At 74.6% G+C, this 56,669-nt stretch carries 50 protein-coding genes and 1 pseudogene (2 of these 51 cut by a window edge); 33 read left to right on the top strand and 18 right to left on the bottom strand.

The genetic code is table 11. The features are described from left to right. Positions 1 to 93 carry the 5' portion of a dihydrofolate reductase family protein gene (locus EDJALFJO_RS22460; protein WP_088288540.1) on the bottom strand. The gene continues 471 nt to the left of window position 1, outside the view, so 93 of the gene's 564 nt are visible here — the first part of the coding sequence; it begins with the start codon at positions 91 to 93; its stop codon lies off the left edge, out of view. A gap of 93 nt (positions 94 to 186) precedes the next feature. Next, positions 187 to 666 carry a nitroreductase/quinone reductase family protein gene (locus EDJALFJO_RS22455; protein ID WP_088288539.1) on the bottom strand — a complete coding sequence of 160 codons (480 nt, stop codon included), beginning with the start codon at positions 664 to 666 and terminating at the stop codon, positions 187 to 189. Between the two features lie 81 nt (positions 667 to 747). Here EDJALFJO_RS22455 and EDJALFJO_RS22450 point away from each other — a divergent pair, with 81 nt between their 5' ends. After that, entirely contained in the window at positions 748 to 2,988 is a 2,241-nt protein-coding gene (locus EDJALFJO_RS22450) for a helix-turn-helix domain-containing protein (RefSeq protein ID WP_088288538.1), read from the top strand. A 12-nt stretch (positions 2,989 to 3,000) separates the two neighbouring features. Here EDJALFJO_RS22450 and EDJALFJO_RS36540 read toward each other — a convergent pair. Further along, positions 3,001 to 3,471, bottom strand: a pseudogene (locus tag EDJALFJO_RS36540) (MMPL family transporter); the annotation flags it as partial. Positions 3,472 to 3,779: 308 nt separating this feature from the next. Here EDJALFJO_RS36540 and EDJALFJO_RS22440 point away from each other — a divergent pair. Continuing rightward, positions 3,780 to 4,433: a hypothetical protein gene (locus EDJALFJO_RS22440; RefSeq protein ID WP_088288536.1), complete on the top strand. Its 654-nt coding sequence runs from the start codon at positions 3,780 to 3,782 to the stop codon at positions 4,431 to 4,433. A gap of 75 nt (positions 4,434 to 4,508) precedes the next feature. Beyond that, positions 4,509 to 5,090, top strand: a complete 582-nt coding sequence (locus EDJALFJO_RS22435) for a dihydrofolate reductase family protein (protein WP_088288535.1) — start codon at positions 4,509 to 4,511, stop codon at positions 5,088 to 5,090. A 55-nt stretch (positions 5,091 to 5,145) separates the two neighbouring features. Here EDJALFJO_RS22435 and EDJALFJO_RS22430 read toward each other — a convergent pair whose 3' ends face one another. Further along, positions 5,146 to 6,504 (bottom strand): cytochrome P450, encoded by a 1,359-nt coding sequence (locus tag EDJALFJO_RS22430; protein ID WP_088288534.1) that lies wholly within the window; start codon positions 6,502 to 6,504, stop codon positions 5,146 to 5,148. Positions 6,505 to 7,048: 544 nt separating this feature from the next. Here EDJALFJO_RS22430 and EDJALFJO_RS22425 point away from each other — a divergent pair. From EDJALFJO_RS22425 to EDJALFJO_RS22410, 4 genes are all read left to right on the top strand, one after another. Continuing rightward, positions 7,049 to 9,382, top strand: a complete 2,334-nt coding sequence (locus EDJALFJO_RS22425; RefSeq protein WP_143448707.1) for a nitrate- and nitrite sensing domain-containing protein — start codon at positions 7,049 to 7,051, stop codon at positions 9,380 to 9,382. 85 nt (positions 9,383 to 9,467) lie between these two features. After that, the gene (locus tag EDJALFJO_RS22420; protein WP_233149980.1) at positions 9,468 to 9,875 is read left to right on the top strand and encodes a roadblock/LC7 domain-containing protein; all 408 of its coding nucleotides are present in this window, start codon (positions 9,468 to 9,470) and stop codon (positions 9,873 to 9,875) included. Between the two features lie 9 nt (positions 9,876 to 9,884). Beyond that, positions 9,885 to 10,256, top strand: a complete 372-nt coding sequence (locus EDJALFJO_RS22415) for a DUF742 domain-containing protein (protein ID WP_088288531.1) — start codon at positions 9,885 to 9,887, stop codon at positions 10,254 to 10,256. Then, a complete protein-coding gene (locus EDJALFJO_RS22410; protein ID WP_088288530.1) occupies positions 10,237 to 10,839 on the top strand; it encodes an ATP/GTP-binding protein in 603 nt (200 codons plus the stop codon). Before EDJALFJO_RS22415 ends, EDJALFJO_RS22410 begins: the two co-directional genes overlap by 20 nt. Before the next feature lie 42 nt (positions 10,840 to 10,881). Here EDJALFJO_RS22410 and adhE read toward each other — a convergent pair whose 3' ends face one another. Beyond that, a complete protein-coding gene (adhE, locus tag EDJALFJO_RS22405; protein ID WP_088288529.1) occupies positions 10,882 to 13,515 on the bottom strand; it encodes a bifunctional acetaldehyde-CoA/alcohol dehydrogenase in 2,634 nt (877 codons plus the stop codon). Positions 13,516 to 13,630: 115 nt separating this feature from the next. Between adhE and EDJALFJO_RS22400 the strand changes: the two genes are divergently transcribed. The 8 genes from EDJALFJO_RS22400 (at position 13,631) to EDJALFJO_RS22365 (ending at position 22,296) form a co-directional block, all read left to right on the top strand. After that, positions 13,631 to 14,071, top strand: coding sequence for an SRPBCC family protein (locus tag EDJALFJO_RS22400; RefSeq protein WP_088288528.1), 441 nt, complete (start codon positions 13,631 to 13,633; stop codon positions 14,069 to 14,071). Positions 14,072 to 14,387: 316 nt separating this feature from the next. Then, positions 14,388 to 14,744 carry a hypothetical protein gene (locus EDJALFJO_RS22395; protein WP_143448706.1) on the top strand — a complete coding sequence of 119 codons (357 nt, stop codon included), beginning with the start codon at positions 14,388 to 14,390 and terminating at the stop codon, positions 14,742 to 14,744. Next, positions 14,744 to 15,547, top strand: coding sequence for a response regulator transcription factor (locus EDJALFJO_RS22390; protein WP_198950547.1), 804 nt, complete (start codon positions 14,744 to 14,746; stop codon positions 15,545 to 15,547). The genes EDJALFJO_RS22395 and EDJALFJO_RS22390 overlap by 1 nt, the downstream gene beginning before the upstream one ends. Before the next feature lie 22 nt (positions 15,548 to 15,569). Then, positions 15,570 to 17,882 (top strand): PAS domain S-box protein, encoded by a 2,313-nt coding sequence (locus EDJALFJO_RS22385; RefSeq protein WP_143448705.1) that lies wholly within the window; start codon positions 15,570 to 15,572, stop codon positions 17,880 to 17,882. Positions 17,883 to 18,023: 141 nt separating this feature from the next. Continuing rightward, the gene (locus EDJALFJO_RS22380) at positions 18,024 to 19,292 is read left to right on the top strand and encodes a GGDEF domain-containing protein (RefSeq protein WP_088288525.1); all 1,269 of its coding nucleotides are present in this window, start codon (positions 18,024 to 18,026) and stop codon (positions 19,290 to 19,292) included. A gap of 36 nt (positions 19,293 to 19,328) precedes the next feature. Next, positions 19,329 to 19,709, top strand: coding sequence for a cupin domain-containing protein (locus EDJALFJO_RS22375; RefSeq protein WP_198950546.1), 381 nt, complete (start codon positions 19,329 to 19,331; stop codon positions 19,707 to 19,709). 2 nt (positions 19,710 to 19,711) lie between these two features. Then, positions 19,712 to 20,212 carry a hypothetical protein gene (locus EDJALFJO_RS22370; RefSeq protein ID WP_088288524.1) on the top strand — a complete coding sequence of 167 codons (501 nt, stop codon included), beginning with the start codon at positions 19,712 to 19,714 and terminating at the stop codon, positions 20,210 to 20,212. A gap of 119 nt (positions 20,213 to 20,331) precedes the next feature. After that, the gene (locus tag EDJALFJO_RS22365; RefSeq protein WP_088288523.1) at positions 20,332 to 22,296 is read left to right on the top strand and encodes a primary-amine oxidase; all 1,965 of its coding nucleotides are present in this window, start codon (positions 20,332 to 20,334) and stop codon (positions 22,294 to 22,296) included. Between the two features lie 60 nt (positions 22,297 to 22,356). Here the strand turns inward: EDJALFJO_RS22365 and EDJALFJO_RS22360 are convergent, their stop codons facing one another. Next, on the bottom strand, positions 22,357 to 24,057 hold the full coding sequence (locus EDJALFJO_RS22360) for a phospholipase D-like domain-containing protein (protein ID WP_088288522.1): 1,701 nt from the start codon (positions 24,055 to 24,057) through the stop codon (positions 22,357 to 22,359). A 129-nt stretch (positions 24,058 to 24,186) separates the two neighbouring features. On the opposite strand from EDJALFJO_RS22360, the gene EDJALFJO_RS22355 reads away from it, so the two are divergent. Beyond that, positions 24,187 to 25,368: a PLP-dependent aspartate aminotransferase family protein gene (locus tag EDJALFJO_RS22355; protein ID WP_233149979.1), complete on the top strand. Its 1,182-nt coding sequence runs from the start codon at positions 24,187 to 24,189 to the stop codon at positions 25,366 to 25,368. Positions 25,369 to 25,392: 24 nt separating this feature from the next. On the opposite strand, the gene EDJALFJO_RS22350 is transcribed toward EDJALFJO_RS22355, so the two are convergent. Next, positions 25,393 to 26,316 carry an alpha/beta hydrolase gene (locus EDJALFJO_RS22350; RefSeq protein WP_088288567.1) on the bottom strand — a complete coding sequence of 308 codons (924 nt, stop codon included), beginning with the start codon at positions 26,314 to 26,316 and terminating at the stop codon, positions 25,393 to 25,395. 62 nt (positions 26,317 to 26,378) lie between these two features. After that, the gene (locus tag EDJALFJO_RS22345; RefSeq protein ID WP_088288521.1) at positions 26,379 to 28,364 is read right to left on the bottom strand and encodes an FAD-dependent oxidoreductase; all 1,986 of its coding nucleotides are present in this window, start codon (positions 28,362 to 28,364) and stop codon (positions 26,379 to 26,381) included. A gap of 177 nt (positions 28,365 to 28,541) precedes the next feature. Here EDJALFJO_RS22345 and EDJALFJO_RS22340 point away from each other — a divergent pair, with 177 nt between their 5' ends. The 4 genes from EDJALFJO_RS22340 to EDJALFJO_RS22325 are packed head-to-tail and all read left to right on the top strand — an operon-like array spanning position 28,542 to position 31,803. Further along, on the top strand, positions 28,542 to 28,931 hold the full coding sequence (locus EDJALFJO_RS22340; protein WP_088288566.1) for a TOBE domain-containing protein: 390 nt from the start codon (positions 28,542 to 28,544) through the stop codon (positions 28,929 to 28,931). Between the two features lie 40 nt (positions 28,932 to 28,971). Beyond that, the gene (modA, locus tag EDJALFJO_RS22335; RefSeq protein ID WP_088288520.1) at positions 28,972 to 29,766 is read left to right on the top strand and encodes a molybdate ABC transporter substrate-binding protein; all 795 of its coding nucleotides are present in this window, start codon (positions 28,972 to 28,974) and stop codon (positions 29,764 to 29,766) included. Positions 29,767 to 29,818: 52 nt separating this feature from the next. After that, positions 29,819 to 30,652, top strand: a complete 834-nt coding sequence (locus EDJALFJO_RS22330) for an ABC transporter permease (RefSeq protein WP_369812570.1) — start codon at positions 29,819 to 29,821, stop codon at positions 30,650 to 30,652. Then, positions 30,649 to 31,803 (top strand): ABC transporter ATP-binding protein, encoded by a 1,155-nt coding sequence (locus EDJALFJO_RS22325; protein ID WP_088288565.1) that lies wholly within the window; start codon positions 30,649 to 30,651, stop codon positions 31,801 to 31,803. The genes EDJALFJO_RS22330 and EDJALFJO_RS22325 overlap by 4 nt, the downstream gene beginning before the upstream one ends. Before the next feature lie 31 nt (positions 31,804 to 31,834). On the opposite strand, the gene EDJALFJO_RS22320 is transcribed toward EDJALFJO_RS22325, so the two are convergent. Next, entirely contained in the window at positions 31,835 to 32,716 is an 882-nt protein-coding gene (locus tag EDJALFJO_RS22320) for a transglutaminase domain-containing protein (RefSeq protein WP_088288519.1), read from the bottom strand. Between the two features lie 201 nt (positions 32,717 to 32,917). Next, positions 32,918 to 33,802: an NAD(P)-dependent oxidoreductase gene (locus EDJALFJO_RS22315; RefSeq protein ID WP_088288518.1), complete on the bottom strand. Its 885-nt coding sequence runs from the start codon at positions 33,800 to 33,802 to the stop codon at positions 32,918 to 32,920. Positions 33,803 to 33,983: 181 nt separating this feature from the next. Between EDJALFJO_RS22315 and EDJALFJO_RS22310 the strand changes: the two genes are divergently transcribed. The 6 genes from EDJALFJO_RS22310 to EDJALFJO_RS22285 all read left to right on the top strand — a co-directional run bounded on the left by EDJALFJO_RS22310 (position 33,984) and on the right by EDJALFJO_RS22285 (position 39,910). Further along, positions 33,984 to 34,820, top strand: a complete 837-nt coding sequence (locus EDJALFJO_RS22310) for an alpha/beta fold hydrolase (protein WP_088288517.1) — start codon at positions 33,984 to 33,986, stop codon at positions 34,818 to 34,820. Positions 34,821 to 34,972: 152 nt separating this feature from the next. Further along, entirely contained in the window at positions 34,973 to 35,857 is an 885-nt protein-coding gene (locus tag EDJALFJO_RS22305; RefSeq protein WP_088288516.1) for a S1C family serine protease, read from the top strand. A 33-nt stretch (positions 35,858 to 35,890) separates the two neighbouring features. Continuing rightward, the gene (locus EDJALFJO_RS22300) at positions 35,891 to 36,940 is read left to right on the top strand and encodes a MoxR family ATPase (RefSeq protein ID WP_088288515.1); all 1,050 of its coding nucleotides are present in this window, start codon (positions 35,891 to 35,893) and stop codon (positions 36,938 to 36,940) included. After that, complete coding sequence (locus EDJALFJO_RS22295) at positions 36,919 to 37,839, top strand: DUF58 domain-containing protein (RefSeq protein WP_198950545.1); 921 nt, start codon at positions 36,919 to 36,921, stop codon at positions 37,837 to 37,839. Before EDJALFJO_RS22300 ends, EDJALFJO_RS22295 begins: the two co-directional genes overlap by 22 nt. After that, a complete protein-coding gene (locus EDJALFJO_RS22290; protein ID WP_088288514.1) occupies positions 37,836 to 38,825 on the top strand; it encodes a VWA domain-containing protein in 990 nt (329 codons plus the stop codon). The genes EDJALFJO_RS22295 and EDJALFJO_RS22290 overlap by 4 nt, the downstream gene beginning before the upstream one ends. A 2-nt stretch (positions 38,826 to 38,827) precedes the next feature. After that, positions 38,828 to 39,910 carry a VWA domain-containing protein gene (locus EDJALFJO_RS22285; protein WP_088288513.1) on the top strand — a complete coding sequence of 361 codons (1,083 nt, stop codon included), beginning with the start codon at positions 38,828 to 38,830 and terminating at the stop codon, positions 39,908 to 39,910. A gap of 14 nt (positions 39,911 to 39,924) precedes the next feature. On the opposite strand, the gene EDJALFJO_RS22280 is transcribed toward EDJALFJO_RS22285, so the two are convergent. From EDJALFJO_RS22280 to EDJALFJO_RS22255, 6 genes are all read right to left on the bottom strand, one after another. Continuing rightward, positions 39,925 to 40,293: an iron chaperone gene (locus EDJALFJO_RS22280; RefSeq protein ID WP_088288512.1), complete on the bottom strand. Its 369-nt coding sequence runs from the start codon at positions 40,291 to 40,293 to the stop codon at positions 39,925 to 39,927. A gap of 30 nt (positions 40,294 to 40,323) precedes the next feature. Next, the gene (locus EDJALFJO_RS22275) at positions 40,324 to 40,809 is read right to left on the bottom strand and encodes a VOC family protein (RefSeq protein ID WP_088288511.1); all 486 of its coding nucleotides are present in this window, start codon (positions 40,807 to 40,809) and stop codon (positions 40,324 to 40,326) included. 96 nt (positions 40,810 to 40,905) lie between these two features. Further along, positions 40,906 to 41,913, bottom strand: a complete 1,008-nt coding sequence (locus tag EDJALFJO_RS22270; RefSeq protein WP_088288510.1) for a DNA polymerase domain-containing protein — start codon at positions 41,911 to 41,913, stop codon at positions 40,906 to 40,908. Between the two features lie 111 nt (positions 41,914 to 42,024). Next, the gene (locus tag EDJALFJO_RS22265) at positions 42,025 to 42,960 is read right to left on the bottom strand and encodes a hypothetical protein (RefSeq protein WP_088288509.1); all 936 of its coding nucleotides are present in this window, start codon (positions 42,958 to 42,960) and stop codon (positions 42,025 to 42,027) included. A 75-nt stretch (positions 42,961 to 43,035) separates the two neighbouring features. Continuing rightward, the gene (locus EDJALFJO_RS22260) at positions 43,036 to 46,023 is read right to left on the bottom strand and encodes a hypothetical protein (RefSeq protein WP_088288508.1); all 2,988 of its coding nucleotides are present in this window, start codon (positions 46,021 to 46,023) and stop codon (positions 43,036 to 43,038) included. Beyond that, a complete protein-coding gene (locus tag EDJALFJO_RS22255) occupies positions 46,020 to 47,927 on the bottom strand; it encodes an HSP90 family protein (protein WP_088288507.1) in 1,908 nt (635 codons plus the stop codon). The genes EDJALFJO_RS22260 and EDJALFJO_RS22255 overlap by 4 nt, the downstream gene beginning before the upstream one ends. 300 nt (positions 47,928 to 48,227) lie before the next feature. On the opposite strand from EDJALFJO_RS22255, the gene EDJALFJO_RS22250 reads away from it, so the two are divergent. The 4 genes from EDJALFJO_RS22250 to EDJALFJO_RS22235 are packed head-to-tail and all read left to right on the top strand — an operon-like array spanning position 48,228 to position 51,666. After that, a complete protein-coding gene (locus EDJALFJO_RS22250) occupies positions 48,228 to 49,238 on the top strand; it encodes an ABC transporter substrate-binding protein (protein WP_158220528.1) in 1,011 nt (336 codons plus the stop codon). Between the two features lie 51 nt (positions 49,239 to 49,289). After that, a complete protein-coding gene (locus EDJALFJO_RS22245) occupies positions 49,290 to 50,078 on the top strand; it encodes an ABC transporter ATP-binding protein (protein ID WP_088288505.1) in 789 nt (262 codons plus the stop codon). Next, positions 50,075 to 50,872 (top strand): ABC transporter permease, encoded by a 798-nt coding sequence (locus EDJALFJO_RS22240; RefSeq protein WP_198950543.1) that lies wholly within the window; start codon positions 50,075 to 50,077, stop codon positions 50,870 to 50,872. The genes EDJALFJO_RS22245 and EDJALFJO_RS22240 overlap by 4 nt, the downstream gene beginning before the upstream one ends. Further along, positions 50,869 to 51,666, top strand: coding sequence for an ABC transporter permease (locus EDJALFJO_RS22235; RefSeq protein WP_088288504.1), 798 nt, complete (start codon positions 50,869 to 50,871; stop codon positions 51,664 to 51,666). Before EDJALFJO_RS22240 ends, EDJALFJO_RS22235 begins: the two co-directional genes overlap by 4 nt. A gap of 19 nt (positions 51,667 to 51,685) precedes the next feature. On the opposite strand, the gene EDJALFJO_RS22230 is transcribed toward EDJALFJO_RS22235, so the two are convergent. Then, a complete protein-coding gene (locus EDJALFJO_RS22230) occupies positions 51,686 to 52,564 on the bottom strand; it encodes a PaaX family transcriptional regulator C-terminal domain-containing protein (protein WP_158220527.1) in 879 nt (292 codons plus the stop codon). Between the two features lie 146 nt (positions 52,565 to 52,710). On the opposite strand from EDJALFJO_RS22230, the gene EDJALFJO_RS22225 reads away from it, so the two are divergent. Genes EDJALFJO_RS22225 through EDJALFJO_RS22215 form a run of 3 tightly spaced genes read left to right on the top strand, consistent with a single transcriptional unit; the run spans position 52,711 to position 56,177 of the window. Further along, positions 52,711 to 53,709 carry an ABC transporter substrate-binding protein gene (locus EDJALFJO_RS22225; protein ID WP_088288502.1) on the top strand — a complete coding sequence of 333 codons (999 nt, stop codon included), beginning with the start codon at positions 52,711 to 52,713 and terminating at the stop codon, positions 53,707 to 53,709. Between the two features lie 36 nt (positions 53,710 to 53,745). Then, on the top strand, positions 53,746 to 55,245 hold the full coding sequence (locus EDJALFJO_RS22220) for an NAD(P)/FAD-dependent oxidoreductase (protein WP_088288501.1): 1,500 nt from the start codon (positions 53,746 to 53,748) through the stop codon (positions 55,243 to 55,245). Positions 55,246 to 55,256: 11 nt separating this feature from the next. Further along, complete coding sequence (locus tag EDJALFJO_RS22215; RefSeq protein WP_088288500.1) at positions 55,257 to 56,177, top strand: 3-hydroxybutyryl-CoA dehydrogenase; 921 nt, start codon at positions 55,257 to 55,259, stop codon at positions 56,175 to 56,177. A 23-nt stretch (positions 56,178 to 56,200) separates the two neighbouring features. On the opposite strand, the gene EDJALFJO_RS22210 is transcribed toward EDJALFJO_RS22215, so the two are convergent. Beyond that, positions 56,201 to 56,669, bottom strand: partial view of a hypothetical protein gene (locus EDJALFJO_RS22210; protein ID WP_088288499.1) — the 3' portion only. Its footprint extends 47 nt past the window's final position; 469 of the gene's 516 nt are visible here — the last part of the coding sequence; its start codon lies off the right edge, out of view; it ends in the stop codon at positions 56,201 to 56,203.

Here is a 56,669-nt window from a genome sequence, read left to right as displayed (position 1 = left end):
CTCGTCGCTCTGCACGCCCCAGCCGAGGTCGTCGCCGGGCGCGGCGACGTAGCCGTCCAGGCTCACGTTCATGCCGTAGGTCAGTCTCCGCACGTCGTCAACCTCCTGCGATTCGGTCGTCGGCGTACAGACCATCACGGGGCGCAGACTCATCGGCCGGGCCACGCCGACGGCCCGGCTCGGCCGTCACGCCGGCGGCGCCGCGCCGTCCGTCGGCGTCAGCCGCAGCACCGGGATGAGCCGGTCCGTCTTGGCCTCGTAGCCCGCGAAACCCTTGGCGCGAGAGACGATCGTGCCCCACATGGCTGCCCGCTCGTCCCCTTCGAGCTGCTCGACCCGCACGTGGTGCGTGCGACCGCCCAGCTCCACGGACACCTGATCCGGGTGGGCGACGACGTTGTGGTACCAGGCCGGATGCGTCGCGGCACCGCCCGCCGAGGCGACGACGACCCAGCCGCCCGCGCCGTCGTCGAACCGGGCGAGCGGGTTCGTCCGCGGCTGCCCGGAGTTCGCCCCGACGGTGTGCAGGTACAGCAGGTCCATCCCGGCGAAGCGGTCCCTGCTGAGCCGGTGGATCCTCGTCATGAGCGGCATGACGATCCTGCCGATCAGGCGCGGGGGCGTACGGCTGCCGCGGGTGCCCGCGGGCGGCTTGTCGATGCTCATACCGTGACTCTCCTCGCCGGTACCCGCCGGGACAACCTGGACCCTGCCCCCGACGGGCTCGCTCCGCTACCTTTCCGGGCCATGGGCGACGGCTTCGGCGAGGTGCTGCGCGCGCTGCGCGAGTCCCGCTCCCTCACCCAGGAGGAGGTCGCCGACCGGGCCGGGCTCACCGTCAAGGCGGTCGGCGCGCTGGAGCGCGGCGAGCGCCGCCGGCCTTACCCGCACACGGTCCGGTCGCTCGCCGCGGCGCTGGCGCTGGACGACACCGAGACCGAGCGGCTCGTCGGTGCCGTCCCGGCACGCCGGACGACGGCGCCCGCGGACGGCGCGACGCCGGTCCCCGAGCAGAGCGACGACCTCGTCGGCCGTGAACGCGAACTGTCCGACGTCCTCGGCCTTCTCGAGCGTCGCCGGCTCGTCACGCTCACCGGGCCCGGCGGCGTCGGCAAGACGACCCTCGCCCGCGCCGTCGCGAGCGCCCTGGTGCGACAGGGTGAGCGCGTCACCGCCGTCGACCTCGCCGATGTCCGCGATCCCGACCTCGTCCTCCCGCGCATCGCCGCCGCCCTCGGGCTCCCCGAGACACCGACCGGTACGACTGTCGAGTCCCTCGCCACGGCGCTCGGCGGCCGTCGGCTGGTGCTGCTCCTCGACAACCTCGAGCAGGTCCTCGACGGTGCCCCGGCCCTCGCGCGGCTCGTCGAGACCTCGCCGGACGTGAAGCTCCTCGCCACGAGTCGCGCCCCGCTGCGGGTGCGAGCCGAGCACGAGGTCCGGCTCGGCCCGCTCGACCTCCCGGGAACCGACGCCGTCGGCGACGTGGCGGTGTCCCCGGCTGCGCGGCTCCTCGTCGACCGGATGGCCGCCGCCGGCACCCAGGTCGGGCTCGACGACCGGACGGCGCCGCTCGTCGCCGAGGTGTGCCGCCGGCTCGACGGGCTGCCGCTCGCGGTCGAGCTCGCCGCAGCTCGTTCCCGGGTGCTCGGCCTCGACGGCCTGCTGGGTGGGAACGCGTTGTCCGGCAACGGCTTGCGTGACCTTCCCGACCGGCAGCGCACGATCGCCGCCGTCGTCACCTGGAGCCACGACCTGCTCGACGTCGAGGCGCAGGACCTCTTCGCCGCCCTCTCGGTCTTCCACAGCCCGTTCACCCTCGCGAGCGTGGAGGCACTTGTCGACGACGACGTCCTCGAGTCGCTCTCGGTGCTCGTCGAGCAGTCCCTCGTCGTGCGCCTCCCCAGCGCCGTGCCGCGGTTCCGGCTGCTCCACCCGATCCGGGAGCAGGCCGCCGCCCGGCTCACCGGCCCGGACGGCGACGCCCTCCGCGACCGGCACGCGCGCCTCTTCGAGCAGGTCGCCGCCGACGCCGGCCCCGCCCTGTTCGACCACCGGCTCCTCGACACCCTGGCGCGGCTCGACTCCGAGGACGCCGACCTGCGCGCCGCCGTCGCCCACCTGGTCGCGACCGGACGGCACGGGGCCGTCGCGCGCACCCTCGGCCATGTCTGGCTGCGGCTCGCTTTGCGCAACCACGGCGTCGAGGGCCTGGAGACGCTGGCCCGCCTCGACCTCGACGCGCTGGACCCCGCGGACGCGGCGGCCGGCCACCGCGCGGCCGCCGGGCTGCGGCTGCTCACCGGCGACCTGCCCCGCATGCACGAGCACGCGACGGCGGCGCTCGCGCTGGCCCCTGACGGCCCGGCGGGCATCGAGGCCCGGCTGCTCCTCGCCAACGCCGAGGTCTTCCTCGGACGTCCGGATGCTGCGCAGTCGCACCTCGACGCCACGGCCGGTGTCCCCGGCTACCTCGGTGCCTACCGGGCGATGATCCTCGCCCAGGTGTCGATCTCGACCGGTGACGTCGCTGCGGCGGTCCCGCTCGGGCAGGACGCCGTCGAGCGCGCCCGCGCCGTCGGCAACGACTTCCTCCTCATGGCCACGCTCAACGTGCTCGCCGGTGCTCTGTCGCTCGCGGGCGACGCCGCGTCGTCCGCCCGGCTCCTCGCCGAGTCCGTCACGCGCGCGGCCCGCACCGCGATGGCCTGGCCGATGACCTACTCGCTCCCCGCCCTCGCCGGGCTGGCCGTCCGGCTCGGCCGGTACGAGCTCGCCGCCCGGCTCTTCGGGGCGTCCGCCTCGCTCGCGGCCCGGTCGGCGGCCGACCGCAGCTTCCCGGTCTCCCGCGAGCAGGCCGACCGCGACCTCGCCGAGCTGCGGGCCCGGCTCGGCGGCGACGCGTTCCGGGTGGCCTGGGACGTGGGGCGCGCAGCCGGTCCCGAGGACCTCGAGGGCTGGGCCGACGAGATCCTCGGGACCGTGTGACCGCATGACGGGTCAGGGCGCGGCGACCACCGGCTCCCGCTCGACGGTGACCGGGACGTCGTTCGGTACCTCCGCCTCGACCTGCGGCAGCACCCGGTCGAGCCATGCCGGCGGCCACCAGGCGTGCCGGCCGAGCAGGGTCATCGTCGCGGGGACGAGCACGAGCCGGACGACGGTCGCGTCGAGGAGCACGGCTGCGGCGGGACCCACGCCCATCTGCTTGACGACGACGTCGGGCTCGAGCGCGAAGCCGTGCGCGACCATGACCATGATCGCCGCGCCTGCGCTGATGACCCGGGTCGTGGACGCGAGGCCGCGGACGACGCTGCCCCGGTCGTCACCGGTCAACTGCCGGTCCTCACGGATCCTCGACAGCAGGAACACCTCGTAGTCCATCGAGAGCCCGAAGAGGATGGCGAACAGCAGCACCGGCACCCAACTCGACACCGTGCCCTCGTCGACGTGGACGACGACCTCCGCGCCGGCGGCCGCGGTGAGCCGGTCGTGGGCCCGGAGAAGCTCAAGGCCGTCGACGGACTTCAGGCCGGGGACCTCGTACTCGTCGTGGTCGGCGGCTCCGCGGACGGCGCCCGCACCGTTGAGTGCGACGGTGAGCAGGACGAACGCGAGGACGGCGTACCAGGGGCGGCCGGCGGCCCACCGGCCGGAGCCGTCGGAGGAGGCGGCGGGGGTGTTCCGGTGGTGTGGGGGTCGTGAGGCTGTCGGACGACGAGGCCCGGACGGAGGCTGGGGGCGTCCACTTCTCACCCCTCCGGAGGTCTGCCGTGAGCATGAACCCGACCCGCACCCGCGCCGTCCGGGTGCCCGACCCCCGTCCCGTCGTCCACCCGTTGCGCGGTGTCGGCTCGGCCACCTGGTCGATCGCCGAGCTGCCGCACGGGCGCCGCCGGGTGACCATCGACCACGCCCCGCTGCCCGGCGTCACGCCGGCGGACCTCCTGTGGTGGTTCACCCACATCGGCGGCACCGTTCGGTACGGCGGCGCCGTCGTGCCGCGCTACCTCGCCTGGCACCCCGTCGACCACATCCTCTGGGAGCTGGCCCGGCCGGCGTCCGACGGCAGCGCGGGCGAGGGGGCGCGGTTCCGCATCGTCGAGAGGTTCGCGAGGAACCCGGCCATCGACGTCACCGAGCGGGTCGAGAAGCTCGACGCGACGGGGATCCGGCTGGTGCAGCGGCGCTTCGGGGTGAAGATCTTCCAGCTCGAGCACACCTGGTCGGCCGCTGCCGAGGGCGCGCACTACGTGAGCGTCATGGACATCGGCGCGCGCCACTCCTGGCTCGCGCCGCTCAACCGGTGGCTCACGACCCGGGCCATGCCGGTCGCGCTGTGCGAGGCGTGGGTGCAGCACAACGTCGAGGAGGTCGGCCAGCTGCCCTTCCTGCTGGCGGCGCTCACCGATCAGCTCGCGGTGGCCCGATGACCGTGCGGCCCTCGGCCGGTCACAGGTCGTGGATCGCTACGGTCGGGACACCCCAGGGCAGAGGAGCGCGCATCCGTGGGCAGAGTGGTCATGTACGCGTCGGTGTCGGTGGACGGCTTCGTCGCTGACGAGAACGACCAGCCCGGGCCGCTGTTCGACTGGTTGACCAGCGGTGACGTCCCGTTGGACGACAGCGGCGTGCTGAAGGTGTCGCAGACGTCCTACGACCACACGCGGCCGTACTGGGACCAGATCGGGGTGACGATCGCCGGTCGCCACGTCTTCGACATGACGGACGGCTGGGACGGGAAGCCCCCGGGCGGGGTCGAGCACGTGGTCGTCGTGACGCACCGGCCGATGCCCGAGGGCTGGGACCCCGGGGCGCCGTTCCACTTCGTCGACGGCGTCGAGGCCGCCGTGGCGAAGGCGCAGGAGCTCGCGGGTGACCGCGTCGTCGAGGTCGCGGCCGGCGACGTCGGTGGCCAGGTGCTGGCCGCGGGCCTGGTCGACGAGGTGCGGATGGACGTCGTCCCCGTCGTGCTCGGGTCCGGCAAGCGCTTCTTCGGGTCGGTCGACGCGCAGCACCTGCTGGAGGATCCCGACGTGGTGCTCCGGGGCAACCGGGTGCTTCACCTGCGCTACCGGGTGCGCCGCTGACCGCTCCCCCTGGCGTTCCGACTTCCCCGAGGAGAAGGGCACGGACCGGGCGCGTTCACGGCGTCCGGTGGCCGACCACCTGCACGTGGAAGCTCGACGCGGGACCGGGGGTCGGGACCGCCTTGCGGCGCAGCGTGTAGTCCGGCCGGTCGAGGGCGAGCTCGAGCCGGTGGAAGAGCCGCGCGGCGGTGACGGTCATCTGCACGTCGGCGATGCCCTTGCCGAGGCAGGTGTGCGGGCCCTTCCCGAACGGTGCGTAGGCGCCCGGACGCGCGTGCTCGCGGCGCTCGTCGGTGTAGCGGTCGATGTCGAAGCGGCCCGGGTCGGGGAAGAACTCCTCGAGGAAGTGCGGGACCGTGATCGCGCAGTAGACGTCCTCGCCCTCGAGCACCGTGTGGCCCGCGTACTCGAAGTCCCGGTTCGCCACCCGTGGCTGGGCGACCGCGATCGGGTACAGCCGCATCGCCTCCTGGACCGCGCCGTGGGTCGCGGGCAGGCGCTCCACGAGGTCGTCCCCGACCGGTCCGGCGCCGAACGCCTCGTCGGACTCGGCCTGGATCCGACGGTGCACCTCGGGGTGCTTGAGCACGAGGTAGACCAGCCCGCCGAGCGTGTTCGCGACGGTGTCGAGCCCGGCCACGTACGGGCCGGTCAGGGCGACGACGAGATCGTTGCGGGACAACAGGTCTGGATCGTCGGCATGCGCGTCCATCAGGTCGTCCACGAGCGTGCGCTCGTGCGGCGCGTGCCGCGGCCGGGCCGCGTGCTCGGCGATCATCAGGTCGCTCAGCTCGACGACGCGGGCTTTCGCACGCTGGTACCGCGGCAGCCTGAGCATCACCGCGGGGCGCTGCTTGACGACGTGGACGTTGAGGATGGTGAGGATCGTCGTGCGGATGTCCTCGACGTAGTCGAGGGGGACGCTGCCCGTGAGCAGCGTGCCGAGCTGGGTGACGACGAGGCGCTGCAACGCCTCGACGACCGGGACCCGGCCGCCGGCCGGCCAGCCCTGGTCCAGGCACTGGTCGGTGATCCCCACGAGATCGCCCATCCGCCCGGCGAGCGCCTCCCGCGAGTAGCCGCGGCGCATGAGGTCCCGCAGCCGCCGGTGCTCCGCGCCGTCCGCTCCGAGGACGCTCGTCCGTGCCCCGTACTCGTCGACGAGGCCCTGCCAGACCTCCTTCGAGCGCAGCGCCGTCCGGCCCTCCCTGCTCCCCATGAAGCGGGCCAGGTCGGGGCCGGCGAGCACGGTGACGCTGCGGTTCAGCACCCGGATCCGGAAGACCGGCCCGTACTCCCGGTAGCAGCGGACGAGGAAGGCCGCCGGGTCGTTCGCCAGCCCCGGCAGGTTGCCGAGCAACGGGAGCCCGCGGACCGCAGGGGGGCGTGCCGCCTCGACCGTGCCGCCGCTCACTGCGCCCTCCCTCCGGCACGCCCCGCGGCGTGCCCGGTGATCACGCACTGTCGGTCAGCGACGGGGGAGGCGTCAAGGACCTTCTCGGGGCGTACCGGGCGCAGCCAGCGCAATGCGACCTTCGGTTCCTTTCGGAAGCCAAGGTGACACTGAGTATTGGTGAAATCGACATCCCCGCAGGTGGGGTGTCAGTGTTCTTCCACAGAGAGTAATCAGTGCTGATCATGGCCCGGTCCGGCCGCACAGGCCGCGCCATGGCCAGGACGAGTTCGCCCGCACCCGTTGACGGCTCCTGGGGGCGCCCCTACGTTGTGGCCCCATTGACCAGGTCGTCCGTGTACGTCGCATCCGCGGGCCCGTCGGGACGCGGCTGCCGGGGCCACCCGTACCGACGTCGTGACGACCCCCTGACTCCGACAGTTTGGGAGCGGCTGTGCCGGAACCGCCGACCGGGCGATCCGAACCAGGAGGACCGGCCGCGCCGGTCGCGCGGACGCGTGGCGGCCTCCGCCGGCGGGTCCTGGTCATCGCGCTCGTCCCGAGCATGGCGCTGGCCCTGATCGGCGCCGGCACCGCGGCCTACCTCGTGGCGCAGGGCGAGCGTGCCCAGCGGTTCGGCTCGCAGAGCCTGCAGATCACGCGGGGCTCCACGGACCTCATCGCGGGCCTGCAGGACGAGCGCCAGTCCACGGTCGCCTTCCTCGCCGTACCGTCCACGTCGTCCACCGCGCTGACCCGCGACCGTGCCCGGGTGGACAAGGCGCTGGTCGCCATCACCTCGGTGGCGAACGACCTGCTCTCCAGCGCGACGCCGCAGGAGCGGGCCGCGATGAACCAGTTCACCGAGGTCGTGGGCGCCCTCGCGACGGTGCGCAAGGGCGTGGACGTGCGCAAGGCGTCCATCGACCAGGCCTTCGGGTTCTACGGCCAACTGCTGGACGCCACCGCCACGAGCCTGCGCGACATCGCCCGCGGGGCCCCGTCCGGCGCGGTCGGGGCCGCTTACCTGCTCTCCTTCGATGCCTTCCAGGCCGGTGAGAACGTGGCCCGCGCCGACGCGCTGGGTATCGTCGTGGCCACCGCGCCGCAGCTGCCCGACGCGCTCGCCGCCGAGTACCTGCGGCAGGTCCAGCTCGGGCAGGGCCGCCTCGCCGACGTCGCCGCCAGGGTGCCCGCCGACGAGAGAGCCGGGTACGCATCCGTGCAGACCTCGGCCACGGGCCGGACCCGCGCCGCGGTGGAGGCGGTGCTCGTCCGGCGGGCGGCCGCGGTCCTCGGCGGTGCGTCGGCGTCGGGACGCCCGCAGCTGCCGGTGCCGCTCGACGAGTGGCAGGCCGCCAGCCGGCAGACCACGGCCCGCTACGTCGCGCTCTACCTCACCGAGGCGAACACCGCCGCCAGGCTCGGCCGGAGCGAGGGCCGCAGGACGCTCGTGACGTCCCTGATCGGCGGCCTGGCCGTGCTCGTCGTCGCGCTGCTGGCGCTCGGGGTGGCCGTCCAGCTGACCAACCGGCTCTTCCGCCGGATCAGCAGGCTGCGGGCCGACACCCTGACCCTGGCGGACGTCGGCCTGCCGACGGTGGTGCGTGAGCTGCGCGCGGGCCGTCCGGTCGACCTCGACGCGCAGCTCCCGCCCCTGGACTACGGCAAGGACGAGCTCGGCCAGCTCGCGGACGCGTTCTCCAGGGCCCAGCGGGTCGCTGTCGAGGCGACCCAGGCGGAGGCGCGGACCCGGGAGGGCACGAGGGCGGTGTTCCTGAGCATCGCGCACCGCAGCCAGGTGCTGGCGCACCGCCAGCTCGCCGTCCTGGACCACGCCGAGCGCCAGCTCGACGACCCCGACCAGCTGCAGATGCTCTTCGAGCTGGACCACCTCGCGACGCGGGCCCGCCGGCAGGCCGAGAACCTCATCGTCCTCGGCGGTCAGCAGCCCGGCCGGCAGTGGCGGCGGCCGGTGCCGCTGCTCGAGATCGTCCGCGGTGCCGTGGCCGAGAGCGAGCAGTTCGCCAAGGTGGGCGTCGCGCCGCTGCCCGAGCTCCTCATCCACGGCGCGGCCGTCACCGACCTCGTGCACCTGCTGGCGGAGATCGTGGACAACGCCACCCGGTTCTCACCGCCCCAGGCGAAGGTCGAGGTCCGGGGCGGGCTCGTCGGGCGGGGTGTCGTCGTCGAGGTGGAGGACCGCGGGCTGGGCATCGAGCCGGAGATGCTCGCCGAGCTCAACCGGACCCTCGAGGTGCCGCCGGACTTCGACGTCCTCAGCCTGAGCGACGACTCCCGGCTCGGCCTCTTCGTCGTGGCCAGGCTCGCCAGGCGCCACGCGATCCGGGTCACGCTCGTCGAGTCGCCGTACGGCGGCGTGCGAGCGGTCGTCCTGCTGCCGATGCAGCTCGTGGCCGACGAGAGCGAGGACGACGGCGCAGGGACGCACGCGCCGGGTGCCCCCGGCGCCGGCGCCCCCGGCCCCGCTGCCTTCGAGCGTGCGCCGCACGTCGTCCTCGCCCCGCAGGAACCGGCCTACCAGGAGGAACCGGCACCGGTCGGTGCGCTCTTCGCGCCGGAACCGCGCGGTGCCGTCGCGCTGGCAGCGCCACCGCCGGTCGACGACCGGCTCGTCGTCGAGGGGGTGCGCCCGGAGGCAGCGGGTGACGTCCCTTCGGCCGGCGACCCCAGGCTCGCCAGGCCGCCGCTGCCCCAGCGGGAGCGGAACGCCCATCTGGCCGAGGGCCTCCAGGCGGCGCCGCACGGCGGCGTCGACGAGTCCGGCTTCGACACGGAGCCCTCGGTCAGCCCGGACGAGGCGCGCAGCAGGTGGGCGGCCCTCCAGCGCGGCACGGCCATGGGGCGCGACGCCTACATCGAGACGGACCAGGGTTGAGGGGCGGCATGGCAGGCGGATGCTCGTACGCGCCCGGAGGTGCTGCCGGACGCCGGTCCCGCGCCCGTCGCTCCAGGAGGTCGGGGTGACGGGCGGTGTCTCTGCCGGGCAGGGGCTCGACTGGCTGCTCGACGATCTCGTCGAACGGCTGCCCGGGGCGGACCGCGCCATCGTGCTGTCCGCCGACGGGCTCCTCATCGGGCGCTCGCAACGGCTCTCCAAGGACGACGCGGACCACCTGAGCGCCGTCGCCTCCGGCTTCCACAGCCTCGCGAAGGGCACCGGCCGGCACTTCGACGGCGGCGGTGTCCGGCAGACCCTCGTGGAGATGGACCGCGCCTGGCTCATCGTCACGGCCGCCGGACCCGGGGCGGCGATCGCGCTCATCGCCGACGACCAGGCGGACATGGGCATGGTCGCCTACGAGATGAACGTGCTCGTCCGCAAGGTCGGACCGACCCTCAGCGCCGCCCGACGCCGGCCGTCGGACTAGGCGGCGCCGGTGACCGCGTACGGGGAGCACTGGTACGACGAGGACGCGGGACCGCTCGTCCGGCCGTACGCCCTGACCCACGGCCGGACCCGGGCGACCGCCCTGGGGCTGGACCTGGTGACGCTCGTCGTCCGCGTGCCGACCTACGGCGACGTCTCGATGCTCCCGCCGGAGGCCCTGCTCATCCTCGACCTGTGCATCCGGCCGCTGTCCGTCGTCGAGCTGTCGGCCCGGCTCCGGCTGCCCGTCGTCGTCGTCAAGGTCCTGCTCGGGGACCTCATCGAGTCCGGGCTGGTCCTCATGAGCGAGCCCGCCGACACGTCGTTCGACTACGACTCCGACATCCTCCAGGCGGTGCTCGATGGACTCCGTAGCCTCTGACCGGTCCGGCGTCGGGCATGCCCTCGACGTGCGGTCGGTGAAGATCCTCGTCGCCGGCGGGTTCGGCGTCGGCAAGACGACCATGATCGGCTCGATCAGCGAGATCACGCCGATGCGCACCGAGGAGGCGCTGACGGCGATCGGTCACGACGTCGACGACCTCAGCGGCGTCGAGACCAAGACCACGACCACGGTGGCGCTCGACTTCGGCCGGATCACGATCGACCCGACGATCATCCTCTACCTGTTCGGGACCCCCGGCCAGGAGCGCTACTGGTTCATGTGGGACGAGCTCAGCTCAGGTGCGATCGGTGCCGTCGTGCTGGCCGACACCCGACGACTGGAGTCGTGCTTCTCCGCCCTGGACTTCGTCGAGCAGCGTGCGCTGCCCTTCGTCGTCGCGGTGAACTGCTTCCACGGGACCCAGCAGTACACCGTCGCGGAGGTGCGCCAGGCCCTCGACCTCGACCCGGCCGTGCCCATCGTGCTGTGCGACGCCCGGCGCAAGGACTCGACGAAGGAGGTTCTCGTCGGGCTGGTCCAGCACGCCATCGTCCGCCGGGCGGCGCATCCCGTCCGGTGACCCGGCGTGCAGACGTGCGGGCGACGGCCTGTCGCGGGACGCCTACCCGTAGTACGCCTTGCGCAGCAGGTCCTCGATCTCGGCGACCATCGGCATCCGCGGGTTGGTGCGGGTGCACATGTCCGTGAACGCTGCCGAGACGAGGTCGGGCAGCGATCCGAGGAAGTCCTGCTCGGCGACACCGGCGTCCCGCAGCGTCCGCGGCAGGTGCACCTGCGCGATGAGCTCGTCCACGGCGGTGAACAGCCGCTCACGGCGTTCGTCGTCGGCGCGCCCGCCGAACAGGATGTAGCCGATCTGCGCGTACTTCTCCGGCGCGACGTAGGTGGAGTACCCGGGCGCCGGCATGAACTTCGTCGGCAGGGAGGCGTTGTACCGCAGCACATGAGGCAGGAGGACGGCGTTCGCCCGCCCGTGCGGGACGTGCAGCTGCGCACCGATCGCGTGGGCCATCGCGTGGTTGACGCCGAGGAAGGCGTTCGAGAACGCGAGGCCGGCCATGGTCGACGCGTTGGCCATCCCGGTGCGGGCCTCGATGTCGTCACCGTGCTCGACGGCTGCGGGCAGCCACTGGAAGATCATTCGGATCGCCTGCATGCAGAACGCGTCCGTGTACGGCGAGGAGAAGATCGAGACGGCGCCCTCGAGTGCGTGCGTGAGCGCGTCCAGCCCGGTGTCGGCGGTCGGCCCCGGCGGCAGGGACAGCGTGAGCATCGGGTCGACGATCGCCATGTCCGGCACCAGGCAGTAGTCGACCATGGTCGCCTTGCGCCGCCCGACGGTGATGACGGCGGCAGGGGAGACCTCTGAGCCGGTGCCGGCGGTGGTCGGGACGGCCACGAACCGCAGGCTGTGGCTGTCGGTGGGGAAGTCGGCGACCCGCTTGCGGGGGTCGAGGAAGGGCAGCGAGAGCTCGGCGAGATCGAGCTCGGGGTGCTCGTAGAACAACCGCATGGCCTTGGCGGCGTCGATGACGGAGCCACCGCCCACGGCGACGAGGAGGTCCGGCTGGAGCTCTCGCATGATCGCGACACCCGCCATCACAGCGGCCTCGTCCGGCTCCGGACGGATCGCGGAGTAGATCTTCACGTACCCGGCGGTGAGCTGGTCGCGCACTGTCCGGACCGTGCCGCTCTCCTCCAGGAAGGTGTCGGTCACGAGGAGGACGCGCTCCGCCTTCAGCGTGCGCAGGTTCTCCAGGGCGCCGACGTTGAAGAAGATGTTCGACGGCACCCGGAACCACTGCGGCGGCGTCTTGCGCCGCGACACGGTCTTGATGTTGAGCAGGTTCCTGTAGTTGACGTTGTCCGTGGTGCTCGATCCTCCCCACGTGCCGCAGCCGAGGGAGAACGTCGGCGGCAGGCTGTTGTAGATGCCGCCCAACGCCCCGACGGCGGTCGGCGCGTTGACGAGGATGCGCCCCGTACGGACCGCGGCGGCATACCTCTCGACGATCGCGTCGTCGTGGGCGTAGATCGACGAGGTGTGGCCCAGGCCGCCGTGCTCGGTGACCGTCACGGCGCAGTCGATCGCGTTCTGCTCCGAGGTCGCTCTCACGACCCCGAGGACCGGCATGAGCTTCTCGCGGCACAGCGGGTGCGCGGCCAGCTCCGCAGGGTCGGCGGGCAGCGTCGCGAGCAGCACCTTCGTGTGCCCGGGCACCGTGATCCCGGCGCGTTCGGCCAGCTGCGGTGCGGTCTGGCCCAGGGCTGCGAGGTTGACCCGGCCCTCGTCGCCGGGGCGGCCGAAGGCGAACTCGGTCAGGGTCGCCTGCTCCTGCGCGGTCAGCAGGTGCGCCCCAAGCCGGCAGAACTCGCCGACGACGCGGTCGTGGACGACGTCGTCGATGACGAGCGTCTGCTCCGCCGGGCAGATGACCGATGCGTCGAAGGTCTTGGAGATGAGGACGTCGACGACGACGCCTTCCAGGTCGGCGCTGCGGTGGATGTAGCAGGGCGCATTGCCGGGCCCGACCGACATCGCGGGCTTGCCCGCCGAGTTGGTGAGCTCGACGATCTTCGTGCCCCCGGTCGTCCAGATGAAGTCGACGCCCGGATGGCGGAAGAGGTGGTGCGTCACCGAGTGCTCGACGTCCGGGATCATCGCCAGGGCCCCGGCGGGCATGCCGGCCGCCTCACCGGCCTCCCGGAGCAGCTCGACGACCCGGGCCGCCGAGCGCGTGGCCAGCGGATGCGGCCTGAACACGATCGCGTTGCGTGTCTTGGCGGCGCAGATCGCCTTGAAGAGCACCGTGGACGTGGGGTTCGTGATGGGGGTGATCGCGAGGATCACCCCGATGGGTTCTGCGACGTGCTGGATCCCCAGGGCGGGATCCTCGTCGATCACGCCGACGGTCCTCTTGTCCCGGAGGTAGTCGTAGAGGAACTCGGTGGCGAGGAAGTTCTTGACGACCTTGTCCTCGAAGATGCCGAAGCCGCACTCCTCGACGGCGAGCCGGGCGAGCTCGACGGCGTGCGTCAGGCCCGCCCGCACCATGGCCGCCACGACCGCGTCGACCTGTTCCTGGTCCAGCGCCCGGAACGCCTCCGCTGCCGTGCGCGCCGACGCGACGACCTCGTCCGCGGCCTCGGTGCCGGTCCGGCGGGCCGGCGTCGCGCCGTCCGGGCCGGGCTGCGTCGGGGCGGGCTTCCTGCTCTGCGTCGTGGACCGGGTCATCGGGGCCTCCCCGTGGACAGCATTCGTTCCAGGACCATTCGACGCGGCCCGCCCGCCCCGGACCGGGGGACGTTCGGCACGCAGCACGGATCACATCGGTGGGCAGACTGCTGGGGTGCCCACGGACGAGGCCAGTCAGACCGTCGAGATCGACGCCCCCGCCGACGTCGTCCTCGCCACGATCCGCGACGTCGAGCGCCAGCCGACCTGGCTCAGCGAGATCCTGCGTGCGGAGCTGCTCGAGGAGTACGAGGACGGCACCCCGGCCACGGCCCACTTCGTCGCCGCTGCCCCGGTCGGCACCGACGAGTACGTCCTCGAGTACGAGCATCCCGACGACGACAGCGGGATGAGCTGGTCGCTCGTGAAGGGGCGCCTGCAGACCGGTCAGGACGGGCGGTACACCCTTCGGCCGGTCGGGCCGGCGCGCACCGAGGTGACGTTCAGCCTGCGGATCAGCCACCACCTGCCGCTGCCGGGCTTCGTCCGCCAGCGGGTCATCAAGGGCCTCGTGGCGAGCACCGTCAACGGCCTCAAGAGCCATCTGGAGCGCTGACCCCGCCACCGGTGCTTCCGCGGTGCCAGCCGAGTAGGCCGATCGGCACTTGCGTGCGGAGGGGACGGCGTACAGCGTGGTCGGGCCGGCGTGGGGGCGCTCGGCCGTTCCGTCCTGTCAGGGGCGGCGACGACCAGCAGACGGCGTGACGATCGGCGGGCCCGCGGCCAGGGCGGGCCCGAGCCGGACGTCCCCGATCTCGGACACGGAGCACGTTCCCATGTGTGTCAGTACGCGGGCCGCCGGCGCCTCGCCCCCCGGCGGGCCCGGCGGACCGAGCAACACCGGCATCCCGGCCCGACCCGACGCCCCGCCCGTGCCCGACCCGGCGGCGCACGCGGGCGGCACCGGCCCGGCGGCGGTCGACGAGCGGCAGGTCTACCGGGTCCTCGTGGACGTCCTGGCGGTCCCCGAGCAGGTGGACGCCCTGCTCGCACTCCTCGGGACGGCCGTCTGCGGGCTCCCGGACGACCACGACGGTGCGTGCCGGCTGGCCTGGCGGATGGCTGCGACCGGTCCCGGCCGTGACCTGCCGGTGCTGCCGGAGGTCGAGCGGGGGGTCCGGGCGGCACTGTCCGCCCTCGAGACCTGGCCCCCCGCGGCGGCGACCGCCGACCTCCTCGCCGAGGTGGCGGGGCAGCACCGTCACACCGACCGCGCAGGCGAGACCTGATGGTGCTGCTCGCGGCGGTCCGGGGGACAGCCATGATGGCGGCGACCGGTACGACGGACGACGGGAGGGACCGGGCGTTGGCGGACGACCAGGGACCGATCGGCCGTGACGAGGCCGCGCCGTCCGCGTGCGTCACCCCGTCCGCGGTGACGGTGTACCTCGTGGACGACCACGCGCTCATGCGACGGGGGATCCGGGAGGTCCTCGAGGGAGCCGGCGGGATCACCGTGGTCGGGGAGTCGGGGACGGCGCAGGAGGCCGTGCGCCGGATCCCCGCCCTGCGCCCCGACGTCATGCTCCTCGACGTGAAGCTCCCCGACGGGTCCGGCGTCGACGTCTGCCGCCGTGTCCGCGGCGTCGACCCGACGATCGCAGCACTCATGATCACGACGTACGACGACGACGAGGCCCGCGGTGCCGCCCTCGCCGCCGGAGCGGCCGGGTTCGTGCTCAAGGAGGTCGAGGTCGCCGACCTCGTGCGCGACGTCCGACGGGTCGCCCGCGGTGACGTCCTGGTCAGCCGGGCCGCGGACCTCCCCGCCGACCACGACGGGGACGTCGACGTCGAGGCCGGGCTGCTCGACCGCCTCACCCGGCAGGAGCGCCGCGTGCTCGACCTGGTCGCCGAGGGGCTGACGAACCAGCAGATCGGCGACGCCCTCGGCATCAGTCCGAAGACCGTGAAGAACCACGTCACGTCGGTGCTGCTCAAGCTCGGCGTCCGGTGGCGGACGCAGGCGGCGGTCTACCTGGCCCGGGCCGCCGGGGCCGGCGGGACCCACCCCGCCGGTCGCACGGAGTGAGCGGTCCGGCGGGGGCGGCGCGGTGACGTCCGCGCGCAGCCCCCGGGACGACGCCGCGATGGCGCTCCTCGACGTCTCCGGCACCGTCGTCGCGACGAACCCGGCGTGGGACGAGTTCGCCCGCGCGACGGGCGCCGACCCTGCCCTGTTCGCGGTCGGGTCGTCGTCCGCCGCGTTCTGCCCGACGGCCGGGCTGCCGGCCTCGATGCTGGCCGAGCAGGTCGTCGGCAGCGCCGTCCGGGGTGACCACGCCGTCCCGATGCGGCTGCAGGTGCACTGGTCCGTACCCGGCGGCCGGCGGCCGTACCTGCTGCACGTCGCGAGCCGGTTCGCCGACGACGGGTCGTGCCTCGGCGCGACGATGACCCTCGAGGCCGTGCCGGAGCCCGGGCCGCCCCGCCGCGGCGCCGACAGCTGGACGCGTCTGGGTGACCCGGAGCGGCTCATCACGCACACCCTCGACACGGTCGACGACGCGGTGGTCATCCTCGAGGCCCCCTCGCTCCTCCCGGTCTACGTGAACAGGGCGGGGCTGACCTGGCTCGGCCCGGCCGCGGACCGGGTGCCCCTGCGGGGCTCCGGCAGGCCCCTCTCGGAGCCCGCGCTCGACGAGATCCTCGGCGCGCTCGAGCAGGTCGCCTCCGGGGCGGCGGACCGCATCGACCTGACCCTGCCCGCCGTCCGGGACGACGGTGAGCAGGTCTGGCTGGACGTCCGGCTCTGCGCGCTGCCCTCGTCCGGTGCCCGGCCCGAGCACGTCCTCGTCGTCGCGCACGACATCACCGCGCGCGTGCGCACCGAGGAACGCCTGCGGATCAGCGAGAAGTCCTTCCGCGCCGCCTTCGAGCGCTCGCCGATCCCCACCTTCGTCACCCTCGTCGACGGGGACGACGGCGGACGCCGGATCGCCATGGCGAACCAGGCGCTCGCGGACGTCCTCGGGCTCCCGCTGCACGACCTGATCGGCCTGGACACCGCGACCTTGAACGACCCCGAGGAGGAGCGCGCGGTCCGCCCGCTCGTGCAGGCGTTCGTGGCCAGTACGCAGGAGCACCTCAGCCGCCGCAAGCGCCACACGAGACCGGACGGCACCGCCGTGTGGTTCGACGTCTTCGTGACCCGCATCGACGTCGCGGGCGACGAGGCCACCGCGGCGTTGGTCCATCTCCTCGACGTGACGGACCGGGTCCTGCTGGCGTACCGCAAGCAACGTCAGCAGGACGCGATGACGGCGCACGCCGCGCTGGTGACCGCCGTCCTCGCCGGTGACGACCAGAGCCTGGTCGAGCAGCGGATGCTCGACAGCCTCCGGGACGTCTTCGCGGCGGACGACGTCCTGCTCGCCGTGCAGGACAGGTCCTCGGACGAAGTGGTCGTCGTCCGCGGCGCCGGACCCCGGGCCACCCGGCTGGCCGCTGACCGGGCGCCGCTCGACCCGGACGTCGTCCGGCCGCACTTCGAGCACCGGCAGGCGATGCTCGCCCCCGGGCCGGGGGGCGACGGTGTCCCGGACGGCGGCGCGGACCTGGTCGCCGCCGCCCGCTTCGACGTGGACTCCCGCCTCGGCTGGGTGTCCGTGGCCCGTGCCGTGCCGGCGTTCGACGCCGACGAGCTGCAGATCCTCGGCTCCTTCAGCCGGCAGTCCGCGCTCGCGCTGGAGCTCGGGCGGGCCCGTGCCGACCAGGAGCGGCTCGGCCGGCTCGAGGAGCGCCAGCGGCTGGCCCGCGACCTGCACGACACCGTGCTGCAGGACCTCATCGCGATCGGGGTCCAGCTCGGGCTGCTCCGGGGGACGTTGACCGGCCAGGCCGAGTCCCGGGTCGTCGACGTCATGCGCGAGCTCGTCGGCACGGTGCGCACGCTGCGCGGCGCGGTGTTCCAGCTGCGGCGACCGCTCGAGGAGGACTCGTTCGAGGACACGGTGCGGGCGGTCATCGGCTCCGCCGCGCGGGCGCTCGGCCACCAGCCGACGCTCATCGTCAAGGGCGACCTGGGCCAGGTCCCTCGCAGTCTCATGGCCGACCTGGCGGCGGCCCTCCAGGAGTCGCTGAGCAACGTCCTCCGGCACGCCGGCGCCTCGACGACCCACGTGACCCTGGACATCGCCGACGACCGTCTCGTCCTCGAGGTCGCCGACGACGGGGTCGGCCCGCGCCGCACGCGTGCGGCGGCCGGTCACGGGCTGGCCAACCTCGCCGACCGGGCCCGGGCCGCGGGCGGCACGAGCGTCCTGCGACCGGGGGCGGTCCGCGGCGCAGTGCTCATGTGGCAGGTGCCGCTGCCGCCGCGGGCCGAGCGGGGAGGCAGCCCGCTGTCGCCGCGCGCAGGGGAGTAGGCCGATCGGCACTGGGACGGCGCCTGTCGGCCCTGTCAGTGTGATGGGGTGTCCTGGACGTCCGTGCCGGCCCCGGGTGGGTCCACGGCGCCGGAAGAGCCCCTGAGGCCGACGTCGTCGAGGGCGTCGATCGAGGACGCCGTGGCGGGTCTGGCGGACCCGTTCATGCTCCTCGCCAGCCCGCGGCCGGACGGCGCGCGCGAACCGGACGCGCTGCAGGTCCTCTACGCGAACGCGGCCGCCGAGGACCTGACCGGGGCCGTCCACGGATCGCCTGTGCACGTGGCCCTGCGGCGGGTGCTCACCACGGGCGTGGCCGAGCGCCTGCGCTGGAGGCAGGCGACCGGTGAGGGGGCGGCGGTGCTCGACGTCCGCGTGACCCGGGTGGACGAGGTGACCGCGTCGGTCGTGTGCCGTGAGTCGGCCGACGTGATCCCCGGCCTGCTCGTCGACGCCTACCGGATCGCGGACGGGGCCTGGGGCACCCTGAGCAGCGTGCTGGACGCCGCCCCGGACGCGTTCCTCGTGCTCGAGGTCGGCCCCCTCGGCGAGGGCGGTCCCCAGCCGGAGCAGGCGGTGCTGCGGCACTACAACCGGGCCGCGGGGGTGCTCGTCGGGGTGCACGAGCACGACATCGGCAAACCGGTCCACGAGACCCTCGACCCGACCTGGGTGCACCGCCTCACCGACGCGCTCGCCCGGGCCGGGAGCGCGCCGGTCCGTTACCGGTCGCGGGCCTGGGACGACGAGGGCCTGTGGAGCGCGGCCTACGACGTCACGGTCGTCGTCGCCGACCCGGGCGTCGGGCGGGTCGTCGTCGTGCTCCACGACGCCACCGACGACGAGCGCTCCCACCGGCGGCTCGAGGACGAGCGGTTCCTCGCCGAGCGCCGGGCGAGATACGACGACCTCACCGGGCTGCTCAACCGCCGCACCCTGCACGACCACCTGCGCCGCACCCTCGCCGGCACCGGCCCGGGGCGCCGCGTCGCGGTGCTCTTCGCCGACCTCGACGGGTTCAAGGCCGTCAACGACGGGTACGGCCACGCCGCCGGTGACCGGCTGCTCGCCGCGGTCGCCGACCGTCTGGGCCGTGCCGCCCGGACCGGGGACGTCGCGGGCCGCTACGGCGGCGACGAGTTCGTCGTCGTCATGCCCGACGTCCCGGCCGACTGGTCGCCGGAGGCGACGCTCGCACGGCTGGCCCGGACACTGTCCGAGCCGGTCTGGGTCGAGGGCGCCGTGCTCACCCCGAGCGCCACGCTGGGGGCCTACCTGGCCGACCCGTGCGCCCGGCCCGCGGACCGGGACCCGCTCGGCGTGATCGCCGCCGCGGACCGGGTGATGTACCGGCTCAAGGCGGCCCGGGCGGGGGACGCGGGGTTGCCCGGGGACGCCGGCACGGCGTAGACCGGCACCCGTCCCCGTCGTCCTGGGAAGGCCGCCATGCCCGCCGAAGACCTCGCACCCGTCGAGCTCACCGTCGTCGACACGAACGGCGCCGCGTACACCCCGAGGCCGATGCCCGGCCTCGGTGACGGGCTCGAGGTGCTCCCGCTCGTCACCGACCCGGACACCGGGATGCAGGTCATGAAGGCGGTCTACCGCGCCGGCTTCGTCAACCGGTGGCACACCCACCCGTGCGCGCACGGGATCTACGTGCTGTCCGGCACCCTCGTGACGCACCGGGGCAGCTTCCCGGCGGGGAGCTTCGTGTGGTTCCCGGAGGGCGGCCGGATGGAGCACGGGGCGTCCCCGGACGGCGACGTGACGATGCTCTTCATCACGAACAAGCCGTTCGACATCCGGCACGTCTTCGAGGAGTGAGGGTGCCGGGAGGGCGACTCCCCGTCGTTCTCGACGGACGCGGTCGGGCGACCCGGCGGTTCGTCGACGTCTACGCCGCCGTGGAGCAGCCCGAGGCGCGCCACCGGTGGCTCCGGCTGCCAGGACGCCCGGAGCCCACCGTGGACGTCGAGCTTCGCCCCGGGGCGACCGAGATCCTGCGCAGCACACTCACCGTCGGCGACCGTGCGGAGACCGTCGAACGGCGAACGCACGTGCTCGAGGCACTCCAGGGCGAGCGGCTGGTGCTCAGCTACCAGGCCGTCGTCGACGGCGTGTGCCGGTGGGTCTCCCTCGTCACGGTCGTGACGGGCCCGTCGCCCGGCACGGGAACGACCCTCGGCTGGACCGAGCAGTACGCGTTTCTCCGGGTGACCGGCGACGGCGGCGACGACGTCGCGCACCTGCGGGGCGGCACCCGGCTCATGCTCACCGGGTTGGCCCTGGCACTGGGGCTCGTCCCTCGTCCGGCCGAGGAGTCCTGACCAGGGCCGCACGACGTCGTCCGGCGCGGGACGTACATCTCACCCAGGCTTCACCTCCAGGTCTTGGCAGCGGCGATCACGGGGCTTACCGTCAGCGCAACCCGCCCCCGGAGGTCCGCATGTCCGCCGAAACCCTGGTCACCGCCGCGCCCGACGCGCTCTCGGTCTCCCACCCGCTCGACCCGCTGAGCGCCGAGGAGATCACGGCCGCCGTCGCCGTCCTCAAGGCCGGGCCGGCCGCGGCCGACTCGTTCCGGTTCGCGGGCGTCGTCCTGCGCGAGCCGGGCAAGGCCGCGCTGGCCGGTGACCCGGCGGGCTGCCCGCGGGAGGCGGCCGTCGTCCTCATCGACCGCTCGGACGGCGCTGCCTACGAGGCCGTCGTCGACCTGGGCCGCGGCACCGTCGAGGCCTGGCACGCCGTCGAGGGGGTCGGTCAGCCGCCGATCATGCTCGACGAGTTCGAGGAGTGCGAGGTCAACTGCAAGGCCGACCCGCGGGTCGTCGAGGCGCTCGCCCGGCGCGGGCTCACCGACCTGGACCTCGTCTGCATCGAGCCCTGGTCGGCGGGCTACTACGGCGTGGACGACGAGGGGCGGCGCCTGCTGCGCGCGCTCGTCTACGCGCGGATGCGTGCCGACGACAACCCGTACGCGCACCCGGCCGAGGACCTCGTCGTCGTGTACGACCTCAACGCGGGCACCGTCGTCCGGGTCGAGGAGGGGCCGCTCATCCCGGTGCCGAGGCAGGAGGACAACTACCTGCCCGCCGACGTCGGGCCGGCGCGCACGGACCTCAAGCCGATCGAGGTCGTCCAGCCGGACGGGCCGTCGTTCGTCGTCACCGGGAACCACGTCCGCTGGGCGGACTGGTCGTTCCGGATCGGGTTCACCGCCCGCGAGGGGCTCGTGCTGCACCAGGTGCGGTTCACCGACAAGGGCGAGGACCGCTCGGTGCTGCACCGGGTCTCGCTGTCGGAGATGGTCGTGCCGTACGGCGACCCGACGACCGTGCAGTACCGCAAGAACGCGTTCGACGCCGGCGAGTACAACATCGGGGCGCTCGCGAACTCCCTCGAGCTGGGCTGCGACTGCCTCGGCGAGATCCGGTACTTCGACGGCCTCGTCGCCGACAGCCACGGTGCCCCGCTGACGATCAAGAACGCGATCTGCATGCACGAGGAGGACGACTCGATCCTCTGGAAGCACTACGACTTCCGCACCGGGTCGAGCGAGGTGCGCCGCTCCCGCAAGCTCGTGATCTCGTTCATCGCGACGGTCGCGAACTACGAGTACGGCTTCTACTGGCACCTCTACCTCGACGGCACGATCGAGTTCCTCGTCAAGGCGACCGGCATCCTCTCGACGACCGCGCAGCAGCCGGGCGCGCGGACGCCGTACGGCCAGGCGCTCAACAACGACGGCCTCTACGGCCCGATCCACCAGCACATGTTCAACATGCGCCTCGACTTCGACCTCGACGGGGAGAGCAACGCCGTCTACGAGGTCGAGACGGTGACCCCCGAGGACAACCCGCACCACAGCGCGTTCCACACCGTGGATCGCCTCCTCGAGCGCGAGCAGGACGCGATCCGGGTCGCGGACGCCTCCAAGCACCGCTTCTGGAAGGTCGTCAACCACGGCCGGCGCAACGTCGTCGGCGACCCGGTCGCCTACAGGCTCGTGCCGTCCGACGCGATCACCCTCGCGGCAGGGCCGCAGTCCTCGGTCGCCCGGCGGGCCGCGTTCGCGACGAAGAACCTCTGGGTCACGGCGTACGACCAGAGCGAGCGGCACGCGGCCGGCGAGTACCCGAACCAGAGCCGCGGCGGCGACGGTCTGCCGGCCTGGACGGCGGCCGACCGGCCGATCGCCGACACCGACCTCGTCGTCTGGTACTCGTTCGGCATGCACCACGTCGTCCGGCTCGAGGACTGGCCGGTCATGCCGCGCTCGCACGTCGGCTTCGCGCTCCAGCCGTTCGGCTTCTTCGACCGCAACCCGACGCTGAACGCGCCGCGGCCGACGCCCCACGGCGGCGGGCACTGCGCGTCGGCGAACGGCGGGGCCTGCGCCTGCGAGCACTGAGGTCGCGCGTCGCGCACGGACGCACGGATCGCGCGGACCGGACTGCGGGGCCGACGAGGCTCAGCGGCCGGTCCGCGCGAACGTGCGCCGCTGCCGCTCGCGCCAGCCGCCCGGTCGGTAGTAGCGCTCCGTCCAGCCGGACGTCTCGTCGAGGTGCCCGGCCCCGGCGGTGATCGCCTCGGGGTCGTTCGCGTCGAGGGTCGCCCAGTTGCGGAAGACGAAGTGCATGAAGAGCCGCTGGTACTCGGTGAGGTAGATGTCGGCGACGCGGCGGGCGGCGGCCCCGCGGACGACGACGGTGTTCTCCTCGTTGTCCGTCGTCGAGTTGTCCGAGTAGTTCGCCGACCCGGTGAAGACGGTGGGGGAGTCGGTGAGCGGGTCGACGAGGATCACCTTGGTGTGCACGAACTTCACCCACGTGTTGAACCCGGTGAGCTGCTCGTCCGCCCAGCCCTCGAGGGTCGCGTGCTGGAGGTAGTCGCCCCACGACGTCCGGACGTCCGGGTCGGTGGCCGGGACCGGGGTGTCCCGCGGCGGCCGCTTGTCGAGGAGCACGGTCCGGACGACGTCCCGGTCGCGGGCGAGGACGTCCCGGAAGACCTTGTGCAGCCCGAAGGCGCCGGTGATGTGCGCGCTGTCCGTCGCGGCGTCGAACGTCCGCGCGTACCAGTCGAGGAGCGGGCTCTTCGTGCCGCGCGGTGACAGCACCGCGGTGACGCCGTCCGGCGGCGGGAGCGCGGGGTCGACCGGGTTCTGCGTCTCGGTCCACTGCCGCGCGACGGCCGTGGTGCTCGCCTGGTCGGCGAGCAGCGCCCAGTAGTCGACGAACTGCGCGGCGACCGCAGGGTCGTGCACGAGGTGGCTGACGTTGAGGTGCCCGAAGAGCGCGCCCGGCGTGAGGTTCGTCGACCCGGTCCACACCGAGACCGGCTGCCCGTGATGGGTGAGCACGAGGAACTTGTTGTGCTGCAACGCCGACCGCAGCGGTGCCGTCCGCCACGTGACGACACCGTCGAGGCCGGCCGCGGTCACCGCGGCCCGGTTGTCCGCCGCCGTCCGGTCGGCGTCCTTGCCGGCGGCGACGGCGGCGTCGGAGTCCTTGTCCCGGCCGTGGACGACGAGCGCGACGTCCGCCCCCGCCGCCGAGGCCGCCGCCAGCGCCTTCAGGCCGGTGCCCCAGGTGAACTCGTAGAACGCTCCGCGCAGCCCCCACTCCGGGCCGCTCGCCCGGCCGACGAAGGCGAGGAACGCCTCCGCGAGCCCGCGGGAGAGCCACGCGAACGCCGGGTGGCTCTCGTCCGCACCCGCCGGCGGCATGCTGTGACCGAACCTCTTCGCGAACGCCTGCGACCCCGCGACGCCGCGGTTGAACCAGACGCCGTGCGTGCCGTCGTCCTCGGGCTCGGTCCGCACCCGGACCGACGCCTGGAGCAGGGGCTCGAGCGCCCCCGGCGCCCCCCTCCAGGCGACGACGTCGTACGTGTACTCGTGGTCGGGCTTGGCGGTGTAGTCGCCCCACTGGAAGCCCTGCACGGGGTGGTCGCGCAGCGAGAAGTCCATCCCCGGCGAGGGGTGCGGCACGAGGCTCGCGAACGTCTTCAGCCCGCGGAGCCAGTAGCTCTCGTCCTCGGTGTGGTCGGTGCGGCGGACGCCGAACCCAAGGCAGCCGGCGGGGTCGACGAGGTCGAACCCGAGGAGCACCGCGTGGGTGCCGGCGACCGCGTGGACGGTCAGCCCGCCGACCGTGCTGGACGACCTCATGGGACGACCTCCGACGCGTCGTGACGAGTGCCCGGACGAGCACCCTATTCCGGGCGGAGGCCGTGCGCGGCGGCTCGCGTACGTCCCGGCCGCTGCCGGACCACGGCCGCCGTCCGGCAGGATGCCGCCATGACCACCGAGCCCGCCATGACTGCCGAGCCCGCCGGGGCGCCGTCCGCCCACATCGCCCTCGACCCGGCCTGGTCGCCGGGCACGGTCGCCGTCCAGGCGGGCCGGCCCGCGCGGGTGCCGGGGGCGCCGGTCAACCCGCCGATCCACCTCAGCGCGACGTACCTCCACGACGCCGAGGTCGCCTACGGGCGCGACGGCAACGTGGGCTGGTCCGCCTTCGAGACGGCGCTGGGGGCGCTCGACGGCGGGACGGCCGTGGCGTTCTCCTCGGGGCTCGCCGCCGCCACCGCGATCGCGGACCTCGTGCCGACCGGCGGCGTCGTCGTCCTCCCGACGGTCGCCTACTACGGCGTCCGCAACGTCTTCGAGCGGATGGAGGCGCACGGCCGGCTGACGGTGCGGCGGGCGGACCCCGACGACACCGATGCGGTGCTCGCCGCCGCGGACGGTGCGGACGTCGTCTGGGTCGAGTCGGTCGCCAACCCGCTCATGGCGGTCGCCGACGTCCCGGTGATCGCGGCGGGCGCCCGGGAGCGCGGTGCCCTGAGCGTCGTCGACGCGACGTTCGCGACCCCGTTGCGGCAGCGGCCCCTCGCGCTCGGCGCCGACATCGTCATGCACTCCGCGACGAAGCTCCTCGGAGGCCATTCCGACCTGCTCCTCGGGGCCGCGGTCTGCGCGAGCCCCGAGCACGCGGCGTTCCTCGCCACCCACCGGCACGACCACGGTGCGATCCCTGGCGCGCTCGAGGCGTTCCTCGCCGTCCGCGGCCTGCGCACCCTCGGCGTCCGGCTCGCGCAGGCGCAGGCGTCCGCCGGCGAGCTGGCCCGCCGGCTCGACGCGCATCCCCTCGTGCGCAAGGTCAACTACCCCGGGCTCCCGGCGGACGTCGGCCACGAGCGGGCCACCCGGGTGCTCACGGGCGGCTACGGCTCGATGCTGTCGTTCGACGTCGAGGGGACGGCGGAGCAGACCGAGGACTTCCTCGCCCGCCTGCGGCTCGTCGCCCATGCGACGAGCCTCGGCGGCGTCGAGTCGCTCATCGAGCGGCGGGCCCGCTGGGCCGGCGACGCCGCGATCGTCGGCCCCAGCCTGTGCCGGCTGTCCGTCGGCATCGAGGACGTCGAGGACCTCTGGGCCGATCTCGACGGTGCGCTGCGGGCTGCGGTCGGGGCCTGATCCGCGAGCAGCCGCACGGTCGCCTCACGCGCCGGGCGGCAGGACCGGGCCCAGGCGCTGCGCGAGGAAGTCGCCGACCCGTGCCCGGTACGCCGCGGGGTCGGCGTCGTACAGGTCCACGTGCGCGGCTCCCGGGACCACCCACAGCGCCTTCGGCTCCGGCGCCGCCGCGTAGAGGGCCTGCGCCTCGGCGAGGGTCGCGTGCCGGTCGGCGTCGCCGCTGCAGACCAGCACCGGAGCGCGCAGCCCGCCGATCCGGTCGACCGGGCGCAGGTCGTCGGCGGAGATCCCGAGCCGCAGGAGGAGCTGGAGGACGAGCAGCCCGGACAGCAGCGGTCCTGCCGGTCCGAGGTGCAGCCGCAGCCGGTTGTCGACGGCGGTCCCGAAGTCCGCGTACACCGACTCCAGGACGACCGCCTGCACGTCGAGGGGCGGGTCGGCCAGCACCGTGGCGGCGCCGCCGAGCGAGACCCCGACGACGCCGACCGGACGTCCCCGCACCTGCCTCCTGAGGAAGCCGACGGCGGCGGTCACGTCCTGCGACTCGAGCCGCCCGAAGGTGGGGTGCTCGCCGTCCGACTCCCCGTGCGACTGCAGGTCGACGAGCAGCGTCGTGTACCCCTGCGCGTGCAGCCACCGGGCGCGCGGCAGCATCGCCCGGCGGTCGCTGCGCAGGCCGTGCAGCAGGAGGACCCCCGGTGCGTCGGGCCGGCCCGGCACCAGCCACCCGCGGACCGTGCCCCGACCCGGGACGGGCACGTCGACCGCCCGGGCGGGCAGGTCCCGCGGCGGCGGGCCGACCGGGTGCGTCGTCGGGCTGATGAGCACCTGCCCGGCGGCCGCGGCGGCGCCCAGGACGAGCACCACCGAGACCGCCGCGCCGACGAGCAGCCGGCGCCCCCAGCGACGGCCCGCGGACGTTGCGCGGCGCCGCTGATCGTCTCCCACAGCGGCACCGTAGGCCGGGACGGGGACCGGGCCGGGGCCCTTCACAGGACCTTCACGACCCGCTAGACCGCGCTGCCCACCCGCAGCCCCTCGAGCACCGCCTCCTCGACGGTCCGCGGCGCGAGGCAGTCCCCGACGGCGTGCACCTCGAACGCCTCGCTCCCCTCGATCTCGCGCAGCAGCCCGTCGACGGCGTCGTGGCCCTGGGCGAGGACGAGGGCCGCGGTGCCGTCGACGACGACCGGTTCGTCGGTGAGGACGTGCTGGAGGTACACCGAGTCGGCGTCGGCGCCGTAGACCCGCACGAGCGGGACGACGTCGACGCCGAGCCGGTGCGCCTGGGCGAGCATGTCGTCACGGACGTACTGCTGGAGGCGCTGCCCGGCGTGGTAGCCGGTGACCCCGAGGGTGACCCTCCAGCCTTTACCCGCCAGCAGGTTCGCCGCTCCCAGGCCGACCCAGTCGCAGCGCCAGTCGGCGACGACGACGCGGCGGCGGCCGTCGGCCGGGCGCGGGACGTCGGTGCCGCGGAACAGGTCCCAGGCGGTGAGGACGACGGGGGAGTCGACGAGGTCGAGGGCCGGCACCCGGGGCCGGGCGCCGGTCGCGACGACGACGGCGTGCGGGGCGAGGTCGGCGAGCATCGCGGCGTCGACCGTGGTGCCGAGCACGATCTTCACCCCGGCCCGCTGGGCCTCCCCGGCGAGGTTGCCGACGGCGCCGCCGAACTCGGCCCGTCCGGGCACCTCCTGGGCGAGGAGCACCTGGCCGCCGAGCCGCCGGCCGGCCTCGAAGAGCGTGACCCGGTGGCCGCGCTCGGCGGCGACGGCGGCCGCCTTGAGCCCGCCGGGGCCGCCGCCCACGACGACGACGTCGCGCGGCTCGCGGGCCGGCACCCGGATGCCGTAGGTGCGCTCGCGGCCGGTCTCCGGGTACTGGATGCACGAGATCGGGTAGCCGGCGTGGAAGTGCCCGATGCACGCCTGGTTGCAGCCGATGCAGGCCCGGATCTCCTCGAGCCGCCCGGCTGCCGCCTTCGCCGGCATCTCCGGGTCGCAGATGAGCGCGCGCGTCATGACGGTCCCGTCGGCGTCCCCGCGGGCGAGCACCTGCTCGGCGTCCTGCGGCGAGTTCAGCCGGCCGGCGACGACGACGGGCACGCCGACGACCGCCTTGACCTGCGCGGCCAGCGGCGCCGTGTAGCCGACCGCGCGGGTCATCGGCGGCACGATGTGGTCCGAGCCGGCGAGCGTCGCGGACGTCCCCGCGACGACCGACACGTAGTCGAGCAGGCCCGCGGAGTCCAGGCGCCCCAACGCGTCCAGCGCCTCGGCCGCGGTGAGCCCCTCCCCGGACTCCTCCCCGACCGAGATCCGCACCCCGACCGCGAGCCCCGGCCCGACCGCCGCCCGGACGCCCTCGAGCACCTCGCGGAGGAACCGCAGCCGACCTGCCTCGTCCCCGCCGTACTCGTCGGTGCGCAGGTTCGTCCGCGGGTTGAGGAACTGCGCCGGCAGGTACCCGTGGGACGCGACGACCTCGACGCCGTCGTACCCGGCCTCGCGCATCCGGCGCGCGCTCGCGGCGTAGCAGCCGACCATCTCGCGGACGAGCCCGACCGGCATCGCCCGCGGCATGACGTGGAACCGCTCGTTCGGCACGGCGGACGGCGCCAGTGCCACCGGGAGCGTGCCGTCGGGGGACTCCATGAGCTCGCGCCCGTCGTGGAACAGCTGCTGGAAGACCTTGGCGCCGTGGGCGTGCACGGTCTCGGCGAGCCGTGCGAACGCCGGGACGCAGGCGTCGTCGTCCGCCATGAGCACGTGGCTCGTGTACTGCGCCGACGCGTGCACCCCCGCCACCTGGACGACGACGAGCCCGACCCCGCCGCGCGCCCGGGCCTCCTGGTAGGCGACGAGCTGGTCGCCGGGGACGCCGTCCTGCGCCATGACCGTGTCGTGCCCCGAGGAGACCACCCGGTTGCGCAGCTCGACGGGGCCGATCCGCAGCGGGGAGAACAGGCGGGGGAACCGGGCGTCGGTGGTCATGGTGGCCATCATGGGCAGCGGACGGCGCCGGGCGACAGTCCCCGGGTGAGGAGCCGACGGGGAACTTCGGAACCGCAGAATCGGGTCAGGAAAGAACCAGTACCCGCATCCGCGGTGACTGACTGGTCAGAGGTCCGCAGATGCGGATACAGTCGAGGCGTGACGACGACCTTCCGCATGCGTCAGGCCGCCGAGCTCCTCGGGGTCAGCGACGACACGGTCCGCCGCTGGGCCGACTCCGGGCGCCTGGAGACCACGGTGGACGACGCGGGCCGCCGGGTCGTCGCCGGCGCGGCGCTCGCCCGGTTCGCCGAGGAGGTCGCGGCGGCGTCCGCCACCGAGCCGCGGCCGACCGTGGCGCAGTCGGCGCGCAACCACTTCCGCGGCCTGGTGACGAAGGTCGTCAGGGACACGGTGATGGCCCAGGTCGAGCTCCAGGCCGGCCCGTTCCGCGTCGTCAGCCTCATGAGCCGCGAGGCCGCGGACGAGCTCGGGCTCGAGCCCGGCGTCCTCGCCGTCGCCAGCGTGAAGTCCACGAACGTCGTCGTCGAGATCCCCGCCGACTGACCGCCCCGCACCTCCCGTCCCCGGCCCGCCAGGAGCATCCGTGCGCCGTCGTCCTGCCCTCGTCCTGCCCCTCGTCACCGTCGGCGCACTGCTCCTCGCCGCTTGCGGCGGCCCGTCGTCCGGTGGTGACTCGTCGCCCGCCGGGGCGTCGCCCGGCGGGTTGTCCGGCGAGATCACCGTGCTCGCCGCCGCGTCGCTCACCGGCTCGTTCCAGACGCTGGGCAAGCAGTTCCAGGAGGCGAACCCCGGCACGACGGTCACCTTCAGCTTCGGGGCGTCGTCCGCGCTCGTCACCCAGATCGCGCAGGGCGCGCCGGCCGACGTGTTCGCCTCCGCGTCGCAGAAGAACATGGACGCCGTCGTGGCGGCCGGGGCGGCGACGACCGCGACGCCGTTCGCCGAGAACGCCATGCAGATCGCGGTGCCGCCGAAGAACCCCGGCAACGTCACCCGGCTCTCCGACCTCGCGAGGCCCGGCGTCAAGGTGGCCCTGTGCCAGGCCGAGGTGCCGTGCGGAGCGACGGCGGCGAAGGTCTTCGCGACTGCGAAGCTCACCGTGAAGCCGGTCACCGAGGAGGCCGACGTCAAGGCCACCCTCGCGAAGGTCAGCCTCGGGGAGGTCGACGCCGGCGTCGTCTACGTCACCGACGTCCTCGCCGCCGGGGACTCCGTCACGGGCATCGAGATCCCGGCCGACGTCAACGCCTCGACGACGTACCCGATCGCGCCGCTCACGACGAGCAAGAACACCGCCGTGGCCCAGGCGTTCGTCGACTACGTGCTGTCGGCCGAGGGCCAGAAGGTGCTCACTGCGGCGGGCTTCCAGGCTCCGTGAGGCCTGCGCCTCTAGGGTCGTGCCCGTGACGGCGGACGGCGACCACGCACCCGTGCACGGCCGGTCGCCGTCGGCCGTCCGGGCCGTCACCGACGCCGGACGGCGCACCCCCTGGCCGCTCGGCGTGCCGGCGGCGGTGGCGGTGGCGTTCCTCCTCCTGCCGCTCGTCGGGATGTTCGTGCTCGCCCCGTGGCGGGACCTGCCGCGGATCCTCGCGGAGACCCAGGCGGTCGAGGCGCTGCGGCTCTCGCTCGTCACCGCCTCGGTGACGACGGTCATCTCGGTCGTCGTCGGCGTCCCGCTCGCGTGGGTGCTGGCCCGCTCCCGGGCGCGCGCGATCCGGCTGCTCCGGGCGCTCGTCACGCTGCCGCTCGTGCTGCCGCCCGTGGTCGGCGGCGTCGCGCTGCTGCTCGCCTACGGCCGCAACGGGATCGCCGGCCGCTGGCTCTACGACTGGACCGGCTACCAGATCCCTTTCACGACGGCGGCCGTCGTCGTCGCGCAGACGTTCGTCGCGATGCCCTTCCTCGTGGTGACCGTCGAGGGGGCGCTGCGCTCCGCCGACGCCGGGCTCGAGGAGGCCGCGGCGACCCTCGGCGCGCGGCCCGTGACGACGTTCCGCCGGGTCACGCTGCCGCTCGTCGCGCCGAGCCTCGCCGCCGGCGCGGTGCTCTGCTGGGCCCGGGCCCTCGGCGAGTTCGGGGCGACGATCACCTTCGCCGGCAACCTGCCCGGCGTGACCCAGGCGATGCCGAGCGCGGTCTACCGCGCCTTCGAGACCGACCCGCAGGCCGCCGTCGCACTGAGCCTGGTGCTGCTCACGGTGTCGGTCGCGGTGCTCGTGCTGCTGCGCGACCGGTGGCTGCGACCGGGGGCCGGGCTGTGACGGCACGGTCGGACGACCACCCTGCGTACGGCGCCCCGCCGGCCGGCGGGGCGCTGCGGGCCGACGTCGGGGTCGTCCGGGGAGGGTTCGACCTCGAGGTGCGGGCCGACGTGCGGGCCGGCGAGATCCTCGCCGTCCTGGGCCCGAACGGTGCCGGCAAGTCGACGCTGCTGCGGGCTCTGGCCGGGTTGCTCCCGGTCTCCCGGGGGCGGGTCGCGGTCGGCGACCAGACGTGGGACGACGCCGACCGCGGCACGTTCGTGCCCGCGGTGGACCGCCGCGTCGGCCTCGTCTTCCAGGACTACCGGCTGTTCCCGCACCTCACGGTGCTCGACAACGTCGCGTTCTCCCGGCACGTGCGGGGCGGACGGCGGCCCGACGCCCGCGCGCACGCCCGGGAGGTGCTGGGGCGGCTCGGGATCGAGGAGCTCGCCGGGCGCCGGCCGGGGCAGCTGTCGGGCGGCCAGGCGCAACGGGTCGCGCTCGCCCGGGCCCTGGCGTCCGACCCGCAGCTTCTCCTGCTCGACGAGCCGCTCGCCGCCCTCGACGCCCGGACCCGGCTGGAGATCCGCACCGAGCTGCGCGCGTACCTCGCGACCTTCGGCGGCCCGACCCTCGTCGTCACGCACGACCCGCTCGAGGCGATGGTGCTCGCCGACCGGATCCTCGTGCTCGAGGGCGGCCGCGCCGTCCAGGAGGGCGTGCCCGCGGCCGTCGCGCGCCGTCCGGCGACCGAGTACGTCGCCCGGCTCGTCGGCCTCAACCTCTACCGCGGCGCGATGACCGACCGCTCGACGGGACGGGTCGACCTCGACGACGGCGGCCGGCTCTTCGCCGCCGGTCACGACCCGGGCGAGGGCGGCCATGTGGTCCCGCTGCCCGCCACCCGGATGCTCGTCGCGCTCGCGCCCACGGCGATCTCGCTCTACACGCACTCCCCGGACGCCGGGTCGGCCCGCAACGTGTGGACCGGCACCGTCGCGGGCCTCGAGCTGCTCACCGACCGGGTGCGGGTCGCCGTCGACGGCACGCCCGACGCGATCGTGGACATCACGCCCGCCGCGCTCGCCGACCTCGAGCTGCGGACCGGTCAGCAGGTCTGGCTGACCGCCAAGGCGACCGAGGTGACGGCCTACCCGGCACCGGGGTGAGCCCGACCGGGCCGGGTTCCGCCCGGCCCGGTCACCGCTGCAGGTGCTCCGGCACACGCAGCTCGTCGCGCGCGTAGAGGTCGGCGACGAACGCGGGGTCGTCGGCACCGCAGACGGCGGCGACCGCGTCGACGAGCGCGTCGTGGTCGGGGCCGGTCCGCCCGGCGTACGCGTCGGTCATCCGGCCCCACTCGTCCCAGGGCAGCACCTCGACCTTGTTGAGCGCTGCGAGGTCGCGGATCGCGTTGCCCTTGATCTCCGCCGGCCCCCAGGCGTCCGAGGTGCCTGCCACCCCGAACCGGGACGCGTCGACCGCCCCGCGCCGGAACGCCACCCACGCCTCGCCGCCGGTGAGGAACTCCCCGGCCACCGCCGCCCCGTCGCTCGTGCTCACCTCCGGTACCGGAACCGCGCCGTCGGAGGCCCCGGAGCGGTACCCGGCGCGAGCATCGGCCGGGGGCGGGAGCTCGGGGTCGACCCGGCGCCAGCGGCCGGACGGCGCCGTCCGGTACTCCACGACCCAGTGGTCGACGCCCCGGCCGGGCTCGAAGTACGTCGCGAACCCGCACCGGGCCCGGGCCGCGACGCCGTGGTGCCGCAGCAGCGCCACGGTGATCACCGCGACGTGCCGGCAGGTGCCGACGACGCGGCGCGCCGGCGGGCGGGCGACGGTGAGCGGTGCGGGGTCGAGCGCCAGCACCGCGCGCAGGAGGTCCGCGGCGGGCCTGACCTGGTGCGTCGTCGACCGGCCGGGCGGCAGGCCGAGCGCCTGCGCGCCGGGCGGCGGGACGACGAGCCCGCGGGCGACCCCGCACAGCACGAGCGGCTCCGCGGGTGGCGGCAGGACGGCGTCCGGCAGCCCGGTGAGGTCGGTGAGGGGGCCGGGGAGGGCGTAGTCGATGACAGCGGGCATGGCGGCCTCGGGGCGTCGGGAGGTCGTCCGACGGGGCCCGCGGCGGACCCGGCGAAGCGAGCGGGACGTTCTGCTGGTGCGGGGAAGCGGTGGGCGGCGCACGGCTCCGCACAGTCGTGCGCCGTTCCCACCGGGTCCGACCGTACGACAGAAGACGCCCGGTTGTCGAACGCGTGTTCGAATTCTGGTGGTGCCGCGCCGTCACCCCGCGGGCGGCACCTGCACCTGGTCACGCCACGGGTGCTGCGGCACGAAGCCCAGCTCGGCGCGGGCCCGGGCGCTCGTCATGAGCGACGCGTTGCCCTCGACGGGCGTCTTGTGCGGCGTCCCCGGGAAGACCTGCTCGACGAGGTCGGCGCTCGGGGTCGTCATGACCGAGTCCTCGTTGGCGATGACGTAGGCCCGGGCCCCGGTGACGTCGGACTCCAGCGCGAGCCGGCACGCGAGCGCGGCGTCGCGGACGTCGATGTAGCTCCAGAGGTTGAACACGCGTGAGGCCGGGTCGCTCCAGTAGGTCGGGAACGCGGCGTACTCCTCGGGGAGGATGACGTTGGAGAACCGCAGCGCGAGGAAGGGGATCCCGCTCCAGGCCGCGACGTGCTCGGCCGTCGTCTCGGCGACGACCTTGGACAGCGAGTAGGTCGTCGCGGGGTGCGGGTAGTGGTCCTCGTCGAGCGGCACGTAGCGCGGCGCCCGGCCGCCGTCGCCGAAGTTCAGGCCGAGCGTCGTCTCGCTCGAGGCCCAGACGACCTTGGTGAGGCGCAGCTGCGCGGCGGCGAGGAACACGTTGGTGTTCATGAGGTTGTTCCGGTTGAGGGTGCGTGCGGGCGGGATCAGGCCCGGCGCCGGGATGTTCGCGACGTGGACGACGGCGTCGCAACCGCCGAGCGCGTCGACGGTGTCGCCGAAGTCCTCGAGGTCGGCCCGCAGGTAGGTGAAGTCGTCCCGCGACCACACCGCGGGCAGCGTCGGCGGGTGCGCGACGGTGTCGACCGCGACCACCCGGTACCCGTGCTCCAGCAGCTCGTGGACGGCGTACCGCCCGACCTTCCCGGCGGCTCCGGTGACGCAGACGGTCGTGCTCACGGTGACGGCTCCTTCGGCGACGTCGCCCGCGGCCGGGTGCTGCGGGGCGTCGTCCGCGATGCTGCCACGGGGGTCCGTGCCCGGCCGGGCCAGGTCACCTGGCGGGCCCGGAACATCCGCCTAGCGTCGATCGCACGCGCCCGTACGCGCGCGCACCAGCGCCGAACGGAAGGAAGTCCCCATGCCCCGCCTCACCGTCCCCGACGCCGTCGGGAGCACCCCTGTCGAGCTGCACTACGAGGACGTCGGCACCGGCCGGCCGGTCGTGCTCGTCCACGGCTGGCCGCTGTCCGGCAGGTCCTGGGAGGCCCAGGTCGGGCCGCTCGTGGACGCCGGCCACCGGGTGGTGACCTACGACCGCCGCGGGTTCGGGGAGTCCTCCCGGCCGTGGACCGGGTACGACTACGACACCTTCGCCGCCGACCTCGACGCGCTCCTCGAGGGGCTCGACCTGCGTGACGTCACGCTCGTCGGCTTCTCCATGGGCGGCGGCGAGGTGGCCCGCTACCTGGGCACCTTCGGCTCCGCCCGGGTCCGCAGCGCCGTCCTCGCGGGTGCCGTGACGCCGTACCTCGCGAAGACCGACGACAACCCCGACGGCGGCCTCGACGAGGCGACGATCGGCCAGTTCCTCGACGGCGTCGCGACCGACCGGCTCGCGTTCCTCGACGGCTTCGTCAAGAACTTCTACGCCGCCGGCGGCACGCAGACCGTGAGCGACGCCGTCGTCCGGTTCGCCTGGCAGGTCGCCTCGACGGCGTCCCCGAAGGGCACCGCCGACTGCATCACCGCCTTCGCCCGCACCGACTTCCGCGCCGACCTCGCGCGGGTCGACGTCCCGGTGCTCGTGCTCCACGGCGACCAGGACGCCATCGTGCCGTTCGAGGTCAGCGGCCGGCGGGTCGCCGAGCACGTCAAGGACGTGGAGGCCGTCGTCGTGAGCGGCGGGCCGCACGGGTTCAACGCCTCGCACCCGCGGGAGTTCAACGCGGCCCTGCTCGCCTTCCTGGGGCGGTGAACGGCGTGCCGTGCCCGCCGCCGTCCCGCCGGCCGCCGCGCGGTCGGCAGCGTGACCTGCAGCGCGCGTCACTTCGCCGTCCCAAGCCGTTCCCAGCGAATTCGAAGGTCACGGGAGTGTCACAAACCCTGACGGCGACTTACGCTCGCTGAATGGCGCGGGCAGTGCTCCCACTGGTCGCCGCCGACGACCCGGCCGACGCCGCACCCGCCGAAGGGGCCGCGACGGGCCGCGTCCGGCGGCGGCTGCGCCCCGCCCTTCTCCTCGTCGTCCTCGTCGTCCTCGTCGTCCTCGTCGTCGTCGCCGCGCTCGCGTGGTGGCTGCTGCGCGACCCCGGCCCGGCACCGCTGTCCCGGGCGGACGTCGCCCGGACCGTCGCCGAGGGGCTCGCGGCGGCCCAGGCCGAGCAGCGCGCCGCCCCGCCGGACGCCGCCGTCGTCTACGGCACGATCGTCCCCTCGCTCGTCACCGTGACGACCGGCCGCGGCGCGGGCGACCCGGGCGGGCAGGACGACGGGTCGCTCGGCACCGGCACGGTCGTCAACGCCGATGGCTCGGTGCTCACCGCGCTGCACGTCGTCTCGGGAGGCGGCCCGATCACGGTCCGGTTCGCCGACGGCACGCGGGCGACCGCGACGGTCGCGGAGAAGGACCCGTCCAAGGACATCGCCGTCCTGGCCGTCGACCGGTTGCCCGAGGTCGTCGTCCCGGCGGTGCTCGGCGGCGGGGTCCAGGTCGGGGACGCCGTCTACCCGGTCGGCAACCCGTTCGGCCTGGAGCGCACGCTCACGGCGGGCGTCGTCTCGGCCACCGGCCGGACGGTCCGCAGCCAGGCGGGGACCGTCGAGGACCTCATCCAGTTCGACGCGGCCGTCAACCCAGGGAGCAGCGGCGGCCCGCTCGTCAACCGGGACGGCCAGGTGGTCGGTGTCGTCACCGCCCTGGCCAACCCCGGCAAGCAGTCGTTCTTCGTCGGGATCGGTTTCGCCGTCCCCATCGCGAACGCCGGCGGTGCCGCCGGCGGCCCGGCGATCTGACCCGTCGTGGAGCACCCCGAGGAACGGAGCCCGATGACCGCCACCCCGCAGCAGCCGGCCCCCCAGCCGGCGGGCACGCACCCGCTCGAGCAGGCGCTGTACCAGGTCAAGAAGACGATCGTCGGCCAGGACCAGCTCCTCGAGCGGATGTTCGTCTGCCTGCTCGCCCGCGGCCACCTGCTCGTCGAGGGCGTCCCGGGGCTCGCGAAGACGATGGCGATCAAGACCCTGGCCGAGGCCATGGGCGGGGTGTTCCAGCGGATCCAGTTCACCCCCGACCTCGTGCCCGCCGACGTCGTCGGCACCCGGGTCTACAACCAGAAGGACGCCGAGTTCCAGACCTGGCTCGGCCCGGTGTTCGCCAACCTGCTCCTCGCCGACGAGATCAACCGGGCCCCGGCCAAGGTGCAGAGCGCGCTGCTCGAGGTCATGCAGGAGCGGCAGGTGACGATCGGTCGCGAGACCCACGCCGCGCCCGACCCGTTCCTCGTCATGGCCACGCAGAACCCCATCGAGTCCGAAGGCACGTACCCGCTGCCCGAGGCGCAGGTCGACCGCTTCATGCTCAAGGTGCTCGTCGGCTACCCGACGCCGGCCGAGGAGTTCGTCGTCGTCGAGCGGATGACGGGCGCGCGCGAGCGCACCGCGCGGGTGCTCGACCTCGACCAGCTGCGGGACTACCAGCGCGCCGCGGACGCCGTGTACGTCGACCCCGGCGTCATCGAGTACGCCGTCCGGCTCGCCACCGCGACCCGCGAGCCGGCCTCCGTCGGCCTGCCGGACCTCGCCCGCTACGTCTCGTTCGGGGCCAGCCCGCGGGCGCCGATCAACCTCGTCCTCGCCGCGAAGGCGCTGGCGTTCCTGCGCGGGCGCGACTACGTGCTGCCGGCCGACGCCCGCGACCTGGCGCGCGACGTGCTGCGGCACCGGCTCGTCCTGTCGTACGAGGCGCTCGCGGACGGCGTCTCGCCCGACGACCTGCTCACCCCGGTCCTCGACGCCGTGCCGCTGCCCGAGATCCCGATGCGGGACCGGGCCGGCGCCGGCGGGGGAGACCGGTCGTGGCCGGCGCAGGGGCGCTGACCCCGGCGGCGCTCACCCCCGAGCGTCTGCTGCGGCGGCTGGAGTGGCGGGTCGTCCGCCGGCTCGACGGCCGGCTCCAGGGCGACTACCGCACGCTCTTCCGCGGTTCGGGCGTCGACGTGACGGACCTGCGCGAGTACGAGCCCGGCGACGACCTGCGGCACATCGACTGGAACGTCACGGCCCGGATGGACGAGCCGTACGTCCGCGAGTACGTCGAGGACCGGGACGTCACCGCCTGGCTGCTGCTCGACCGGTCGCCGTCCATGGGCTTCGGGCCGGTCGACCGCCGCAAGCACCTCGTCGTCGCCGAGGTCGCCGCGACCGTCGCCCGGATCCTGGCCCGGGGCGGCAACCGGGTGGGCGCGGTGCTCTTCGACGCCGAGGTCGAGCGGGTCGTCCCGCCGGGGCACGGCCGCACCCAGGTGCTGCGGATCCTCGAGCACCTGCTCCGCGAGCCGCAGCCGGCGGACGGCGCCCGCCGGCCGACCGACCTCGCCGTCCCGCTGCGCGCGGCGCTGGGCTTGGTCCGCCGCCGCTCCCTCGTCGTCCTCGTCTCGGACTTCATCGGCGAGCCCGGCTGGGAGCGCCCGCTCGGGATGCTCGCGCGCCGGCACGACGTCGTCGCGGTCCAGGTCGTCGACCCGCGCGAGTTCGAGCTGCCGTCCGCGGGGACGATGTGGGTCGAGGACGCCGAGACGGGCGAGCAGATCCTCGTCGACACCGACGACCCGGGCTTCCGGGAGCGGCTGCGCGCGGCCGCGCAGGAGCGGCAGGCGACCCTGTCCGCCGGGGTGCGCACCGCCGGCACCGACCTGCACGTCGTCGGCACCGACGAGGACCTCGTCCGCGCGCTCGCGCGGATCGCCGAGCTGCGCCGGCGCAGGGCCGTCCGATGACCTTCGCCTGGCCGTGGATGCTCGTGGGGCTGCTCGCCGTCCCGCTGCTCGTCGGCGGCTACCGGCGGCTGCTGCGCAGCCGGGACGAGCGCCGCGAACGCCTTGCCGCGCAAGGGATCGTCGCGCCCGCGGCCGCGCGGGGCCGCCGTCGCCGGCACGTCGCACCCGCGCTGCTGCTCGCCGCGCTCACACTGCTCCTCGTTGCGCTCGCCCGGCCGCAGGCGACGGTCGCGTCACCCCGTCGGGAGGGCACCGTCGTCCTCGCCTTCGACACCTCGAGCAGCATGGCCGCCACCGACGTCGCCCCGACCCGGATGGAGGCCGCGAAGGCCGCGGCCCGCACGTTCGTCCGCCGGCAGCCGGCGCAGGTCCGGATCGGCGTCGTCGCCTTCGGCGAGGGCGGCCTCGTCGTCCAGCAGCCGACGACCGACCGGGCGCAGGTGCTCGCCGCCGTCGACCGGCTGTCGCCGCAGGGCGGCACATCGATCGGCCGCGGGATCCAGACCTCGCTGTCCGCGATCGCCGGCCGGGTCGTCGAGGTCGACGAGAGCGGGGGCGGCGGGGTCGAGGCGTCCGGCGGGGACATCGGCTACTACGGGTCGGCCGCGGTCGTCATGCTCTCGGACGGCGAGAACACGTCCGGCCCGGACCCGCTCGAGGTCGCGGCGATCGCCTCGACGGCCGGGGTCAAGGTCTACCCGGTCGGCCTCGGCAGCGCCGCCGGCACGGTGCTGCAGGTCGACGGGTTCCAGCTCGCGACGAAGCTCGACGAGCCGCTCCTGCGCGAGGTGGCCCGCACGACGGACGGCACCTACTACGCGGCGGCGGACGGAGCCGCGCTCGAGCAGGTCTACCGGAGCATCGACCTCGCCTGGACGGTCCGCACGGAGAAGATCGAGGTCACCGCGCTGCTCGCCGGGATCGCCGCCCTGCTGCTCCTCGTCGGTGCCGGGCTGTCCTTCGTCTGGTTCGGGCGGGTGGTGTGACGATGGGCTTCGCCTGGCCGTTCGTGCTCCCGGTGCTCCTCGTCGTCCCGCTGCTGCTCGCGGGGTACGTGTGGGCGCTGCGCCGGCGCAAGCGGGTCGCCGTCGTGCACCCGCACGTCGCGCTCATCCGGGCCGCGGCGCCGCGGCGCGCCGGCTGGAAGCGGCACGCGCCCTTCGGGCTGCTCCTCGCGGCGCTCGCGTGCCTGCTCGCGGCCGGTGCCCGGCCGCAGGTCTCGGCGCAGGTCCCGGTCTCGGCGTCCTCGGTGATCCTCGCGCTCGACGTCTCCGGCTCGATGTGCGCGACCGACGTCGACCCGAACCGGCTCACCGCGGCGCAGGCCGCCGTCCGCGAGTTCGTCGAGAACCAGGACGACAGGACCCGGATCGGCCTCGTCGTCTTCTCCGGCTCCGCTCAGCTCGCCGTCCCGCCGACGACCGAGCGCGACCAGCTCGTCGCGACGATCGACTCCCTGACGACCGGGCGCGGGACGACGATCGGCGCCGCGATCCTCAAGTCCGTCGACGCGATCGCGGCGATCGATCCGGACGTCGCGCCGTCCGACGTCGAGCTGCCCGAGGCCGCGTCGGGCGGCCCCGGTGGCCCCGGCGGCCGGTACGCCCCGGAGATCGTCGTGCTCCTCACCGACGGCGCGAACACGCGCGGGGTCCCGCCGGAGGAGGCCGCACAGGTGGCGGCGGCCCGCGGCGTGCGGGTCTACCCGATCGGCTTCGGGACGACGGACCCGACCAGCCTGGTCTGCTCGGCCGCGCAGCTCGGCGGCAGCGGCTTCGACAACTTCGGGCCCGGGCTCGGCGGTGGCGGCGGCGCGGCGAGCGACCCGCGCCGGCGCGGCTTCCTCGTGGTCGACGAGCCGACGCTGCGCGAGGTCGCCGAGACGACCGGCGGCCGGTACTTCGCCGCGACCGGCGCCGAGCAGCTCCAGGACGTGCTCGCCGACCTGCCCCGGCAGGTCGAGGTCGTGCAGCGCGACATCGAGGTGACCGTCGTGCTCGCCGGGCTGGCCGGGCTCTTCGTGCTCCTCGGCGTCGGCGCCGCCGCGCGCTGGACGACGTTCCCGGGCTGACCGGGCCGGGCCGGCTAGCCCGGGCGGCCGCCGCGCTGCACCGCGAGGGCCCCGGCCACCCGCTCGACGAGGTCGTACGGCACGGGCTGCGCGAGCGGGAACTTCAGCGTGCCCCGGGCGCCGGCGTACGGCGTGAGCGCCTCGGCGAGGTCGGGGTCGCCCGCGGCGTCCGGCACCGGGTAGATGCTCACGTGCTTCTTCCACCCCGCGAAGTGCAGGAAGACCTTGTCCCCCCACGTCATCCCCGCGATGTCGTAGCTGATCCGCTCGCCCGCGTCGGGGACGACGACGAGCACCCGACGGCGGATCTCCTCGAGGACGGCGCGGACGTCGTCCGGGAAGGAGGCGAGGTACTCCTCGACACTGGCGTGCTTCGTGGCCACGGCGGCTCCTGCCTCTCGGGGTCTCTGCCGTCAGGACGCCGGGCCGGCGGCGGCGAGGACGTCGGCCACGATGATCTTCTTCATCCCCATGACGGCCTGGAAGCCGCGCTGCCAGCGCTCGTGGTCGCCGCTCGCGGAGATCTCCATCCAGGCCGTCGGCACGACCTGCCACGACAGGCCGAACCGGTCCGTGACCCAGCCGCAGACGCTCGCCTGGCCGCCGTCCGCCGCGAGCCCCTCCCAGTAGTGGTCGATCTCGGCCTGGTCGGCGCACAAGATCTGGAAGGAGACGGCCTCGGTGAAGGGGAACTGCGGGCCGCCGTTGAACATCGTGTACCTCCGGCCGTCGAGCGTGATGTCGACCGTGAGGACGCTGCCTTCCGGGAGCCCGCTCGCGTTGTTGGGGCCGTAGCGGGTCACCGCCCCGATCGACGAGTTCGGGAAGAGCGAGGTGTAGAACTCGGCGGCCTGCTCCGCATCGGTGTCGAACCACAGGCAGGGGATCGTCTCGGGCATGGACGTCATCCTCTCGCGTCGGCTCCTGTAGGACCGGCTCGCCGCCGCGAAGTCATCGGCGTGGAGCGGCCGCTCGGGAACCGGACGGGCGGTCGGTCAGGGCTCCCCGGCCTCGCGCCGGGCCTTCGCGCGGCGCTTGCCCTCGTGCATCGCCGCGACCCGGGCGACCGGGATCGTCCGGCCCTCCTCGACGAGGCCGGGGTCGAGGGTCTGCGGGGCGGGGAGCAGGTCGCGCCAGGGGTCGGCGTCCGGGCCTGCCGCGGCGAGCAGGCCTGGCACCGTGCGGACCGTCGCGTCGCGCGGGTCGGCGTCGAGCAGGTCGGCCCAGGGCAGCGGGAACGAGACCGTCGTCCCGGGCCGCACCCGCGGGCTCCACGTCGCGACGATGGTGGCGCCGCCGGAGCGGGTCGCGTCGAGGAAGACCTTCCCGCCGCGGTCGGCCTTGATGTACGCCGTCGTGGCGAGCGCCGGGTCGAGGCGTTCGGCGCGGGCGGCGACGGCCCGGGTCGCGGCCATGACGTCCTCGCCGCGGGCCGTGCCGTCGAGCGGGACGACGACGTGCACGCCCTTGGCACCGCTCGTCTTCACGGCCGACGCCATGCCCGCCGCGTCGAGCACCTCGCGCACGAGCAGCGCGGCGCGGGCCGCCGTCCGGAACGCGTGCAGGACGGCACCGGCCCCGTCGTCCGCGGCGTCCGGCTCCGGCGGGTCGAGGTCGAGCACGAGCGACGTCGGCGCGTCCCAGGCATCACCGCGGAACAGCTGCGGGTGGTACTCGACGGCTCGCTGGTTCGCCAGCCACAGCAGCGTCCGGCGGTCGTCGCACACCGGGTAGCGGACCTGCCGCTGCGACGACTGCGCCCAGGCCGGCACCGTCGGCAGCCAGTCCGGCGCGTACCTCGGGACGTTCTTCTGCATGAAGGGGGCCTGGCCGCGCAGCACCCGGACGACGGACAGCGCCCGCCCGGCGAGCACCGGCAGGATCCGGCCGCTCATGGCGTCGAGGTAGTCGACGAGGTCGCGCTTGGTCGCGTCCGCACCGTCGAAGAGCGGGGTGTCGAGGTTGCTCAGCGACACGCCCTCGCGGGTCTCGGCAGGTGGCACGCACCGAGTCTCGCCCACCTGACCCGTCCTCTGGCGGGTGAAGCACCCCAAAACGCAGTCTTGACGTCGTTGTCCCGCCAGAGGACGGGTTCGCGGGGTGGGTGACTGCCGTCAGACTGCCGCCCCGTCGGGGTGTCGCAGCAGGGCCACGACCGGGACCACGCCGACGACGGCCATCACGGCGAACAGGTACGCCCCGGCCATGGTCGCGACGTCCGACGCCGGGTCGGCGCGCGAGCCCATCCACTGGTCGACGCCCACCCCGACGGCCTCGGCGAGGTAGTAGACGACGAGCGCCGAGCCGAGCACGTAGCCCCAGGCCCGCCGCTGCCACAGCCAGACCGCGACGACGAGCGCGAGCGGGAGCCAGAAGGCGAGGTCCTGGACGTGGGTGGGGAACGTCGTCAGCCCGGTGCCCCGCAGGAAGGCGGCGTCCGCGGGGTCGCCGAGCGCCGGGACGACCATCCGCAGCCACACGAGGGTGTTCGCCGTGGCGACGAAGCCGACCCACGCACCGACGGCCCGGTACGGGGCACGGTCGCGGGGCGGGGCGAGCGTCGTCGGGTCGAGCCCGGCGAGCAGGGCCACGAGCGCGCCGATCCCGAGCGCGAGCATCGCCTCGTAGAGCAGGAAGAGCGCGTTGAACGGCGTCCCGAGGACGAGCATCACGCCGTTGTAGACCACGTACGCCGCCGTCCCCACCCAGGCGAGGAAGGCCCGCCGCGCCCAGACCGGCCCGGCCCGGCGGACGGCGGTCATGAGGCCGACCAGCGCCGGGACGCCGAGCACCAGGAGCACGAGGGCCGTGCCCCGCGCCGAGCCGCGCATGACGGCCGGGCCGAGCAGGACGCCGTCCACGAAGAACGTCGGGAGGCAGGCCGCCGTCGTCACCGCGGCGAGCGCGCCGGTGAGGACGAAGGCCGCGGGCCGGACGACGGGTCGCGCCAGGGCAGCGCGGGCGGGCGGTGCGCTGCGGGACGGCGGTGCGGCGGGCGACGTCCGGACGCTCGGTGCGGCCGGGCCGGGGTGGAGCAGGTGGCGGGTCATGAGGTCCTCCGGAAGCGATGCCTCCAGCCTGCTGCGCCCCAGGGCGTGACGTCCCCGGGCTTTGGGCCTGCCCGCTCACTCCCCGCTGTAGCGGGACCAGACCTCGTCGGCGGCCTCCGGGTCGCCCGACTCGTCGAGCACCCGGGCGACCGTGCCGCCGACCGCCCGGGCGTGCTCGCCGCGGCCCTGCGCGAGCGCCTGGTCCGCGACCGCGCGGCCGAGCGCCTCGGCGGCGTCCGTGCGCCCGCCCTGGTGCAGCGCCTGGACGTGCAGGCAGGTCACCCGCACCGCGTTGTCGTCGTCCCCCACGTCGCCGTACGCCTGCGCGACCCCGGTGAGCGCCGCGAGCGCGGCGTCCGCCCGGTCGGCGCGCAGGAGCAGCGCGGTCTCCAGGTGGCCGATCGCGGCGAGGTGCCACGTGCGGGCGCGCTCCTCCTCGGCGGGCACGTCGGCAGCGGTGACGTCGGCGCGCAGGCCCGCGAGCAGCGCGAGCGCCGCGTCGGGGCCGTCGGCGTCGTCGACGGCGTCCGCGTGGCGGCGCCGCAGGTCGGCGGCGAACCAGCGGTCGTCCGCGCCGGCGGCCACCTCGACGGCCTCGGCCAGCAGCCGGACCCGTTCCGGGACGTCGTCGGTGCAGCCCGCCGCGAGGTCGAGCGCCTCGGCCCGGGCGAGCGACTGCGGGTGCAGGGCGTGCAGGGCCGCGCTCGTCACGGCGAGCCGGGCGGCCGCCGCGCCCTCGTCGAGGGTGCGCAGCGCGAGGGCGCCGACGAAGGCGGCCCGCCCGGCGTCGAAAGCCTCCTGCGGGTCGTCGCCGGTCGGCGGCCGTTCGGCGAGGAGCCGCTCGACGCTCTCGGCGAGGTCCGCGGCGTCGAGGGTCCGGCCGGCCCGGCCGAGGGCGACGACGAGGTCGGCGTGCACGCCCCAGGCGGCGGCGGTGGGCGGCAGCGCGGCCAGCGCGCGCTCGAGCCGGTCCGCGGCCTCGCCGGGGCGGTCGAGGTCGAGCAGGAGCCCGCCGGCCCGGGCCGCGCAGGACGCCGCGAGCGCGGCGTTGCCGCCCGTGCGGGCGTCCGCCGCGGCGGCGTCGAGCGCGTCGGCGGCCTCCTCGACCCGGTCGAGGGCCGCGAGCCGGAACGCGGAGGCGTCGAGGACGACGGCCCGCTCGTAGGCCCGGGTACCGGCCGGCAGGACGGCGAGCGCCCGGTCGAGCAGGGTGAGCGCGTCCTCGTGGCCGGCCCGCTGGGTCGTCACGAGCAGTGCGAGCGCGTACCGGCCCCGCTGCGCCCCGTCGAGGCCCGCGGGGTCGATGACGGCGAAGGCCTCGGCCGCGGCGGCGGCCGCGCGCAGGCCGCCGTCGTGGGCGGAGCGGGCCACCGCGGGGTCGGCGACCGTCTGGCCGAGGCGGACGGCGAGCAGCGCCAGCTCCGCGGTCGCCTGGGCCGCTGCGGCGGCGTCCCCCGTGGCCGCGACGGCGTCCGCGAGCCGGGTGCCCTCGGCGAGGTCGGCCTCCACGGAGGCGGGCCCGGCGTCGGCGCGGGCGAGCGCCTCGATCCCGTGCGCCTGCAGGGCGACGAGCAGCCCCTCCGCCTCCTGGCCGGCGGCCCGCAGCGCCGCCCCGACCGCGTCGAGCCGGGCGCGCAGCGCCGGCTCGGGCCGGCCGCCGTCCGGGACGGCGGTCAGCTCGTGGCGGACGGCGGCCACGTCGAGCCGTGCGACGTCCGCGGCCCGCGCGTCGAGCAGGTCGGGGGCCTCGGCGGCGACCCGCGACCGCAGTGCCGACCAGCCGGCGACGAGGCGGTCCCAGCCGTCGGCGGCACCGGTGGCGGACACCTCGTCGCGCAGCCGCAGGAGGTCGTCGAGGGCCTGCGCGGGCGGCAGCGCCCCGACCGCGGCGTCGGCGACGCCGGTCGTCGCGGCCGCCGCCGCGCCACGGTCCAGCCGCGGCCGGCGGGTGCGCGGCCAGGCCGGCACGTCGGGGAGGTCGGCGGCCGCCAGGCGCGCGGCGACCCGCTGCGAGACGGCCGTCGTCCCGTTGCGGTCGTCGAAGGCGGCGGCGAGGCCGAGCGCGGTCTCCCGCAGGTCCGCGGCCACCTCGGCCGCGGGCCGGGGCGTCGAGAACCTGCTGCCGGGCCGGGTCGCGGCGACCGGCTCGTCGGCGTGGCCGGCCGTCACGAGGCCGTCGAGCAGCCGGGCCCCGGCGGCGGCGAGCATCATCCGCGACCACGGGACCGTCGAGGTCTCCACCTGGTGCAGGACGTCCTCGAGGAGGTCGAGGCCGCGGCCGTGGCGGCCGACGAGGGCGCACGCGTGCACCTGGGCCGCGAGGTCGGCCTGCGGGCCGTTGCGGCGGTGCAGCCGCGTCGCGCGGGCGTGCTCCTGCGCGGCCCGGGCGACCTCGCCGGTCGCCAGCAGCGAGCCGAGGACGGCGTCGATCATCCGCTGCGGCTGCTCCTCGCAGCCGCCGTCGGTGAGCACCGGCGCCGCGGCCGCGACGGCGTCCTCGTGCCGGCCCAGCGCTGCGAGTCGCTCGACCCGGGTCGACGGCTCGCAGGCGCGGCAGTCCGACAGCCCGGTCCGCGGCAGGGTGACCCAGGCCTCGAAGGCCTCGGCCGTGCGCGGGTCCGCCTCGCCGTAGCGGTGCGAGGCCTGGACGTACCGCGAGCCCTCGTACGGTGCGAGGCCCTCGCCGGCGCGCTCGTAGCGGTCCCGCATGTCGGCGAGGGTCGCCTCGGCCTGCGCGAACGGCACCTGCGGGTAGTTGAGCACCTCGCCGGTGACCCACTTGAAGTACCAGAGGAGGGAGTGCCGGTCGACGGGCTCGAAGGCCGCGGGGTCCTCGTCCCAGCGGGCCAGGTTCCACGCGAACGCCGCGAAGATCTTCTGCGGCTCCGCGGCCGGACCGTAGAAGTACGAGGGGATGAGGACGTGCCGGGCGCCCACGCCGAGGGCGACGTCGCCCGCCGCGTCGGCCTCGGCGACGAGCCGCTCGGCGAGCAGAATCCGCTCCCGCCCGTACGGCATCTCGTCGCAGGCCTCGATGCGGTCGGCGAGATCGGTCGTCGTCACAGCTGGTCGCCCTCCTCGGCGGTGCCCGTCGCGAGCTCGAGCAGCCCGACGAAGGAGCGGTTCATGACGGCCTGGTCCGCCGGGCGCAGGGGGCGCTGGCCGAGCAGGAGGGCCTGGCACCACAGGGCTTCTGCCGTGAGCGCGAGCACCCGCGGGGGCATCGGCGTCGCGAGCCGGCGGACCACGGGGTGCTCGTGGTTGAGCAGCAGCCGGATCTCGCTGCGGCCGCCGTCGTCGAGGGCGGCGAGCAGCCCGGCCCAGGCGTCGTCCGCGTCGTCCGCCGCGGCCCGGGCGGTGCGCCGGTGCGCGCTCTCGCGGTCGTCGAGGACGAGCGCGGGCAGGCTCGACGGGGTGAACGAGCGCACCTCGACGTCGACGTCGAGACGGCCGAGCGTCTCCCGGGCGACCTCGAGGAACGCCGCGTAGCCGGCGAGGACGTCGTCGTCGAGCAGGTCGACGTGGGCGTCGAGGTCGCCGGGCACCACCTGCATCGCCCGCACGTCCGGGTCGAGCAGGGGCAGCCGCTCCATGAGCTCGCCCTGGAACGAGTACCCGGCGTTGACGACCCCGAGGCCCTGGGCGCTCGCGACGGGCAGGACCTGGCGGAACTCGTCGGTCGTCGCGGTCCAGCGGACGACGTCGAACCGGCGCACGGCGTCGCCGAGGGTCGTCGTGCCGACCGACGTCTCGACGGTCATGAGCGGGGCGTAGGCCCGGTAGAGGTCGTCGTCGTGGACGGCGAGCGCCCGCATCCCGGACTCGTGCAGCGCGAGCACCTCGCCGAACCGCTGCGGGGCGACGTCGGCGGTGCGCAGCAGCCAGCGGCGCAGGTGCTCGCCGAGCGCCGTCCGGACCTCGGCGAGCAGGTCGTCGTCGTAGAGCGACTCCCGGGACGCCGTGAGCCGCAGGCCGTCCGCGTCGACGAGCGCCCGGGCGAAGAACGCCCACCCGGGCAGCAGGCCCTCGACGCCCGTGCCGACGAGCATCCCCTTGGCGTACACGTGGTGCGACTGCCGGGACGACGGCGCCGTCGGCCGCCCGAGGATCGCCACGACGCCGCGCAGGCCCGCGGTCCGGACGGTCACGGGCAGGACGGCGAGCACCGGCACCCCGAGCAGGTCGGCGGCCTCCTCGCGCATCTGCGCGGCGGAGCGGGCGTCGCCGTCCCACGGCCGCACGTCACGGGTGACCCGCTCGGTGCGCCCGCCGGGGCGGGCGACGGACACCTCGACGGGGAGCATCTGGGCGAACCGCCGGGCCAGCCGCTCGACCTCGCCCGCAGCCGTGGTGTCTCGGCTGTCGCGGCGCGGCAGCAGCCGGACCCAGGTGCCGGCGTCGGTCGGCAGGTCGGGGGCGCCGGCGGCCGCGACGAGTCCGGCCAGCGCCGCCCGCTCCCGGGCCACGGCGGCCGCGTCGAGCACGGTCACGGTGTACCCGCCGTCGCTGCGGCCGACCCAGCGGGTCGTCGGGCCGCCGCCCGCGGGTGTCGTGACGAGCTCGATCCCGTCCGCCACGAGGAAGCACGACAGCAGGCCGATGCCGAACTGCCCGAGCAGGTCCGCGCGGGCCAGGCCGAGCTCGTCCCGCTTGGACGACGACCCGATCGTCGCGAGGAACCGCTCGACGTCGTCCGGGGACAGGCCGCAGCCCGTGTCGACGCAGTGCAGCCGGCCGTCGGCGGCGACGTCGGAGGGCACGACGAGCACCCGGCCCGGCGCGGCGGGGTCGGCGGCGCGGCGGGCCGTCACGGCGTCGACGGCGTTCTGGACGAGCTCGCGGAGGTACACCTGTGGGCTCGAGTAGAGGTGGTGGCTCAGGAGGTCGACGACGCCGCGCAGGTCGACGCGGAACGCGCGGTCGACCGGCTCGTCGGCGGGCACGCCCCCGCCCACCCCCTGGGTCATCTCGGCCACGACCAGATCATGACGGCTCCGCGGCAGCACGGAGCGCCATACCCCGCGGAGCCCCCGCGCGGCGGAGTCGTACCGGCCCAAATGGTGACTTTTCGTGGGGGTAGATGCACTGATCGTCAGGGTTCGGCGGATCGTGGAACAACCTTAGGCATTTTGTTGACGACGGTGAATGGAACGCCTAACGTCCGACACCTCCCGGCCCCGGCCGGGGACGCGCCGGCCCCGCGGCGGTGCGCATGGCCCCTGCTCGTCCACGCCGTCGACGCACCATCTCCGAGGAGAAGAAGCCAGATGCACTCGTCCACCACGGCCCGCCGGGGCGCAGCAGCCCTCGCGGCCGCCGTCCTCACCGCCGTCCTCGCCGCCTGCGGCGGCTCCGCGTCCGAGCCCGCCGCCGGGACCGGCACCGGGGGCGCGGCGTCGTCCGCCGCCGGAACGAAGAAGATCACCGTCGGGGTCATCCCGATCATCGACGTCGCGCCGCTCTACCTGGGCATCCAGAAGGGGTTCTTCACCTCCCGCGGTCTCGAGATCACCCCGGCGCCGGCGCAGGGCGGGTCCGCGATCGTGCCCGCCGTCCTCGCCGGGGAGAACCAGTTCGGCTTCAGCAACGTGGTCTCGCTGCTCACCGCGCGCGAGAAGGGCGTGCCGCTCGTCGCCGTCGTCGGCGGCGCCAGCTCGACCGGAGACCCGGCGAAGGACGTCAATGCCGTCCTCGTCGCCAAGGGGTCGACCCTGAAGACCGCGAAGGACCTCGAGGGCAAGAAGGTCGCCATCAACGCCCTGAACAACATCGGCGACACGACGATCAAGACCGCCGTGAAGAAGGCGGGCGGCGACCCGTCGAAGGTGACGTTCGTCGAGATGCCGTTCCCGGACATGCCGGCGCAGCTCGCGGCCGGCAAGGTCGACGCGGCCTGGGAGAGCGAGCCGTTCCGCAGCCAGATCCTCGCGGCCGGCGGTTCGATCCTCTTCGACAACCTCACCGAGACCTACCCGAAGCTCCAGATCGCCACGTACTTCACGAGCGAGAAGCTCAAGGCCGAGGACCCGGCGACGGTGACGGCGTTCACCGAGGGCATGAAGGAGTCCCTGGCGTACGCGGTCGCCCACCCGGACGAGGCCCGGGCCGTCCTCTCGACGTACACGAAGATCCCGCCGGAGGTCGGGGCGAAGGTGGTCCTCCCCGCCTGGCCGGCCGAGCTCGACGCGCAGTCGGCGACCGCCGTCGGCGAGGCGGCCCGCTCGTTCGGCACGCTCACGAAGGCCCCGGACGTCGCGGGGCTGTTCGCCGGAGCCTGACCGGCCGGCCCGGCCACCGGTCCGTCGTCCGTCCGCCAGGAGAGGGAGCAGATGCTCGAGGTCCGTGGGTTGCGCAAGGTCTACACGTCACAGGACCGGACCGTGGAGGCGTTGCGCGACATCACCTTCTCGGTGGCGGCCGGTGAGCTGGTGTGCCTGGTCGGCCCCTCCGGGTGCGGCAAGACGACGCTGCTGAAGTGCCTGGCGGGCCTGCTCGGCCCGACGGGCGGCGAGGTCCGTGTCGAGGGGCGGTCCGTGAACGGGCCGCCCCCCGGCATGGCCGTGGTCTTCCAGGAGTACGGCCGCTCGCTGTTCCCCTGGATGACCGTCGCCCAGAACGTCGAGCTGCCGTTGCGGCACAAGGGGCACGGTCGGGCCGAACGGCGTCGCCTCGTGACGGGCGCGCTGGCGGACGTCGGCCTGGCGCACACCCCGGACGCCTACCCCTGGCAGCTGTCCGGCGGGATGCAGCAGCGCGTGGCCATCGCCCGCGCGCTCGCCTACGAACCCCACGTCATGCTCATGGACGAGCCGTTCGCTGCCGTCGACGCGCAGACCCGCGCCGACCTCGAGGACCTCATCCGGACGCTGTGGGACCGCACCGGGGTGACCACCCTGTTCGTCACCCACGACATCGACGAGGCCGTCTACCTCGGCGAGCGCGTCGTCGTCCTCTCCTCGTCGCCGACCGTGGTCCAGGACGACCTGCCGGTCGACCTGCCGCGCGAGCGCGACCAGCTCGACACCCGGGCCATGCCGCGCTTCACCGAGCTGCGCAGCCGGGTGTACGGCGAGATCCGGGCCGCCCAGCGGGCCGCGAGCCGTCCGGACGGCGCGTGAGCGCCCGGCCGGCCGGGCCGCGGGTCCCGCGCACCGTCGTGCTGGGGGCGACCGGCCTGGCCCTGACCGCCCTTGCCGCGGAGGTCCTGCCGCGCGCTCTCGGCGTCCCCGGCGACGTGCTGCCGCCGCTGTCGGTCATCCTCGGCGCGCTCGTCGCCGAGCTGCCGACGCCGCAGTTCCGGGCGGCGCTCGCCGCGACCGTGGTCCAGTGGGGGCTGGGGCTCACGATCGCGGTCGTTCTCGGCGTGAGCGTCGGGGTCGTCCTCGGCTCGGTGCCCTGGCTGCGCCGGCTCACGGCCTCGACCGTGGAGTTCCTGCGGCCGATCCCTTCCGTGGCGCTCGTCCCGCTCGCCGTGCTCGTGCTCGGCACCCAGCTGCGGTCGGCGCTCCTGCTCATCGTCTACGCGTCGTTCTGGCAGGTGCTCGTGCAGACGATGTACGGCGTCGCGGACGTCGACCCGGTGGCCGAGCAGACGGCGCGGTCCTACGGGCTGGGCCGCTGGGCCCGGGTCCGTCACGTGCTCTGGCCGACCGCGCAGCCGTACGTCGCGACCGGCGTCCGGCTCGCCGCGGCCGTCGCCCTCATCCTCGCGATCACCGCCGAGCTCGTCATCGGCAGCCCCGGCCTCGGCCGGGAGATCGCCGCGGCGCAGAGCGGGGGCGCCACGGCCCTCGTCTACGGCCTCGTCCTGGTGACCGGGCTGCTCGGGCTCGTCGTCAACGTCGGTGTCCGCGCGCTCGAACGACGCCTGCTGCGCTGGCACGTCTCGGTCCGCGGTGAGGTGGCGCCGTGAGCGTCGGCGCGCGGCTGCGCCGTGCGGCGGAGGTCGTCGCGCTGCCCGCCGTCCTCCTCGCGGCCTGGTGGGTCACCAGCGACGGGAGCGAGAGCTTCTACTTCCCGCCGCTGCGCGAGGTGGTCGCCGTCCTGCCCGACACGTGGTTCGCGGGCGGCGCCGACGCGCGCATCGTCTCCGACGTGCTGCCGAGCCTGGCCCGGTTGCTCACGGGGTACGGGCTGGCCGCCGTCGTCGGCGTCGGCGCCGGGCTGCTCATCGGGTCGTCGCCCGTGCTGCGGGCCCTCGTCGAACCGGTGCTCGAGGTCTTCCGGGCCGTCCCGCCGCCGGCGACCGTGCCGCTGCTCGTCGCCGTCGCCGGGATCGACGACCTCATGAAGGTGCTCGTCATCGTCTTCGGCTGCCTCTGGCCGATCCTGCTCAACACGGTCGAGGGGGTCCGCGCCGTCGACCCCGTGCTGGCCGACACCTGCCGCAGCTACGGCATCCGCGGCCCCGGGCGGGTCCGCTCGCTCGTCCTGCGGTCCGCGAGCCCGCAGATCATGACGGGCCTGCGGCAGGCGCTGTCGGTCGGGATCATCCTCATGGTCATCAGCGAGATGTTCGCGGCGAGCAACGGGATCGGGTTCACGGTCGTGCAGTTCCAGCGGACGTTCGCCGTGCCGCAGATGTGGACCGGCATCATCGTGCTCGGGCTGCTCGGGGTCACCCTCGCCTGGGTCTTCCGGGTCGTCGAGGCCCGGGTGCTGCGCTGGTACGAGGGCATCCGCTCGGCGCACCGCAGCGGCGGCTGACGGACGGCTCACCGCCGGCTCACGGCTGCGGCACGGTGTCCAGGTCGAGCTGCGCCTGCCGTCGCGAAGGCCCCGTGAGCCGGTCGACGAGGTCGCGGAACAGGGTCTGCGCCCGCGCGGCAGGCCAGTCCGCCGGCAGCAGCTCCACCGGCAGGCGCGGGTCGCGCCGCACGACGCGTGACCAGTCGGCCGCGAGCAGCGCCCTGCGGGCCAACGGGTCCACCGGCCCGGGGTCGTCCAGGGTGCCCGTCCAGCGCTGCTCGAAGGCCACGTACCCGGCGGCGAGCGCCTCCAGCGGGTAGGCCTCGGCGACCATCCGGGAGACCCGGGTCGGCGAGAGGGTCGTCGCGCGGAAGGCCCGGACCCGGTCGTGGAGGTCGAGACCCTCGAGGTCGACCTCGCCGAGCACCGCCTCGACGTCGACGTCGCGCGGGCACACCCACAGCCCGCCCTGGGCGACCCCGAAGCCGGCCCACTCCAGGCGGACCCGCAGGTCGTAGCGACGGCGGCGCAGGCTGTCCGGCAGCGAGAAGGCGACGAGCGTCCACACCCCGTCCCAGTCCGTCGTGACGACGTCCGCGTGCGCCCGAGCCCGCCCGTCGAGCACGGTCCGCCGACCCTGCTCGCTGAGCCCGATGTAGGCCTGGCGGCCGCGCCGCAGACGGGTCAGCGTGCCCCGCGCGGTCAACCGGGCCAGCGTCGTCCGCATCGCGTGCTCGCCGATCCCGACCCGGCGCGCGAGGTCGAGCAGGCTGCTCGTCGCGACGGCGAGGCCGTCGTCGACGAGGTGGTCCCCGAAGACGGTGTAGAGGACGATCTGGGGCCGGACGGGGGTCGCGGCGCCGACGGACCCGACGACCGGGTCACGGGCCGGGACCGGTCCGGCGGACGTCGACACGATGCTGATCGTAGGCGACCACAAGCGCTGCGTGAGATTGCCACGGCGATCGTCGCTCTCTCGGCCCTGACCTGGGCATTCGCGTTGACGAGGCCCTGAGGCCGCCCTACGTTCGCTTGATCGCCCGCTCCTCCTGGAGGCCCGCCATGCCTCGACCCTCCCGTCGCCCGCGCGCGCTCGCGGGCGCCGGTGCCGTGCTGGCCCTGCTCGCCGGGCTGCTCACCGGGTGCGCCGAGCCGGACCCCGGTCTCACCATCGGCGCCGGCGCGTCGACCGGCCTGCCGCTCACCAAGATCTCGGTCGGGATCATCCCGATCATCGACGTCGCGCCGATCTACCTGGGGATCCAGAAGGGCTACTTCGCCCAGCGCGGCCTCGACGTCCAGCCCGTCATCGCGCAGACCGGCGGCGAGATCGCCGAGAAGGTGCTCGCCGGCCAGATGGACATCGGGTTCAGCAACGTCGTGTCCCTGCTCGCGGCCCGGGAGAAGGGCGCGGACGTGATCGCCGTCGGGGCCGGCGTCAGCTCCACCGGCGACCCGAAGAAGGACGTCAACGGCGTCGTCGTCGGCAAGGGGTCGCCGCTCAGGACGGCCAAGGACCTCGAGGGTCGCAAGGTGGCGGTCAACGCCCTGAACAACATCGGCGACACCACCGTCAGCGCCGCCGTCGAGAAGGCGGGTGGCGACCCGTCGAAGGTCACCTTCGTCCCGATGCCGTTCCCCGACATGCCCGCCGCGGTCAAGGCGGGCACGGTCGACGCGGCCTGGCTCAGCGAGCCGTTCGTCAGCTCGGTCGTCGCCGGCGGCGGCCGCATCCTCTTCAACAACCTCACCGAGACCTACTCCAAGGTGCAGATCGCCGCGTACTTCACGACCGAGTCGTACCGGGAGAAGCAGCCGGTCGTCCTCGACCGCTTCGTCGCCGCGCTCAACGACTCCCTCGCCTACGCGCGGGACCACCAGGTGCAGGTCCGCGAGATCGTCACGACGTACACGAAGATCCCGCGCGAGGTCGCCGTCTCCGTCAACCTCCCGGACTGGCCCGTCGGCCTCGACGAGAAGTCCTTGCTGGCCGTCGGCAAGGCCGCGCGGCGCTACGGCACCCTGAAGAAGGCCCCGGACGTCGCGGGGCTCGTCGGGTAGCGACCCGTCGCCCCGGCCGGGACGTAAGGTGGCGCAATGGCCGACGCCGCAACAGGATCCGACGCCGCCGGACCGGGACGACCCGGGCCCGGGCAACGGCCCGAGCACCTCGACGTCCTCGTCGTCGGGGCCGGTCTCTCCGGAGTCGGCGCCGCCTGCCGGCTGAGGACGGCGCACCCGGGCCGCTCGCTCGCCGTCCTCGAGGCCCGCGAGGCCATCGGCGGCACCTGGGACCTCTTCCGCTACCCCGGCGTCCGCTCGGACTCCGACATGCACACCCTGGGCTACGCGTTCCGGCCGTGGCGCGGCGACAAGGCGCTCGCGGACGGCGACTCGATCCGCGAGTACGTCGTGGAGACCGCCCGCGCCTACGGCGTCGACCGGCTCGTCCGGTTCGGGCACCGGGTGGTCAGCGCGTCCTGGTCCGGGGCCGACGCCCGGTGGACGGTGCGGGTGCTCGGCCCCGCCGGTGAGGTCCTGCTCACCTGCACGTTCCTCTACATCTGCTCGGGCTACTACGACTACGGGGCCGGCTACACCCCGGACCTGCCCGGCGTGGAGACCTTCGCCGGCACCGTCGTCCACCCGCAGGCCTGGCCGGCCGGGCTCGACTGCGCCGGCAAGCGGGTCGTCGTCCTCGGCAGCGGGGCGACCGCCGTGACCCTCGTGCCGGCGCTCGCCGGGACCGCCGCCCACGTGACGATGCTCCAGCGCTCGCCGACGTGGGTGCTCTCGCTGCCGGGCCGGGACCCGGTCGCGGGCCTGCTGCGCCGTGCCCTGCCGCAGCGGGCCGCCGACCCGGCGATCCGGTGGAAGAACATCCTCGCCGCCCAGGCCCAGTACGCCGTGAGCCGCCGCCGTCCCGAGCTCATGAAGTCGTTGCTGCTCAAGGGGGTGCGCGCCCAGCTGCCCGAGGGGTACGACGTCGCCACCCACTTCACGCCGCGGTACGCGCCCTGGGACGAGCGGCTGTGCTTCGTGCCGGACGGCGACCTGTTCCGCGCCGTCGCGTCGGGCCGCGCGTCGGTCGTCACCGACACCGTCGACACGTTCGTGCCCGAGGGGGTGCGGACGTCGTCCGGCGAGGTGCTGCCCGCGGACGTCGTCGTCACCGCGACCGGGCTCGTGCTGCTGCCCGTCGGCGGCATCGCGCTGAGCGTCGACGGGGAGCCCGTCGACGTCGCGCAGACGGTGGCGTACAAGGCGATGATGCTCACCGGGGTACCGAACCTGGCCTTCACCGTCGGCTACACGAACGCCTCGTGGACGCTCAAGGCCGACCTCGTCGCCGAGTACGTCTGCCGCCTGCTCACCTACATGGACCGCAAGGGGCTGCGCCGCGTCGTCCCCGTGCCGCCGCCGACCGACGAGCGGCTGCCGCTGCTCGACCTGCGGTCCGGGTACGTCCGGCGCGGCCTCGACGCGCTGCCCAAGCAAGGGCCCCGGGCGCCGTGGCGGGTGCACCAGAACTACGTCCGGGACCGCGTCATGTTCCGGCGGGGACGGGTGGACGACGAGGGCGTCCGGTTCGGCTAGCGTCAGGCACCATGACTGTCGACGCCGCCACGTCCGCCGCCTCGTCCGCCGCTGCCGCCCCTCCCGACCCCCGGGACGACATCCGCCGCGTCGGGGTCGTCGGCGGCGGGCTCATGGGCTCTGGTATCGCCGAGGTCTGCGCCGCCGCAGGCTGCGACGTCGTCGTCGCCGAGGCCGACGAGGCCGCCGCGGCCCGCGCCCTCAAGCGGGTGAGCGCCTCCGTCGAGCGCGGCGTCACACGCGGGAAGATCACCGCGGACGCCGCCGCCGAGACGCTCTCCCGGCTGCGCGTCGTCGTCGGGCTCGACGCCCTCGCCGACCGCGACCTCGTCGTCGAGGCGGTCGTCGAGGACGAGGCGGCGAAGGTGGCCGTCTTCCGCACCCTGGACGCCGTCGTCGAGCGGCCCGACGCGCTGCTCGCGTCGAACACGTCCTCCATCCCGATCATGAAGGTCGCGATGGCGACCGGCCGTGCCGAGCACGTCGTCGGCATGCACTACTTCAACCCGGTGCCCGTGCTCAAGCTCGTCGAGCTCGTGCCGTCGCTGCTCACCTCGGGCGAGACCGTCCGGCGGACGCAGTCGTTCGCCGAGCAGGTGCTCGCCAAGAAGGTCATCCACTGCCGCGACCGGGCCGGCTTCGTCGTCAACGCGCTGCTCGTGCCGTACCTGCTCTCGGCGGTCCGGATGCTCGAGTCCGGGTACGCGACGGCGGAGGACATCGACACCGGCATGGTCCAGGGCTGCGCGCACCCGATGGGCCCGCTCGCGCTCACCGACCTCATCGGCCTCGACACGACGAAGGCGATCGCCGACTCCCTCTACGAGGAGTTCAAGGAGCCGCTCTACGCACCGCCGCCGCTGCTGAGCCGGATGGTCGAGGCCGGGCTGCTCGGCAAGAAGAGCGGCCGCGGGTTCTACGCGTACGGCTGAGCCACCCGGCCGAGCCGGGCGGCCTACGGCTGCCTGGCGACCTGGGCCATCGCGTCGGCGAGCGCCTCGACGGCCTCGCGCTCGGCCTTCGCCTTGGCGTCGGCCTCCTTCTGGGCCGCGGCCTTGCGGTCGATGTCGGCCTTGAGCTTGGCCTGCGCCGCCTCGAGCTTGGCCTGCTGCTCGGCGAGCTGCTCGGCGGCGAGGATCGAGCGGGCGATCGAGTCCCGTCGCAGGACCGCGCGGGCGTTCTCCTTGGCGAACCGGTTCGCCGTCGCGAGCACGAGGTGCAGCCCGATCGTCAGCGCGATGACGGCACCCCACTGCTGGACGGCGAGCTCGGCGCCCTTGGTGCCCGACCACATCGTCGGGAACCACACGACGAGGGTCATGACGAAGAACGCCACCCTCGACCACCGGCGCGCGTCGACGACCGGGTCGTGCCGCTGGACGGCGTCCTGGAGCTGGGCCCGGGTGAGGTCGTCGAGGACGTCG

This window comes from Kineosporia sp. A_224 (genome assembly GCF_002198655.1).
Taxonomy (GTDB): Bacteria; Actinomycetota; Actinomycetes; order Actinomycetales; family Kineosporiaceae; genus R-H-3.
Note: the sequence above shows the minus strand (reverse complement) of the source record. Positions and strands in the feature narration are given on the sequence as shown.

Coding starts and splice junctions, on each gene's coding strand:
- EDJALFJO_RS22300 (WP_088288515.1), top strand. CDS start 35,891: ATGACCGCCACCCCGCAGCAGCCGGCCCCCCAGCCGGCGGGCACGCAC.
- EDJALFJO_RS22310 (WP_088288517.1), top strand. CDS start 33,984: ATGCCCCGCCTCACCGTCCCCGACGCCGTCGGGAGCACCCCTGTCGAG.
- EDJALFJO_RS22345 (WP_088288521.1), bottom strand. CDS start 28,364: ATGACCACCGACGCCCGGTTCCCCCGCCTGTTCTCCCCGCTGCGGATC.
- EDJALFJO_RS22265 (WP_088288509.1), bottom strand. CDS start 42,960: ATGACCCGCCACCTGCTCCACCCCGGCCCGGCCGCACCGAGCGTCCGG.
- EDJALFJO_RS22455 (WP_088288539.1), bottom strand. CDS start 666: ATGAGCATCGACAAGCCGCCCGCGGGCACCCGCGGCAGCCGTACGCCC.
- EDJALFJO_RS22225 (WP_088288502.1), top strand. CDS start 52,711: ATGCCTCGACCCTCCCGTCGCCCGCGCGCGCTCGCGGGCGCCGGTGCC.
- EDJALFJO_RS22390 (WP_198950547.1), top strand. CDS start 14,744: ATGGTGCTGCTCGCGGCGGTCCGGGGGACAGCCATGATGGCGGCGACC.
- EDJALFJO_RS22250 (WP_158220528.1), top strand. CDS start 48,228: ATGCACTCGTCCACCACGGCCCGCCGGGGCGCAGCAGCCCTCGCGGCC.
- EDJALFJO_RS22245 (WP_088288505.1), top strand. CDS start 49,290: ATGCTCGAGGTCCGTGGGTTGCGCAAGGTCTACACGTCACAGGACCGG.
- EDJALFJO_RS22450 (WP_088288538.1), top strand. CDS start 748: ATGGGCGACGGCTTCGGCGAGGTGCTGCGCGCGCTGCGCGAGTCCCGC.
- EDJALFJO_RS22365 (WP_088288523.1), top strand. CDS start 20,332: ATGTCCGCCGAAACCCTGGTCACCGCCGCGCCCGACGCGCTCTCGGTC.
- EDJALFJO_RS22290 (WP_088288514.1), top strand. CDS start 37,836: ATGACCTTCGCCTGGCCGTGGATGCTCGTGGGGCTGCTCGCCGTCCCG.
- EDJALFJO_RS22375 (WP_198950546.1), top strand. CDS start 19,329: ATGCCCGCCGAAGACCTCGCACCCGTCGAGCTCACCGTCGTCGACACG.
- EDJALFJO_RS22320 (WP_088288519.1), bottom strand. CDS start 32,716: ATGCCCGCTGTCATCGACTACGCCCTCCCCGGCCCCCTCACCGACCTC.
- EDJALFJO_RS22285 (WP_088288513.1), top strand. CDS start 38,828: ATGGGCTTCGCCTGGCCGTTCGTGCTCCCGGTGCTCCTCGTCGTCCCG.
- EDJALFJO_RS22255 (WP_088288507.1), bottom strand. CDS start 47,927: ATGACCCAGGGGGTGGGCGGGGGCGTGCCCGCCGACGAGCCGGTCGAC.
- EDJALFJO_RS22220 (WP_088288501.1), top strand. CDS start 53,746: ATGGCCGACGCCGCAACAGGATCCGACGCCGCCGGACCGGGACGACCC.
- EDJALFJO_RS22440 (WP_088288536.1), top strand. CDS start 3,780: ATGAACCCGACCCGCACCCGCGCCGTCCGGGTGCCCGACCCCCGTCCC.
- EDJALFJO_RS22355 (WP_233149979.1), top strand. CDS start 24,187: ATGACCACCGAGCCCGCCATGACTGCCGAGCCCGCCGGGGCGCCGTCC.
- EDJALFJO_RS22215 (WP_088288500.1), top strand. CDS start 55,257: ATGACTGTCGACGCCGCCACGTCCGCCGCCTCGTCCGCCGCTGCCGCC.
- EDJALFJO_RS22360 (WP_088288522.1), bottom strand. CDS start 24,057: ATGAGGTCGTCCAGCACGGTCGGCGGGCTGACCGTCCACGCGGTCGCC.
- EDJALFJO_RS22410 (WP_088288530.1), top strand. CDS start 10,237: ATGGACTCCGTAGCCTCTGACCGGTCCGGCGTCGGGCATGCCCTCGAC.
- EDJALFJO_RS22340 (WP_088288566.1), top strand. CDS start 28,542: ATGCGTCAGGCCGCCGAGCTCCTCGGGGTCAGCGACGACACGGTCCGC.
- adhE (WP_088288529.1), bottom strand. CDS start 13,515: ATGACCCGGTCCACGACGCAGAGCAGGAAGCCCGCCCCGACGCAGCCC.
- EDJALFJO_RS22275 (WP_088288511.1), bottom strand. CDS start 40,809: ATGCCCGAGACGATCCCCTGCCTGTGGTTCGACACCGATGCGGAGCAG.
- EDJALFJO_RS22425 (WP_143448707.1), top strand. CDS start 7,049: ATGGCGCTGGCCCTGATCGGCGCCGGCACCGCGGCCTACCTCGTGGCG.
- EDJALFJO_RS22305 (WP_088288516.1), top strand. CDS start 34,973: ATGGCGCGGGCAGTGCTCCCACTGGTCGCCGCCGACGACCCGGCCGAC.